Origin of the sequence: Bacillus sp. GMa5/1 (assembly GCF_050172015.1) — a bacterium.
Taxonomy (GTDB): domain Bacteria; phylum Bacillota; class Bacilli; order Bacillales; family Bacillaceae_G; genus Bacillus_A; species Bacillus_A cereus.
Map to the genome: position 1 here is coordinate 1 of NZ_JBNLYC010000008.1, position 56,228 is coordinate 56,228.

A 56,228-nucleotide genomic window follows, 5' to 3' on the forward strand; every position below is an offset into this window, starting at 1 on the left:
TATAGTTTCGTATATTTTTTATAATAAGGCGGCGTTTGATGCGACAAATATAATAGAAATTATTCTCATTTTCTTTGTACCCATATTTTTAAATAAAAAATTTTATGTGTTTTTGCTTTCCTCTATTGTAGGAAAATATTTAATTTATTTATTTGTATTAGAGGAAATAAAAGCATTTATGTTCCTTATTATGTGTACACTTATGTTAATAGCTGCATATATCATTTTAAATCGATTTTTACAATATCTTTCAGCCGTAAAGGAAAGTATTGCGATTGCTAGTGAATCACAAAAATTAGCAGTAATCGGAAAAATGGCAGCGACTGTTGGACATGAAATTAAAAATCCACTGGCTTCATTAAAAGGATTTACGCAATTACAACGAGAGAAGCATGAAGAGGATCCTATTTATAAACGTATGATTTTTGAAATAGAAAATATGAATAATATGATAAGTGAGTTGATGGAAGTTGCTACATGCAAACCTTCTATTTATAAGAAACATGATGTAGGAAAAATTGTATTACAAGTAATAACAAGTCTTCGCGGAAAAATGAATGAATTAAACGTGCAGTTTATTTCTAATGTGGAAGAAAAAACAATAGAAGTTGAATGTGATGAACGAAAAATAAGAGGAGTCTTTTTATATACGATAAAAAATGCTTTAGAGGCAATGGAACAAGGTGGCATATTACATTTGCAATTAGAGAATACAGGGAAAGAATATGTAATAATCAGCGTAATCGATAATGGTCATGGTATTAAGCAAGAAAACTTAACCCGTGTTACAGAAGCCTTTTATACAACGAAACAAGATAAAATTGGTCTGGGACTTACGGTAGCGAATCGAATTGTCGCCGAGCACCTTGGTGAGCTGCATATTTCAAGTGAAAGAGATAGTGGAACGAGAATAGACATCATTCTCCCAAGGAAGTGTGGAAATACTGAAATCCAAGTGGAAGAAAAGCTAGGAGTTACCATATGAATAAAGGCTATATATTTAAAAATGAAGAAATAAAGGCATTGAAAGTATTTTTAAGTTTATTTTTTATTATATTTTTTGTGTATGATCTTGCCTATGAATTTATCGTACCTTTAATCGCGGGAGAGCAAGAAGGCGTAGGAAAGTTTGAAGATGGTTTAGGTTTATGGCTTTACTTTTTGACGGTAGTATTGTTTTGCAGTGGAATATACTTTATGAAATGGAAGAATGTTTTTGTGGTAAAGTATATTATTCTAATTGGCTATAATGTATTAGATTGTATCCATAACATTATGATTTATTATGGTAGCGATGCGGAATTCGACGGTGGAAATATAGTAGAAGTATTTTTTATTTTGTTCGCACCAATCTTTGTGAACAAAAGATATTTCTGGTTAGTTCCAGCGATACTTGTCGGGAAGTACGCTCTTACAGGAATCATTATTCAATCTTCTCTCGTTTTAATCCCAATGGCATTATATAGTGTATTTACTATTATATGTTGGATTATATTTTTGAGGGTTCAGTCTTACGTTCGTACGCTTGAGATGATGGACAAAGAAATAAAACAGACAGAAAAACTAGCAGCTGTTGGAAAAATGGCAACGGTTATTGGTTATAAGATTAGAAGACCTTTAGCAAACTTAAAAAAACTTGTGAATAAACAAGCCGACAAGCATCCAGAGGATAAAATTTATAGTGATATTATGAAACAAGAAGTAGATCGGATTCATATAATTGCTACAGAACTTAGTGGATTTGAGAAATCTAAATCACTAGAATCAGAAACTCATAACATACAAGAAATTATCTCTTATGTTATTCGAGTTATGGAAAAGCCTGCTTTAAAACAAGGAGTCCACATACAAGGTATTTATAGTAAAGACTTACCGTCCATTACATGTGATGAAAAACGATTAAAACAGGTCTTTTTTAATTTAATCAAAAATGCAATTGAAGCAATGTCAGTTGGGGGAACAATTACGATTAAAGTTACTGTAAAAGATGGAATCATCGTTCAAGTGAAAGATGAGGGATGTGGTATTCCAAAAGATAAAATTCCAAAGTTAAATGAAGCCTTTTATACAACGAAAGAAACAGGAACTGGTCTAGGTTTAGTAGTTACAGAAAAAATTATTAAAGACCACAATGGTAAAATGAGTTTTGAAAGTGAAGTTGGGGTTGGAACAACGGTTGAGGTTATGTTACCACTGCATTAAATAGAAAAAACATCACTTATTTGGAAGTAATGCTTTTGTGTTCTTCTTAGGTAGACGTTCTAAAAAAGAGGACGATAACGAAAAATAATATATTGATAGTGTAAAAAGAAAATAATGGATGTTTTACTATGAAAAATATATAATGGCTTTGTCTGTTATTTGTTGTAGTTCATTTATATTTCTATTTGTTGACCCGAATCTCGGGTCTTTTTTTTATGAAATGAATTGCTATATGTCAGTGATTAGAAAAATAGAATATATATTCATGCTGTAATACTGGTAGCGCCAGTAAACTCGGTGCTACCAGTAGGTTCGTTTTCCGGCACAACGAAAGCATTTACGTTGGTACAGGTGGTGCTTTCACATTTCTCTATTTTTCTGTGGTCGATTGTATTGTGTATATAAATTTAAAAAATGATAGCGTTAGAGCCACCATTTCTCCTGCGGAAGCAAAATAACATCCACATCAAAATTTTCTTTAAACCACTCATACATCAATGTCTCTTTCACTAAATATTCAGAGGCAGAGTGTGACACACCAATTAGAGACATATTCGTTTCTTTTACATAATCCATAATGAGCGAGTATTTATGTCGGCCGTAATCATTGTCGATATGGCAGTGGATTTCTCCTGTAATATATGCTTCAGCACCTTTTTCTTCTGCTTCCTTCATTAAAGATACAACATCGCCACACCCAGCGATAATTGCGATTTTTTTAATGGAATCATGTCGTTTACCTTCGAAGTCTGTGTAAGGAATCTGGAAGAGTTGTTTTAGATGTTTTTGGAGTGCTTCTGTTGATGTTTCATCTATTTCACAAATAAGGCCAATTGGTTCTTGTTCTGGACCTCCATATGCAAAGTCGTCCACTACAGTAGCGTTTAATGCTTTTGCAATTGAAATACTCGTTCCATGCGTTTGATGAAAATCCATTGGTACGTGACATGTATATATAGAAAGTTGTTTTTCTTTTATTCCTTGCAAATATTTTTCAGGAATTGGTATGAAACCGCGACCGGATCTTCCAAGCGGATCACCACACTCCATTACAAGGGGATGGTGCATAAAGAGTAAATCACCAGGTGTGGATTGTGAAATGAATGTTTCAAGAACGTCATCTGTAGGGAATACAGCTAAAAATACTTTGTTTACATTTTCAGATCCGTGCATCATAAGGCCGTTAAATAAATCTACAAAATTTGCTTCGAAAAATTGTTGCCAAGGAAATTTGATAGGATCATATACGGCTGGGATAAATCGACTAAAGGCACTATCTTTTCCGTATTTTTCAATTTGGAATAAGTGATCGAGTGATTGCTCTATTTTTTTTAAGGCTGGCATGTTTGATAATCCTCCTTAAGATGATTCTTGCTTTATGAGTTGTTTGTATTCTTCGTAGCAAAATAAGAAGCGGATAGGAAACAAATAAAACCTAGGATCCAGCTAATAGAAGGAGAATAGGGAAGTACATGCTGTAATAGCATTCCGCTAGAAATGAAGAAACTACTAAATAGACCTAATAACATGGGATATCGTTGTAGTTTGAACACGGATAGTAAACATCCTTTCTCCTGCATGAACTACTCATAAAAGCTCGATTGCTGAAACTTTATCACATACATTGTATATTAGTCTTAATTTTCTGTATATAACTTTTGAGAAAAATGGTGATACAATATATGAATGATAAGAGAAGAGAAGAGAAGAGAGGATGAAGATTAACATATGTACGTTACTGTAACAGAAGCAGCATATAAAAAGATTATGGATACGATTCCAAGTGAAGCGAAATATATAAAGTTATTTTACGATAATGAGGGTTGCGGTTGTGTCATGAGCGGAATCATCGATTTAGTAGCTGTAGCAGAGAAAGATGAGCGCGATGTGGATATTGAATCAAGCACAATGAACTTTATCGCTGATCGTACAAAACTTGTATTTATGGATGATAAGTTAACTGTTGATTGGCATGAAGGTGGAGGAACTTTTCAGTTAAAGAGCCCGAGCCAGTTTTATAATCCAAATATGAAGTTACACGTTCGAATATAGTAAAGGAAAGGTGATTCCAAAATGTATTTTGGAATCACCTTTTTTATTTTATAAGTCGCTATTATTGTCGATTTTTGTTGATAAGTCGATATATTGAAAAAATCGCTGATATAAATGGAGTTGCGCTGATATATTTGGGAAATCGCCGATATAAATGGAGTTGCGCCGATATATTCAGAAAATCGCCGATATAATTTCATTTACCAAAACGTTTCAAAAGTAAAAAGATTTTTTCACATAATGAAATGTACATGTGATTGAATTTTCTGTATAATCTTCTTTGCGGAGGGGATACGCATGAGAAGATGGGGAATTGAGTTGTTAATTTTAAGTGTTGTTATTATTTGGGGGATTAACTATACAATTGCGAAGTATGGACTTTTAGAATTTACAGCAATTGAGTTTACTGCACTTCGCATGATGGCGGCGGCACCGCTTCTGTTACTCCTTACCTTTTTTATTGAAAAGTCGGTTTATATGGAGCGAAAGGATATACCTAGATTAATTATCGTTAGCATTGTAGGTATTGTACTGTATCAAACGTTATTTATGGAAACTGTCAAATATACATCTGCTACAAATGCCTCTTTACTCATTTCTATTTCACCTATTTTTACAACTGCATTTGCGATTTTCTTGAAACAAGAAAAGTTTTCTTCTCGAAAGTTAATCGGTTCTATGACTGCCTTTGTTGGTGCAGCATTAGTTTTAGTAGCAGGACATTCGCTTACTAGTTCTTTTTATGGCAATGGAATTGGACTTATTACATCAATATGTTGGGGGCTTTATCCTGTTTTAGCAGGACCATTAATTAAAAAATATTCAGCATTACGTGTTACAGCATGGTCTGCATTAGTGGGTGCGATTCCGCTATTAGTGTTAAGTGGTCCACATGTGTTTGTCATGCCATTTCACATTACTCACGGAATGACACTATTTGCTTTACTATATTCTATTTTCTTTGTAACAGTATTTGGTCTAGTAATGTGGTATGTTGGTGTTCAAAAAATTGGGGCGTCACATACGATGGTATATATGTATATAACGCCGCTTGTAGCTGTTTTATTTGCAGCTGTCTGGGCAAATGAATATGTATCGTTTCAACAAATCATCGGTGGAATTATCATTTTTGTCGGTCTATGGTTTGTGAAATCGGAGAAAGTAAAAGTTCATTCTATTGCAGGGGAACCTATATCAAAATAGGAAAACAGATCACCTATGATCTGCTTTCCTATTTTTTTATTTTTGGTAAGAAGATGAGAAATAAGATAGCAGTAATAAGTGGAATTAAGTTTAAAAATGGAATACGGAAGAGTGTAATAAGAATAATACCTGGAAGAAGAACACCGAGGACAGCGTAAAAAATGCTATGGTTTTTCGTGTACCAATACAATGAAAGTCCAATAAGTGCAGGGATAATGAGGTGAATGAGAGCCATTAAAAAATAAATCATTAGACGCCCCCTTTATTTGTGTGTTTATTACATCATATCCGTATGTTCATAGATTGATATCATTTTTTTCATAAATGGACGAAAAAAGTTTGAAAAACCGTCACAAAATATGAGAATATGATGTTTGAAATCTTGTATAATATTATTTCCTAAAAACATTTAAAAAACATAAACATACTGTTTATGTTTTTTTTAATTTGAGTGAAATGGATGTAAGGAATATGAATTTGAAAGAAATTTTTTGTTGGATAGATAAGAACGAATGAAGAGAGGTACAGCATGATTAGTATGTCACTAAGATCATTTAAAATCCAATCGTATTATATACTAGGTATTTTGTTACTAGGTTGGATGTTAACACCTTTTTCGGCACATTTTTTAGGCGCTGGAATTGGGCTTATTGTAAGTATGTATTGCGTTTGGCTTTTAGGGAGAAGAATTGAGAAGCTTGGAGATAGTATTGTAAAGAAGACGAAAGCACCGACACTCGGTATGTTTAACCGTTTTGCAGCTGCCATTTTGGGTGCTATTATTATGTACGAAATTGAGCACCACATGGTTATGTGGGCATTTGCAGTAGGGATTATGGGTGGTTATTTCTTAATCGTTGTTAATTTAGGATACTATAGCATGAAAGATGAGAAAGAACTAACAAAGAGCTAAAAAAGATAAAAGACTTCTTTTTAGATGGAATAGATGATCCAGCCACGGATAGAAGCGGTCAGGGCCTTTTTTGCTCCCATGTGGTGTGAAACCAGAGAGATGTAGCGAGTAGGAATATAATGTATAAATTTGCAGCTGTAATTTTATAATCTAAGTCACAGATGAAGAGATTAGCGCTTCACTTTATATAAGATATAGAAAGAAGCTTACGTTTTCACGTAAGCTTCTTTTTTATGTAAGTGTGTGTAACCGTTAAGCCGCATTGGGTTTTGTCGGTGAGTACGCGAAACTTTACGGTTACACGACACTTATTCATATGAGTAAAGGGTTATTCCAACAGAAAGTTTTAATTTAAGCGATTGGACCGCCTAAGTTAATAATGTCTTCAGATACGCTGTCGAACTTTTTGAAGTTAGCTTTGAATTCATTTGCAAGTTCGATTGCTTTTGCTTTGTAAGCAGCTTTATCAGCCCAAGTTTGTTCAGGCATTAACACTTCGTCAGGTACACCTGGTACGTGAAGTGGAACTTCAAGACCGAAGATGTCATGTTTAGCTGTTTCAGTTTTCGCAAGTTCACCGTTTAATGCAGCTTGAATCATTGCACGAGTGTAACCTAAGTTCATACGTTTACCAACGCCGTATTCGCCACCAGTCCAGCCAGTGTTTACTAAGAATACTTTCGCATCGTGTTTCTCAATTTTTTCACCAAGCATTTCAGCATAGCGAGATGCATCAAGTGGTAAGAATGGTGAACCGAAGCAAGTTGAGAATGTTGCTTGCGGAGATGTAACACCGCGCTCTGTTCCTGCTAGTTTACTAGTGTAACCACTTAAGAAATGATACATAGCTTGTTCTTTTGATAACTTACTGATTGGAGGCAATACGCCAGATGCATCAGCAGTTAAGAAAATGATTGTATTTGGGTGTCCAGCAACACTTGGCAGTACGATATTGTCGATCGCATGCATAGGGTATGCAGCACGAGTATTTTCTGTTAAAGTAGTATCGTTATAGTCTGCGATACGCGTTTGGTCATTAATGATAACGTTTTCTAAAACAGATCCAAATGTGATTGCATCGAAAATTTGTGGTTCTTTCTCGTGAGAAAGGTTTACACATTTCGCGTAGCAACCGCCTTCAATATTGAATACACCGTTATCAGACCAACCGTGCTCATCATCACCAATTAATTTACGGTTTGGATCAGCAGATAATGTTGTTTTACCTGTTCCAGATAAACCGAAGAATAATGCTACATCGCCTTCTTCACCTACGTTTGCAGAACAGTGCATAGAAAGAATATCTTGTTCAGGTAATAAGAAGTTCATAATAGAGAAGATTGATTTTTTCATTTCTCCAGCGTATTCTGTACCACCAATTAATACGATGCGTTTTTCGAATGAAACCATAATGAATGCTTCAGAGTTTGTACCGTCAACAGCTGGATCAGCTTTGAAATTCGGTGCAGAAACAATTGTGAATTCTGATTCATGAGTCGTTAATTCTTCTTCAGTTGGACGAATGAATAATTGATGTACAAATAAATTGTGCCATGCATATTCGTTAATAACTTGAATTGGTAGGCGGTAATTGCGGTCAGCGCCTGCAAATCCTTTGAAGACGAATAACTCTTCTTTTTCTTTTAAGTATTCTAAAACTTTAGTATATAATTTATTAAAATGTTCTTCAGAAATCGGTTGGTTCACAGCTCCCCAAGCAATTTTGTCAGCAACCGATGCTTCTTTCACAATAAATTTATCTTTAGGAGAACGTCCTGTATATTTTCCTGTTGAAGCAGAAACGGCACCAGTAGAAGTTAATTTCCCTTCATTTCGCATTAATACTTTTTCCACTAATTGCGGAACACTTAGTTGAATCTGTGCATTGCTTCCGTTCAATAATTCGTGTAAACCAATTTGGACATTCACAGTACTCATATTTATATACCATCCTTTTCATTTAATGAAATATTTCTCGTAATCCCCAACAAGAGTATAACACAATTATATAAATAATGTATACTATTTATTTCTTTTTGTTTGTGTGAATGCATTATTTCCTTATTAATATTTCATTTCAGGCGTATTGAGAAAAACTTTCAGGAAAATGTGAATATTAATTGACAAATGAATATCATTTCTTTAGTATAGGTTGGGACGGATACTCTCTTATCCCGAGCTGGCGGAGGGACAGGCCCGATGAAGCCCAGCAACCTCACTTGTATTGATAAATGCAGGTGAATAGGTGCTAAAACCTGTGCGAGGCTACAGGTCTCGAACGATAAGAGCGAAGGGCAAAAAGCAGTATGCAAGTAGCAAATTAAACCTTTCCTCTATGTAAAGTAGGAAAGGTTTTTCTGTATGCTTGTGTGGGAGAATAAATGTATGTCGCAGTTTGTGGCAAATTAAGGATGAGTTCCGTACAATATATACAATTACTGTAGGGAGGTTTACCACATGACAAAAAAACGTCATCTGTTCACATCTGAGTCTGTAACTGAAGGACATCCAGATAAAATTTGTGACCAAATTTCTGATTCAATTTTAGATGCGATCTTATCAAAAGACGCAAATGCACGTGTAGCTTGTGAAACAACTGTAACAACTGGTTTAGTATTGGTAGCGGGGGAAATTACGACTTCTACTTACGTAGATATTCCGAAAATCGTTCGTGAAACAATTCAAGGCATTGGTTACACACGCGCAAAATACGGATTCGATGCAGAAACTTGTGCTGTTTTAACATCTATCGATGAGCAGTCTGCTGACATCGCTATGGGTGTTGACCAAGCGCTAGAAGCACGCGAAGGTCAAATGACTGACGCTGAGATTGAGGCAATTGGTGCAGGAGACCAAGGTTTAATGTTTGGTTTTGCATGTAATGAAACACAAGAATTAATGCCACTTCCAATCTCGCTTGCTCACAAATTAGCTCGCCGTTTAACTGAAGTACGTAAAGATGATACATTATCATACTTACGTCCAGATGGAAAAACGCAAGTTACAGTTGAGTATGATGAAAATGGTAAACCAGTACGTGTTGATACTATCGTAATTTCTACACAACATCACCCAGATGTTACATGGGAAGAAATCGATCGCGACTTAAAAGAGCACGTAATTAAAGCTGTAGTACCAGCAGAATTAATGGATGGAGAAACGAAATTCTTCATTAATCCAACTGGCCGCTTCGTAATTGGTGGACCACAAGGTGATGCTGGTTTAACAGGACGTAAAATCATCGTTGATACTTACGGTGGATACGCTCGCCACGGTGGCGGTGCATTCTCTGGTAAAGATGCAACAAAAGTTGACCGTTCTGCAGCATATGCAGCTCGTTATGTTGCGAAAAACATCGTAGCAGCTGGTCTTGCTGAAAAAGCAGAAGTACAACTTGCATACGCAATCGGTGTAGCACAACCAGTATCAATTTCAGTTGATACATTCGGCACTGGTAAAGTATCTGAAGACGTACTAGTAGAACTAGTTCGTAACAACTTCGATCTTCGCCCGGCTGGTATTATTAAAATGTTAGACTTACGTCGCCCAATTTACAAACAAACAGCAGCTTACGGCCACTTCGGACGTACTGATGTAGATCTATCATGGGAACGTACAGACAAAGCTGCAGCTTTAAAAGAGCAAGCTGGTCTATAATATATGAAAAAAAGCTTTGCGCGGTGAGCGCAAAGCTTTTTTTATTTATAATTACGTTGGAATAAAGCGAAGAGTTCAATGTCATGCCAAGTGCCGTTGCGGAATATAGCTTCTTTACAAGTTCCTTCATGTTGAAAACCAAGTGATTTATATAATTTAACTGCTCTATCGTTAAAAGAAAATACTCGTAAAGAAAGGCGATGTAAATTTAATTCTAAAAATGCATAATCCAATAATAGGGTTAAAGCTTCCTGCCCATAACCTTGCCCCCAGTAATCCTTTTTACCAATATCAATAATGCATTCAGCGTTTCGATTATACGAATCAATATGAATTAAAGAAGTAATACCAATTGGAAGATGCGTAGCTTTTTCTTCAATGATATAGCTCTTAGAGTTCGAAGAATGAATAAATTGCCGGCAAAGTTTTTCTGTGTCTTGAAAGGAATGTTTATCAAGAGTGAGTGTAGTTGAACTCATAACGTCTATATCATTATGCCATTTATAATATGTTAGAATATCATCTTCGGAAAACTTTCGTAACTGGATACGGTTGGATTCAAACAATGTAAACACCCCTTTTGTATTTACTGGTTTTTGTTCATTATCTCAACACACGAACTACAATAAATTTGTCCTTCTAATTCAATATACTTTTTCATATTCGTCATGCCATTCGCCGGAAAGGGCATATGAATCCACGCTTTTTCATACGTTTGTATTTCTGTTTTACATGATTTACAAAAGATTGATTTCTTTTTGAACATATGTAATCAACCTTTCATTTGACGTGCTTTACTTGCGCAAAAGGCACTACTTAGTAAAAATAGTGTCGCGAATATAATGCTTACTAATGTAGCGTATGGAATTGCGCCTTTTAAGGAAAAGCCGACAGTGATTGAAGCGATGAATAAGAGGATAAATGTTGTTGTTAATTTTTTATAAAGTTCCATACTATGTAGACCTCCAATTTATTTTTTAGTACAAGTTTTAAAATTGAATTCTATTATGTAGAAAATATAAAGAGTAGCTAAAGATGTGTAGTCTAGGAGTATAAGAAAGTACACTTTCCTTTTTGTGGGTTAGTATACTTATATTGTATCATGGCGCATGATTGGCTTCATACATAATTGTGTAAAGGTATGTATGATAAAATGAAGAAAAGTCTTTAAGAAAGGAAAGATAAAAAATGAGTGTAACTGAACATAAAAAACAAGCCCCCAAAGAAGTGCGTTGCAAGATTGTTACGATTTCCGATACACGTACGGAAGAAACAGATAAGAGCGGACAACTATTACATGAATTGTTAAAAGAAGCGGGACATAAAGTAACTTCTTATGAAATTGTAAAAGATGATAAAGAAAGTATTCAGCAAGCGGTGTTAGCTGGTTATCATAAGGAAGATGTAGATGTTGTATTAACAAATGGCGGTACTGGTATTACGAAACGTGATGTCACAATTGAAGCAGTATCAGCGTTATTAGATAAAGAAATTGTTGGATTTGGTGAGCTGTTCCGTATGATTAGTTATTTAGAAGATATCGGAAGCAGCGCAATGTTAAGTAGAGCGATTGGTGGTACAATTGGGCGCAAAGTAGTCTTCTCGATGCCAGGGTCTAGCGGAGCGGTTCGACTTGCGATGAATAAATTAATTTTACCGGAATTAGGCCATATTACATTTGAGCTGCATCGCCAATGAGTAAGTGTGCTGGAATTGTATTAGCGGGCGGTATGTCGAGTAGATTTGGTGAGCCGAAAGCGTTAGCAATTTGGAAGGGAACTACTTTTGTTGAGCATATTGTGAAAGTGATGGGAACTACTTTGCAAGACATTGTAGTAATTAGCCATACTGATATAAAAGAGCGAGTAGAGCAATTCGTACAAGTTCCTGTTATAGAAGATATCCCGCACTATAAAGGAAATGGACCGCTTGCGGGCATTGTATCAGGTATGGAATACATAGAAGCAGATTGGTACGCTATTATGCCTTGCGATGCACCAAACGTTTCGCATCAATGGTTTGCCATTTTACTAGAGCAAACGAGCAATGAATATGATGCGGTTGTACCTATTATTAATGGAAGAAAACAACCGCTACTTGCGGCGTATCATAACCGCGTGAAAGAAAAGATTTATGCTTTACTTCAGGAAGAAAAAAGAAGTATGGGCCAGCTTTTATCACTATGTAATGTGAAGTATGTTTCTGGAGAAGATGTACAAGCGAATGCGGATTGGTTTATAAATGTAAATACGAAAGAAGAATATGTGCAGGCTCAAAAAGACCTTTCAAATGAATGAAAGGTTTTTTGATATACAGAATTGGGGAACAATTGCTGTATAAAGGTATGTGAGTAAGTTGATTTTAAGGGGAATTCTTAAAATCATTATACAGTTTAAAATACTGTATAACCATATATTGATTTTTATGGGTTTTTATTACAAGTCTGTTTAGTTATGTTTATTTTTGATATAATTAATATAGAAATAAAACAATGTTTAACCTTATGTATCATTTATTAAACTAAAATTTATGACCATGTAATAAACTCCCTTCGTTTTTTTGAAGGGAGTTTTTCTATTTAAGCAAGCAACTCTGATGCGTTATGCTGCAGGACTTCTTCATATTGGTTAAGCAAACCGTGAAAGATCTCATCCCAGCTCTTTGATTTCGCAAAAGATGAAGCTGCTATTCCCATCTGCTCAAGTTTTTCTTCATTTTGTAATAAAAAATAAATGGATGATAGAAATGCATCTTCATTTTTAGGCGGACAAAGAACTCCCGTTTTTCCATCTGTAATAATATTTTTAACCCCGCCACTACTTGCACCAATGACAGGTGTACCGCATGCGAGTGATTCAAGTACGACATTTCCGAATGTTTCAGTAGCTGATGGAAACACCATTATGTTAGAACAAGCATATGCTTCAGCTAAATCTGCACTTTGTAAATAGCTAGTAAAAGTGATATTTGTTTTCGGAACAGCTTCACGTAAACTTGTTGCTAGAGGACCGTCTCCTGCAATGAGCCAATGAATATCGTTTCGAGTATGTGCTGTTTTAACGATAAGGTGTTGCAGCGTATCAATATCTTTTTCAGGAGCAATTCGTCCAACATAGGAAAGGACATACTTCGCTGTAATATTATATTTTTTTCGGAATAGGTCTGTATTGTAAGCAGGATGAAAGAGTGTGCAATCTACACCACGTCCCCATATAGAGAGGGTCTGAAAGCCTTTGTTTTTTAATTGATGTAATGTTTCAAAGGAAGGTACAAAATTTTTTTGCATATGACTATGAAACCATTTTAAATAGTTCCACAGCATATTGGAGAGGAATTCGATTTTGTAATAACGTAAATAGGCATCGAAATCAGTATGATAAGAACCGACAACTGGGATGTTTAACTTTTTTGCATAATACAATCCACAAAGTCCCATGTTGAAAGGTGTGGCAATGTGAATAATGTCAGGTTTAAAGGAAAGTAGTTCTCGTTTAATGCGCGGAGTAGGAAAAGAAAAACGACATTCTGGATATAATATTGTTAACGGGATACTTCTCATCTTATTCACATTCGCTACAAAATTATCTTTAGCTGTATGCTGAGGAGCGAAAACAGAATAGGAGATCTGTTCTTTCTGAAAATATTGTGTTAATCGCTCTAACGTTTTCGCAACCCCGTTAACTTGTGGCGTAAAAGTATCGGTAAAAATGGCGACTCTCATCATATCACTCCTTTATGTGAAAAGTGGGATGAATTGATAAAAAGAGATGATGCCAGAGCAAGTGCCAAGGCACATACCGACGAATACATCTGACGGATAGTGAAGTCCTAAATAAATACGTGAAATACCGACGCATAATGCTAACGGTAATAGGAAAGCAAGTAAGCTTGGATTATAGCAAATAAATGGAATGAAGACAGAGAAAACGGCTGTTGTATGACCAGACGGGAAAGAGTGGTCTTTTAATGGATGGACTGGATATTTTGCATCCTGAATTGTTAAATAAGGACGTTTTCGCGGATACCACCTTTTTAATATTTGCACAGGAATATGGCTAATTGCTAACGAAATAGCAGTTGCAATTGCAGCTTGATGCAAAGTTCCCTTTGCGAAAATTAAAAAGAAAAGTGTGAGTGCGATGGAGAAAGTCGCGCCACCGATATGAGTAATATTGCTGAAAAAGATATTTAATGTTTTTTGATCAAAGTAGCGGTTAATTCCTCTGAAAATGTAACATTCTATTTTATATAACCCACTGACCTTCATGAAAATTCTCCTCCCTCATCTACATATATATGGAGATATTAGCTTTTATTTTAATAAGATTTTGTTGAGGGAGTAATAATGTTTTGTAAAGAAAAAGTTAGATTTTATATAAAAAAAGCTGCCAATCTTATGGCAGCGGAAATTTACTTCTGTAATGATTTATAATATTGACCTTTTTCAACGTATTGCGTGCGAATACGCTCCATATCTTTACGGTCTTCTTCTGTTAATTCACGAATGACTTTCGCGGGACGACCGAAAGCTAACGTGTTCGGCGGAATTTTCTTTCCTTGTGAAACGAGGCTTCCAGCGCCGATAAAAGCTCCTTCGCCAATTTCAGCACCATCTAATATAATAGATCCCATTCCAATTAAAGCATCTTTCTTAATATGGCAACTATGTAAAATGACTTGATGCCCAATTGTTACGTCATCTTCTAAAATAAGAGGATGCTGCGGGCTTTGGTGAAGTGTACATTGGTCTTGTACATTTACTCGGTCTCCAATGATTGTCGGTGACACATCACCACGGATGACTGTATTAAACCAAATACTTGATTCCTCGCCAACGGAAACATCGCCTGTAATCGTAACATAGTCAGCGATAAAAGCACTACTCGCAATTTTCGGTTTTTTTTCTTTGTAAGGATATATCATGTAAAGTCTTCCTTTCCTAGAGACTAGTTTTAGTGTATCAAATTATGAGAAAGAGTGAAATGGAGGAGAGCCGTATGTGGAATTATGAAGCGGAGGAAGCAAAAGCGGTCATTGTTATTGTGCACGGCGCAATGGAATATCACGGACGTTACGAAGCCGTTGCGGAAATGTGGAATCATATCGGCTACCACGTCGTGATGGGGGATCTTCCGTCACATGGAACGACTTCAAGAAATAGAGGACATATTGATTCATTTGATGAATACATAGAGGAAGTTAAATTATGGGTGAAAGAAGCAAGAAAGTATAGGTTACCTATTTTTCTATTCGGTCATAGTATGGGTGGTCTTATTGTCATTCGTATGATGCAAGAAACGAAGAGAGAAGATGTAGAAGGTATTATTTTGAGTTCGCCTTGTTTAGGGGTAGTGACTGGACCCTCTGCTCCGCTTCAATTTGCTTCAAGAATATTAAATGTTGTGGCTCCAAAATTGCAATTTGCAACGAATCTTACGGTGGAAATGTCAACACGTAACCATGAAGTGAGAGATGCAATGGAGAATGATTCTTTGTTCTTGCGCAAAGTATCAGTACGTTGGTATAGTGAATTGATTAAGTCTATCGAAATTGCTCATAAAAAAATAGATGATTTTCCAGATGTTCCGCTCTTGCTAATGCAAGCTTGTGAGGATAAACTTGTAGATAAAACACGTGTCCGCACTTGGTTTGATAATGTTAAAATAAGTGATAAGGCTTTTAAAGAATGGCCGAATTGTTATCACGAGCTATTAAATGAGTATGAGCGTGATGAAATTTTGAGTTATATTCAGTCATTTACTGAAATGCATGTCAATAATATAGTAAAAACAAACAAATAAATCATTATTTGTACATTTAATAGAGGAGATGAAGGAAGAAGTGAACGTACCGAGTAATCCCATAACGCTCATGGCGAAAGTATACCGTGATGTGTTTCCGGTTGTACACCATGAGCTAGCGATGTGGAAAGAGCGTGCCTACCATATTCCGAATGATGAGCTTCATAGTCAGGCAATCGCAAGTATTGAGCATAAAACGTTTCATTGCGAGGGCGGTGGCATTTTAGCTCTGCTAGCAAATGAACACCGAGAAGAATGTATTCGTTTTATCGTAGCGTATCAAACGATCAGCGACTATTTAGATAATTTATGTGATCGCAGTACATCACTTGATCCAAATGATTTTGCCGCACTGCATGAATCGATGTTAATGGCATTATCACCTGAAGTAGAAGGCGGCGGTAATTATTATCGTTATCGTGATGATCAAGATGATGGTGGTTATTTAGATGAACTTGTTGAAACATGCCAAGATGTTTTAAAGAAAACGAAGCACTATGATAAAATTGCTCCTGTTCTTCATGAACTTGCTTGTTATTATTGTGATTTACAAATTCATAAACATGTAAAATTAGAAGAAAGAGAACCACGATTACAAAAGTGGTTTGAAGCGCATAAAGAAAACTTACCAGAGATGAGTTGGTTTGAATTTTCAGCATGTGCCGGTTCTACGCTTGGAATCTTCTGTCTTGTCGCATATGCCTTTCATGATGAATTACATGATGAAGATATTGCGAAAATTAGACAAGGATACTTCCCTTACGTACAAGGGCTTCATATCTTACTTGATTATTTCATTGATCAAGAAGAAGACCGTATAGGCGGAGATTTGAATTTCTGTAGTTATTACGAAAACGAGCAAGCGATATTAGATCGGATGAAACATTTTGTAGAAGAAGCGGAGAAGAGCATTGGTGATTTGCCTCATGCGAAGTTTCATCGCCTTATAAGCCGAGGGTTACTTGGTATTTATTTATCAGATCAAAAAGTATCAGCACAAAAGAATATGCACAAAATGGCACGGCGCATTGTAAAGTACGGAGGCCTCACTTCACGATTCTTCTATTGGAACGGGAAGATGTACCGAAAGAAAACAGCGCAGTGATGAAGAAAACCACTCATGTAGAGTGGTTTTCTTTTCATTATGATTGTATTTTTGAAAATACATATATAAGAAGTTCAATCGCAAAAATCACTAATACAGATAATCCAAATAAAGGCATGACAGCGCCCAGTATAACCATCATGATAAAGAAAACGAATATACTGTTCTTATCTCTTTGTTTTGGAGGTGCTGCTAATTTTCCTTTCGGCTTTCTTGCTAACCACATTTTTACTCCGTAATAAATAAGAAGTAGTAGAGATAATGTTGTTAGTAAGCATAATATTTTATTTGGCCATCCAAATAAATGTCCTTCATGAAGCGGGATGCCGTAAGTGAACCATTGTGCAAGTAATCCATAATCACGATAGTCCGTTTTGGAAATAAGCTTTCCGCTATATTGATCAAAGTAAGCTGTTATCTCTTCATTTGGTGCAACATGCATACCTGTAATACCAGAACCGCTCGATTTCGAAACAGTGAATACACCTTTCGGATCAGCTGGTAGTGAGATAACGTATGGCTTCTTTATTTCAATTCCTTTTTGTAATTCATCGACAGAAATAGCTTTCGGTTCATTTGAATCCGATTCAGGAGGAGCTTCTTTTCTTGTTGCCCATGGCAATTCTTTTACCTTTGATTCAGGCGGCGCCATATACAATTTCGGATATCCGAGAGATTCATTCGACGACGCAATTTTATAAATTTGGTTACCCATAAATCCTGACCATGGCAATCCAGATGCGACTAGCAGAACGAGTGGAATTGTAAATATAATACCGATAATAGAATGACGTCGTTTTGCTTTTTCTCGCTTATTGGATGCTGGTGTGTTTTTGAACTGTCGTATACTCATATACAAACCAGTTACAATTAAAAAGATTGTCCAGCACGCCGCAAGTTCTACAGTATAGTTGATGACAGTGCCACCAACTAAAAGAGAACTATGTAATTCCCGCATTATATTGGCAAACGTTTCACTTGCATTTTGATCCCCAACAATTTGATTATTACTGTCTAAATACACATACTTTTGTTGCCCTGTATATTCATTTGTAATCGTAAGTCTCGTATTATAATCCCCATTAAACTCACTAATTTTCGCCACACTATAATGTGGATATTTTTTCTCTGTTAAGGAAATAGAATCAGACATCGAAATAGACTCTGTTTGGGCGCTCTTCCCAAAATATAAATCTTTATAGATGAAATCTTCAACTTCCTCCCGAAATAAATACCCAATTCCGCTCAGTGACAAAGTAATAAGAAGCGGCGTAATAAAAAGCCCAGCATAAAAATGCCAACGCCAAAAAATGTAATGAAGCGAACGATTTACTTTCATACTCTTAGTTCCCCTAACCTTCCCTATATGAATAACTACTTATTTAATATAGCGAGATTAAGTGTGATTACTTTGAAAGAATTGTGAAGAAAGTTAAAAGTTTGTGGGATTTTTATTAAACATAAAACACATTTTAGAAGGAGTGTTTTCTATGTTTATGAAGATCTCTTTATATTTGATAAGTACATCCTAACAACCGCTTTCGCAAGACATTGAGAAGAATCAACAAAATCCTCACTAGCCACAACATTCAAATCAGTACATGCGATAATTGCGGTATCTACTTCATCCTTCAATTGCACAACGAGTGCGTTCCATAATTTGCGAGCTTCTTCAACTTCTCCGCTTTTAATATACGTAATAATTTGATTAATCATCGTTTGCCATTTTTCATAATGAATGTATTCTATATTCCGCTTTGCAATCCCGTCTTGATAAATACCAGCTTGAACTGTCGCTTCCGTTGCAAGAAGAGCGACTCTTTTTGTAGTTTCAGGAATTGCTTGTAACGTCTCATCGACTATATTTAAAATCGGAATGGACAGAGAATGCTGTAATTCCTCGAAATAAAGATGCGCCGTATTGCACGGCATAGCGATAAAGCTTGCGCCAGTACTTTCAAGTTTTTGTGCTCCTTCAATAATCGCTTTTTTCATCGCTTCGTGATCAATAGGGCGATCCATGTAAAACGGTGTTGGGCATGAATAAATCATCATATGAGGAAAGTCCATATCATGCTTTGCTCCGTATATTGTTTGACACCCTGCTACAACTGTATCGACGAATGGTCCAGTTGATTTTGGCCCCATTCCTGCTAGTATTCCGATCATTGTGTCGTCTCCTTTAAGAATGTTTATATCCATTATATAGGAGGATAACAAAAAGACGTGCAATGAGTGCACGTCTTTTTTTGTTATGTTTTGTCGAACAATCGATATATCCGAGAAATCGTTGATATATTGTAAGTTATGATAGATATATCGAAAAAATCGTTGATATATCCCGAGTTACGATAGATATAATTGAAAAATCGTTGATATATTACCCCGTATTAACGGGCAGTAAAACTCCCACCTTAAAATTCGGCTGGAGCAAAGAAGTTAGTTGGGAAATAAACTGCCCATAAATGCCCGATTGGTTCAACTAATAATCAGTGGGGATTCCCCCCACTGATTAAAGTTTCACTTTATCGTTTCTCAATCGCCACAATAAATGGCGGGTTGTTTTGTTGGTTAATGAAGCCATATCGCAGTACGTGAGCTTGTTTTTGGTCTAGCTCTTCTGCAAATTTGAGAACAGCGTCGCGTTCTACTTGTCCTTCTGGGTGTCCGTGGTAAATGACGAGGACGATGATACCTTCAGGTGCCATTACTTCTAGTAATTGTTCAATTGCCGAAATTGTTGAGTTCGGTTTTGTAACGATATGCTTGTCACCGCCAGGAAGGTAACCTAAGTTGAAGATAGCGCCTGTTACTTTTCCTTTTGCGTCTTCTGGTAGTACGGATAGAAGTGTATCGTGACTATCGTGAACTAAAACAGTACGTTCAAAAAGTTCTTTTTCTTTTAGACGAGTTGTTGAGCTTTCAATCGCTTCTTTTTGAATATCAAATCCAAATACTTTTCCGCTATCCCCAACGATTTCAGCTAGGAAGCAAGTGTCATGGCCGTTTCCTAAAGTTGCATCTACAGCGTAGTCGCCTTCTTTAACAGCCGTTTGCAGCAGTGTGCGAGCAAACGGTAATACACGTTCTAATTTCATTGTTGTTTCTCCTCATTTGCATATTTTCCTTGCCAGCTTCCGCGGCGTACAAATTCTGCATCGATGGAATTTAATACTTCCCATTTATTTAAGCTCCACATTGGACCAATCATTAAATCAGGTGGGCCGTCACCTGTGATACGGTGCACAATTACGTCTTCTGGAATAATTTCAAGTTGGTCAACAACAAGACTTACGTAATCCTCAAGAGAAAGGAATTCGAGTTGTCCTTTTTCATATTGCTTCACCATTGGCGTTCCTTTTAATAAGTGAAGTAAGTGGATTTTAATTCCTTGTACATCAAGTTTCGCTACTTCACGAGCTGTTTCCATCATCATGTCGTAATCTTCAAGTGGAAGACCGTTAATAATATGAGAGCAAACTCTAATGCCGTGCTTACGTAATTTATTTACGCCTTCCACGTAAGACGGATAATCGTGAGCGCGATTAATAAGGTTTGCGGTGCGTTCATGAACGGTTTGTAGTCCAAGTTCAACCCAAAGATACGTACGTTTATTTAAGTCCGCTAAATATTCAACGACATCGTCTGGTAAACAATCTGGACGAGTTGCGATAGAAAGACCGACAACATCTTTTTCTGCTAGAAGCGGTTCGAATTTTTCTTTTAACACTTCAAGTGGTGCGTGTGTATTTGTGTACGCTTGGAAATAAGCGATACATTTTCCATCTTTCCACTTTGAGCGCATTTTTTCTTTCATTTCATGATATTGTGTTATAACATCATCGCGGCGATCACCAGCGAAGTCGCCAGATCCGGCAGCGCTGCAAAATGTACAACCACCGTAAGCAACTGTACCATCACGGTTCGGACAATCGAAGCCAGCATCTAATGAAACTTTAAAGATTTTTTCACCAAATTCATTTCGTAAATGGTAATTCCATGTATGATAACGTTTATTGTCGTTTGTATATGGAAAAGGGTTTTGAACCTTCATTATTTTCCCTCCTAAGCCGAGTCAAAATGAAACAAAATCCATTATAACATACTCATAAGGTAGAGATGGAAGGGACACACTAAAGGGGAATTGAAGCAAGGAGGGACAATTATGGCAGAGCGTCAATCACTTGAATCGTATATTACACAAGCGGAACAAGCGGTGGAATATGCAAAAGAACAATTAGAACAAGGCATGAGACAAGAGCATTACAATACGATGGAGTATTCAGATGCACAGTTACAATTAGAACAAGCGTATAACGATTTACAAACGATGCAACAACATGCGAATGATGAGCAACGTGAGCAATTAAATAGAGCACGTATGGCAATTCGCCAATTGCAACATCAAATGATTATTACACCGCACTAATAAGGAGTGAATGTAATGGCGAAACGTTCAGATCAAAATAACCCAGAGCAAAAAACACAAAATGGACATAACGCTGAGTTTTCGAATGAACTTGATCCCATTGTTCAAGTAAAACAGCGTAATAGTAAAAAAGGACAACCTCAAAAATCAAAACAATCAGAGTAAACCAGGTCGAAATATGACCTGGTTTTATTTTGCTATATGACAATAGTGTAAGATTTCTGTAAGGTTTGCCGATAGTTGTAATTGTCCTTTTCCAGTAGAGTAAGGGAGGATTAAATTTTGGACAAGGAGCTGCTTTATGGGGAACAATATTACAAACAAACGAATTGATGAGTTAGATTACATTCGTGGCTTCGCATTACTGGGGATTATTTTAGTAAATATTTTAGCACTACTTAATATTAAAACTCCAGATCCTAATACAGTAGATGCTAGCTATCAAAGGTTTCTATACTTATTTGTAGAAGGTCGTTTCTTCTCGATTTTCTCATTCTTATTTGGAGTGGGATTCTATATCTTCATTACAAGAGCGATTGCGAAAGGGAAAAATGGATATGTTCTATTTTTCCGCCGCGTAGTTGCATTATTTATTTTTGGTTTGATTCATTACATGTTTCAGCCTGGAGAAGCGTTAACGTTATATGCAATTTGCGGATTAATCGTTTTACCGTTTTATAAAGCGAAAAAACAAGCGAACTTAGTAATTGGTCTTATTTTGACAATAGCCTTTAGTGTAATGGGTGTTAAAGAACTATTACCACTTGGTTTAATTTTATTAGGTCTTGCTGCAGGACAATATCGTGTATTTGAAAATCTTTCAAAAAACATAAAGCAAGTCGCTATTTTTACAGGCATTATGTTTGTTTTAAGTGTGGCAGCTGTATGGTATCAATATGGACACGTGCCTGCTGGCCCATTTGTAAATATGATATTGATGAATGAAGATGGAACAATGGATGCTGCAAGCCAGTTTCTAAAAATTGGTATTACTGTTGGACCAATTATTTCAGCTTTCTATGTAGGAGCATTAATTTTATTACTTCAGTTAAAACCAGTTCAAACATTATTAGCACCATTGAAATACTACGGTCGTATGGCTTTAACAAATTATATCGGACAAACGGCAATGATTTTAATTGCTGGTAGTGTATTTAACTTTGCAGGTAACTTAACATACATGCAGACGCTATATGTATGTATCGCAATTTATGCAATTCAAATTGTGTTTAGTGTAATTTGGATGAAAATCTTTAAAATGGGTCCATTAGAATGGGTTTGGCGTGTTATTACGTACTGGACGGTAACACCTTTAAAGAAATAAAGTGAAACTTTAATCAGTGGGCTGTTCCTTTCGCGGAACAGCCTATTTTTATTGTCATCTTTTGTCGATAAGTCGATATATTTTGGTAATCGCTGATAAAAGTGTAAGAATCGCCGATATATTTGAAAAATCGCTGATAAAAGTGTAAGAACCGCTGATATATTTTAACAATCGCCGATATAATTTCATTTACCGATTTACTATGTCGAAATGTGAACTAGTATGAAAAGCCAACCTTACACGCATCCATTTTCTATCTTACAAAAGTGTAAGGTAATTGTAATGTTAACAAATAGCAGTTCACTTCTAAAAAGCGCAAAATAGGTAATGGAAAAACAAGCGTAGGAGGATATATATGACGAAACCAGTTGTAGACGTGAAAAACGTTCAAAAAGTGTACGGTAAAAAAGGTGAGAACCAATCACACGCGTTAAAGGGTGTTTCATTCTCAATTCAAGAGGGTGAGTTTGTTGGAATTATGGGACCATCTGGTTCCGGTAAAACGACATTATTAAATGTAATTTCAACGTTAGATAAGGCAACAGGTGGCGTTGTTGAAATTGCGGGAACGGATATTACAAAAATGAAGCAAGGTGAGCTTTCAGATTTCCGTTCGCAAAAATTAGGATTTATCTTCCAAGATTTTAACTTATTAGAGAACTTATCTATTTATGAAAACATTGCACTTCCACTTTCTCTTCAAGGTGTCGCATCACGTAATATTGGACCGAAAGTAGAAAAAGTAGCGGATATGTTAGGGATTACAGAAATACTTCAAAAGTATCCATCTGAAGTATCTGGTGGACAGAAACAACGTTCAGCAGCAGCGCGTGCTTTAGTGCATGAGCCGGCAATTATTTTAGGGGACGAGCCAACAGGAGCGCTTGATTCTAAAAATGCAACGAGTTTACTTGATGCGATGACAAACTTAAATAAAGATCAAGGCGTATCGATTATGATGGTTACGCATGATCCATATAGTGCAAGTTACTGTCAGCGTATTTTATTCATTCAAGATGGCGAGCTATATAAAGAAATTCATCGCGGTGGTACGCGTGAAGAGTTCTACAAAGAAATTTTAGATGTACTTGCAGATTTAGGTACACAAAAGGCGTAAGAAAGGAGGTTCCAGTATGTTATTTAAACTTTCCATGTCGGGGCTGAAAAGTAAGCTGAAAGATTATATCGTCTTACTTGTCGGTCTTGTCATGTCGATTTCAATTTTTTACATGTTCCAAACGTTAGCACTGAATAAAGCATTTTTAGAATCTAATTCAGTGATTAAATCTATTGGATTCGTATTCCAAGCAGGATCATTTTTATTAGCAATTATAACGTTCTTCTACATTTTATATGCAAACTCTTTCTTATTATCTCTTCGTCAAAAAGAGTTCGGTATGTATATGATGTTAGGTGCGAAAAAACATAAAGTTACATTACTTATGTTTATTGAAACAATCGTATTAGGTGCTGCGTCTCTTGCAATCGGGATTGCAGTTGGAGTAGGACTTGCAGAAGGTATTGGACAGTTATTAATGAAACAGCTTGAATTTGCTGGTGAAGGGTATAAAGCATTTTATCTACCATCTATGACTGTTACTTGCATCTTCTTCTTTGCACTATTTGTATTATCAGCAATTATGAACAGTATTAAATTGTCACGTATTTCTGTATTGCAACTAGTACATGCAGATGCACAAACAGAGCGTGTTGCAGTAAAAGGTAAAAAGACAGTTGTAGTGGCATTCCTTGCTGTTATTTTATTAGGTATAGGTTATGCATCTATGATCTATATGGAAAAACTAAAAGAGATGGGAATCCTTATTGCATTAATTACAACGACAGCTGGTACTTACATGCTATTTGGCTCACTTCTTCCAGTCATTATTAAAAAGTTAAAAAGTAATAAAAAGCGTAGTGAAAAAGGACTTAATGCTTTTACATTTGCACAATTAAACTTCCGAATTAATAGTTTAACAAAAGTACTTGCAACAGTGGCAATGTTAGTTGCACTTGGAGCTGGTGCAATTTCAGGTGGTATGGCATTTAAAAATAACGTTATAAAAATGGTAGATGGTTTAGTAATATATGATTCAGTAGTTCATAATCCAACAGCTGAAGAAAAGAAAATTTTAGATGGTATTACATTTAAAGAGAAAAGCGAATATCGTTACAAAGTTGATGATAAATACGTTTACTATGTAAAAGAAGATTTAGAGAAAAATCGTCCTTTCGTAAAAGATATGGCAAAGATGAAGTCTATGAAGGATTTAGTAAATACGAAAAAAGTTTCAGAGGAACTACCGGTAGGTGCAGTTTCTAGAGAGATGAATCAAAAAGATGCGAATACTAAAGAACTTTCAGCGGAATGGACAGATGCTTTTAGTACAATCCATCCATATTATTTATACAATGATCATGCAATTAAAATTGTAGATCAAAAAATGTATGATGGGATAAATGGTAAAGAAGGTATAGCATTTATCGGAAAAACAGATGATTTTTTAACATATAAAAAAGAATGGAAAAAACTTGACGAGTTGCAGCTAGATAAATATAAAAATGTAAAAGCTGAACAAATGGATAGTAAATATCAAGCTTATAGTGGGTTCTATGGCATTGCGAGTGGAACAGTATTTATGGGATTCTTCCTTGGAATTGCGTTCTTAGCAATGATGGCAAGCTGTCTTATGTTTAAAATTCTTTCTGGTGCATCAAAAGATATTACGCGTTATCAAATGCTTCGTAAAATCGGTGTGCGCCGTGAGTTATTAACGAAATCGATTTATAAAGAGCTATTCTTAGTATTCTTATTCCCAGCAATTGTGGGTATCGCTCACGTATTAGTTGGTATGAATATTTTCGGATTTATTTTAATCGATCCGTACTTCCGTATTTGGATACCAATCGTAATTTTCGTAGTTATTTATGCGATTTATTACTTCATTACAGTTCAATTGTATAAAGGAATTGTTCTTCCGAAAGAAGATTAATAATAAAAACCGAGCAAAAACGCTCGGTTTTTATTATTTTCAGAAAAAACACTTTAATGTTACTGAAATGTATAATATAATGTAAGTAAGTAACGTAATATAAAAGTAGAAGTAGCTGTATAAGGAAAGGAGGAATCCAATCTGTAGAAAGAAGCTGAACTTTTATCCCCACATTTTTTTACCGCAACGTATTTATACAATCGTAAGTTTCCACATTGAAAGTTTTCAGAACCACCTGAGTATATTGTGAAAATAATGGATAACACATGGAAATCTCATAGCATGATAAGGTAAAATGGACAACATAATGAGAAAATTACCGTTCATAAGATGAGGAGAATACATGTATGGAAGTTGTAGAGGCATTAAAAGATATAAGCCAAATTGAGGCTATGAAAAAATATTTAAAAGAGCACTCCCAGCGAGATTATCTTTTATTTGTTATTGGAATTAACACAGGATTAAAAATTACAGAACTACTTAGCATGAAATTTGAAGATGTATTAAATGAAGACGGGACTGTTAAAGAGTTTTATGCTCTTCCTGTGAAAGATGAAAAATTTAAACAAGATATTTATTTAAATACAAAAGTAAAAGAAGCGCTTTTAGATTACGTACAATCTATTGGCGTTAAAAGAGAAAATTACGTATTCCAATCTAATAAAACGCCAAATTCAATTACGCGCCAACAAGCGTATCGTGTAATTCATAATGCTGCAGAAGCAGTTGGAGTTGTTGGTAAAATCGGAACGAATTCAATGCGAAAAACGTTCGGATTTCATGCGTACAAAAGAGGGATAGCGATTGCACTATTGCAAAAACATTTTCATCACGCGACTCCATCAGAGACACTAAAGTATTTAGGTATCTCAAAGGATGAGAGCTTTAAAACGGAGATTGATGTCGATTTATAAAAGCCGTAACTAAAAAATTAGGAGGCGGAAAATATGAATATTAGAGAGAGTGAACTGCCGGGTATTGGATGTAAGTTTGAAGTGATTACAAAAGGTAATGAAAAGATGGTTATCGTTATTCATGATGATGGCCGAAGAGAAATGTACCATTTTGATGCTGATCATGAAGAGAGTATTTCAAGCGTCTCTCTTCGTGATTCTGAAGCGAGACAAATTGCAGCTATATTGGGCGGAATGGTATATAGGCCACAAGCTTTAGATACGATTGAAATGGCTTTTGAGGGATTATCAATTGAGTGGTTTAAGGTGGAAAATAATGCACCAGTTGTACAAAAAACAATTGGTAGTTTACATGTTCGAAACACATATAACGTAACGATTATTGCCATTTTGAAAAAGAATATGAAGAAGTTCTTTAATCCAGGCCCAGATTCTATCATTGAAGCTGGCGATATGCTCGTATTATCAGGCGCGAGACATGAAGTGAAAAGAATTATTAATGAGTTGCTTTCAGTAGGAGGGGATTCATAATCGATGGATACTTTAATCTTTGAAGTTGGAACTGCGTTAGTATTAGTCGCTTTTGCAGCTATTCTCGCTGCAAAGTTAAAGTTCTCGATTATTCCGTTTCTTATTATACTCGGTATGCTAGTGGGGCCTCATGCCCCAGATTTAGGGCTTATCGATTTAAGATTTATTGAAAGTGGAGAAGTTATTTCCTTCCTCGGCCGTGTTGGCGTCATATTCCTCCTATTTTACTTAGGTTTAGAATTCTCAATTAAAAAATTAATTAAATCAGGAAAATCAATTGCTTTTGGGGGAACTGTTCATATATCGCTTAATTTTATATTAGGTTTACTTTACGGATATATAATGGGTTTCCCCTTATTAGAAACATTAATTATTGCTGGGATCATAACAATTTCATCGAGTGCAATTGTTGCGAAAGTAATTGTTGATTTAAGAAGATCTGGTAATAAAGAGACGGAGCTAATTTTAGGAATCATTATGTTTGATGATATTTTTTTAGCGGTATATTTATCAGTCGTTTCAGGATTAGTACTTGGAGGGGCAACATCATTTGTAGGTGCTCTTACATCTATTTTAATCGCAGTAGGTTATATGCTACTATTCTTTGTAGTTGCTAGAAAAGCTACACGGTTTTTAAATAAAATGTTAGATATTTCGTCCAATGAAATTTTTATTATTGTAATATTCGCTATTTTGTTCTTTGTAGCAGGATTTTCAGAAACGATTCATGTTGCAGAGGCAATTGGAGCATTATTACTAGGACTCGTTTTTTCTGAAACAGAGCATAGTGATCGAATTGAACAGCTTGTCGTTCCGTTTCGTGATTTCTTTGGAGCTATATTCTTTTTCAGCTTCGGTTTAAGTATAGACCCATTTTCACTTGGCGGAGCAGTGTGGTTGGCATTAGGAGCAGTTTTCATTACTCTTATCGGTAATTTTACTGCTGGAATGGTTGCGGGGCGTAAAGCTGGGTTATCGCATAAGGCTTCTACGAATATCGGTTTAACACTTGTATCACGCGGAGAATTTTCTATTATCGTCGCGAATATTGGAATTGCGGGTGGCTTAATGGCAGCGATTAAACCGTTCTCAGCTTTGTATGTTTTAATATTAGCATCGTTAGGACCTTTGTTAACGAAAGAATCTGGGAGAATATACTCGCTACTAGATAAGGTGTTTAAATGGAGTGCTAAAGAACGTGTGAAGCGAGAAAAGGAAGTTGGATAGTACAAATAAGGGTAGACTGCATGAAATTTTCATGCAGTCTACCCTTTTATATATTGTTACTGTTGTCGTTTTTTGTCGGTAAGTCGATATATTTTAATAATCGCTGATATATTTGTAGTTGCGCCGATATATTCTGATAATCGCTGATATAATCCAAGAAGCAACCAATATAAATTCATTTACCGACGAACTATTATCTGAATTTCATCAACTATTAATCAGTTGCCTTCCTATTTAAAAACGACTACAATTTTACTGTTATATATATGAACGAAAAAAATAGAATAGGAGGGGAAGCTATGCCAAGGAAAGTATGGCTATTAGTAGCTGGGATGATTATTAATGTCACGGGTGCTTCTTTTTTATGGCCTTTTAATACAATTTATTTACATGATCACTTGGGAAAATCTTTATCTGTGGCCGGAATGGTATTAATGATCAACTCGCTTACTGGTGTAATCGGAAACTTGCTCGGCGGTGTTTTATTTGATAAATGGGGCGGTTATAAATCAACTTTAGTAGGGATAGTGATTACACTTGTATCAATTTTAGGTCTTGTGTTCTTCCACGGTTGGCCGTTATATGTTGTATGGCTAGCGTTAATCGGCTTCGGTTCTGGAATGGTCTTCCCATCGATGTATGCGATGGTTGGTACGGTTTGGCCAGAAGGCGGAAGACGGGCATTTAATGCGATGTACGTTGGACAAAATGTTGGTATTGCGATTGGAACAGCATGTGGTGGATTAGTTGCATCGTATCGTTTTGATTATATTTTCTTAGCGAACTTTATTTTATACTTTGTTTTCTTCTTAATTGCTTTTATTGGATTTCGTGGTATGGAAGACAAGAAGGAGCCAGGAGTACAAAAAGAAGTGGAAATGAAAAAAGGTTGGTCACTTACACCTGGATTTAAAGCACTTCTTATCGTGTGTGTAGCATATGCTTTATGCTGGGTTACATACGTACAGTGGCAAGGAGCGATTGCAACACATATGCAAGAATTGAATATTAGCCTTCGTCACTATAGTTTATTATGGACGATAAACGGAGCAATGATTGTTTGTGCACAGCCACTTGTTAGTATGCTAATTCGCTGGATGAAGCGTTCTTTAAAACAGCAAATTATGATTGGAATCTTCATTTTTGCAGCTTCATTCATTGTGTTAAGTCAAGCGCAACAATTTACGATGTTCCTCGTTGCGATGGTAACATTAACAATAGGTGAGTTATTTGTATGGCCTGCGGTTCCAACGATTGCAAATATACTTGCACCAAAAGATAAATTAGGGTTTTATCAAGGGGTTGTAAATAGTGCGGCGACTGTAGGGAAAATGTTCGGGCCGGTCGTTGGCGGAGCAATTGTGGATTTATACAATATGGAAGTATTGTTTATAGCAATCATGGTAATGCTTGTAGTAGCGCTTATAGCAACGAGCATTTATGATAAACGAGTAAAAGTAGAAGAAACAGTTGAAGAAAAAATTGCAGTTTAGTTTGACGGAACATGTAACATGTTTTAGAATATATTTAAATAAAACAACCTTTAGAACAAGGGAGATAGCTCGGCTGTCTTAAGATGAATTCGTTAGTTATTAAGAGTAACGATTAACCGAGAAGTCCTCGCTTTAAGTAAGCTCTTAAGAGATACTAGGTGAAGGATAGTTCACGTAACTTATATGTGTAATAACAGTGAGAAGGAGTAGTAGTAATAGAAGCTGGTTTAGAGAGTTGACGGTCGGTGCAAGTCAATCCACGTTTCGTTATGAACTCGCCTTTGAGTTGCAGTTGTGAAACTAATAGTAGCAATTGCCGTTAATCCACGTTACGGATCTAAGCGAATGTATATTTGTACATTAATTTAGGGTGGTACCGCGGGAATCTATAACCTCTCGTCCCTTTTTAGGGATGAGAGGTTTTTTGTATTTTGGGCGGTGAAAATAAATAGAATTTCAAGGAGGGTATCTCATGAGCTTTAATCATCAAGAAATTGAGAAGAAGTGGCAAGGGTACTGGGAAGAGAATAAAACATTCCGTACGCCAGATGAGACAGAAAAACCAAAATTTTATGCACTAGATATGTTCCCATATCCATCAGGTGCAGGCTTACACGTAGGACATCCAGAAGGTTATACAGCGACAGATATTTTATCTCGTATGAAGCGTATGCAAGGATATAACGTTCTTCATCCAATGGGATGGGATGCATTTGGTCTTCCAGCAGAGCAATATGCACTTGATACTGGAAACAGCCCAGCTGAATTTACAGAGCATAATATTAATACGTTCCGTAACCAAATTAAATCATTAGGTTTCTCTTACGATTGGGACCGTGAAGTAAATACAACAGATCCAAACTACTATAAGTGGACGCAATGGATCTTCCTAAAACTATTTGAAAAAGGCTTAGCTTACGTTGATGAAGTACCTGTAAACTGGTGCCCAGCACTTGGTACAGTACTTGCAAACGAAGAAATCATTGACGGTAAGAGTGAGCGTGGTGGACATCCAGTTGAGCGTCGTCCGATGAGACAGTGGATGTTAAAAATTACAGCTTACGGAGATCGTCTATTAGAAGATCTAGATGAGCTTGATTGGCCTGAAAGCTTAAAAGATATGCAACGTAACTGGATCGGTCGTTCTGAAGGTGCAGAAGTACACTTCAACATCGATGGTACAGACGAGAAATTCACAGTTTTCACAACGCGCCCTGATACATTATTTGGTGCAACATACTGTGTACTAGCTCCAGAACATGCACTTGTTGCAGAAATTACAACAGCAGAACAAAAAGAAGCGGTAGAAGCTTACATTAACGCTGTAAAAATGAAGAGTGATCTAGAGCGTACAGAACTTGCGAAAGAAAAAACTGGTGTATTCACTGGTGCTTACGCAGTTAACCCAGTAAACGGTGAGAAATTACCAATCTGGATTGCTGACTATGTTCTTGCAACTTACGGAACAGGTGCTGTAATGGCAGTTCCAGCTCACGATGAGCGTGACTATGAATTCGCATCAGTATTTAATCTTCCAATGAAGGAAGTTGTAAAAGGCGGAGATATTACGAAAGAAGTGTACACAGGTGATGGTGCACACGTAAACTCAGCATTCCTTGATGGTTTAAATAAAGAAGAAGCAATCGCAAAAATGATTGAATGGCTTGAAGTAACGAGCGCAGGAAATCAAAAAGTAACGTACCGTCTACGTGACTGGTTATTCAGCCGTCAACGTTACTGGGGTGAGCCAATTCCAGTAATTCACTGGGAAGATGGTACAATGACAGCTGTGAAAGAAGAGGAATTACCATTAGTTCTTCCGAAAACAGAAAACATCCGTCCTTCAGGTACAGGTGAATCACCACTTGCTAACATTGACGAGTGGGTAAATGTTGTTGATCCTGAGACTGGTAAAAAAGGTCGTCGTGAAACAAATACAATGCCGCAATGGGCTGGTAGCTGTTGGTATTACCTACGTTACATCGATCCAAACAATAGCGAAGCACTTGTAGATCCTGAAAAAGTAAAACAATGGCTTCCAGTTGATATTTATATCGGTGGTGCAGAGCACGCTGTACTTCACTTACTATATGCTCGTTTCTGGCATAAAGTATTATACGATATCGGTGTAGTTCCAACGAAAGAACCGTTCCAACAATTATTCAACCAAGGTATGATTCTAGGTGAAAACAACGAGAAAATGAGTAAATCAAAAGGTAACGTTGTAAACCCTGATGATATCGTAGCAAGCCACGGTGCAGATACACTTCGTCTATACGAAATGTTCATGGGACCATTAGATGCTTCAATCGCTTGGTCTGAAAATGGTCTTGACGGAGCTCGTCGTTTCCTAGACCGCGTATGGCGTCTATTCGTTCAAGATAACGGTGAATTAAGTGAGAAAATTACTGACGCACCAAATAAAGAGCTTGAAAAAGCTTACCATCAAACAGTGAAGAAAGTAACAGAAGACTATGCAGAGCTTCGCTTCAACACAGCGATTTCTCAAATGATGGTATTCATCAACGATGCATACAAAGCTGAAACACTTCCAAGAGAATATGTAGAAGGTTTCGTAAAAATGATTGCACCAGTTGCACCTCATATCGGGGAAGAGCTATGGAGCAAACTTGGATACAATGAAACAATCACATATGCAAGCTGGCCAACATTTGATGAGTCTAAACTTGTAGAAGATGAAGTTGAAATCGTTGTTCAAGTTATGGGTAAAGTTCGCGCAAAACTAACAATGAGTAAAGACGCATCAAAAGAAGAAATGGAACAACTTGCACTTGAAGCAATTCAAGACCAAATTGAAGGGAAAACAGTTCGTAAAGTAATTGTTGTTCCTGGAAAACTTGTTAACGTTGTTGCAAACTAAATCATTTGAAAAAGCTCAGAGCGTTTATGTTCTGAGCTTTTTTGTATAGAAAATAATCTCAGGGTCACCTTCATCTAAGTTTTCAACTATTCCGCTACGTATAAAACCATTCGAGTTAAATACTTTCTGCATACTTTCATTCGATTCGTTCGTTGAAGAAAATATTTTTTGAGTAGGAGAATGACTTAACATATATGAGATTAACGAGCTTGCATAGCCTTGCCTTCTTTTAGTTGGTGAAACAATGATTAATGAGAGGAAAGTACAACCAAAGAAATTTGTATCGTATGTTAGAAAGCCAGAGATAGAATTTTCTTCTGTTACAATGATGCATCTGCCTTCACGGATAGTGTGCTTAATATAATTTCGTCTACTATCGTTTCCAATTACGTCAATATCTATATGGACGATTGAATCTAAATCATTGATAGAAGCCTTTGTTACATTCTTCAATATAAATACCTCCTAGAAAAAATATTCAGTTAATTAATTTTATCATGAATGAAGAAAAAGAAGCGGAATTCTAGTGCAGACAAACACCTATTCTTCTATAGGAAATATGATAAAAAAGGTAGGCTAAATTGAGTAGAAGAGGTGAAAGGAATGAAAGGGATGGACAATAATGCACCACATGGTTTCTTCGGGAGTGGATCGGATAGTTATGAACAAATGATGTTAATGGGAGGAGGACAACAAGGATACGGTGGAATTCCGAGCTTGATGGGCGGAACACCTGGAGGGTTTTCTACATCAGTAGCGGGTGTACAAACTGGAATTCCAACATTAACAGGAGGATTTCCATCATCGGTAGCCGGAGTGCAAACTGGAATCCCAACATTTGTTGGCGGAGCAGCGGGAGGAGTACCAGTAGGCGTACCAACTGCATTTCCATCTTTCGTTGGAGGAGTACAGACAGGATTTCCTGTACCGGGAGTAGGTGTTGTAGCAGGAGGAGTAGGTGGATATCCGCAAGTAGTTCACGGCTACCATGGTCATCATCACCACCATCAAGGTCAACATGGCCATCATGGACATCACCACCATCAAGGTCAACACGGCCATCATGGACATCACCACCATCAAGGTCAACACGGCCATCATGGTCATCACCACCATCAAGGTCAACACGGCCATCATGGTCATCACCATCATCAAGGTCAACATGGTCATCAGGGGCAACAAGTACATCACCACGGTCACCACCACATTCATCCGCAAGCTGTTCTTTATCAAACTCACCAAGGCCAACATGGTCACCATGGACATCACCACCAAGGCCAACATCATGGACACCAAGGTCACCACCATCACCAAGGTCATCAAGGCCAACACGGTCATCATGGGCACCAAGGCCAACATCATGGACACCAAGGTCAACAGCACCAACAGCACCAACAGCACCAACAGCACCAACAATATCAGCAATATCAACAACAACAACAATCCTCTCCTTGGACAGGTGGAATTGGAGCAGGAGGAGCAGGGGCAGCAGCAGGAGCAGCTAGTATTAGTGGAGCAGCAGGACACGCAGGGCACGTGGGTCATTAATGATTGGCAGAAAAAAAGCCATAATAAAAAACTGCTAGGAAATCCTAGCAGTTTTTTTCAGCTTCTTGACGCTGACGTTCAATTTCAGCACGAAGTTGTGGTTCCGGTGCTTGCCAGCCTTCTGGCTTTAGAATCTTACCGTCGCCTTCACGGAATCGAGGCTTCCCATCAGGGAATAGTTTTGCCATGTTGGCGTTGTTTACAATTTCGAATCCTTTATCTGGACGTACGCCCATTTCTGCAAACGTTCCGAATGCAAAGTAAATAAGGTCAATCAGTGCATCGTATTGATCTTCAACAGTCGTTGCCTCTAGAAATTCTTCTAGTTCTTCCTGCATAAAACTTGCACGGATTTTTGCACGCTCTTCTGTTAATTTTGTTGGAGTATTTGTCACAGGATGTCCGAATACTTCATGCATTTTCGCAACAAGTTCGTATCCTTTATCTAAACCTTTTTCGTTTGTCATGTTGTTTCATCCTTTCTTACGTTATGCCGAAGTTTATTGTAACATAAGGTGATTATGAAATGAAAAGAACATCTTATCGAAATAAGATGTTCGCTCGTTATTCTTCTTTTTTTATTAAAAGCGATGAAATAAGATCGATGCCAAAAATACCGACGAGTAACATTGGTATAACGACAAGTAAGTAACGTGTGAAGGAAACATTTTTTAAGTATGTATGAGCAAATAAAAAGACGCCGAGAAATAAAATACCATTTAAAATAGGCTTTACTAATTTTTTAGACATAAGCTCCCCCATAAATATCTTCTCTCTCTATTTGATAATAAAAAACTCCTCTCTCCGTTGTATCATGCTGGAGAGAGGAGTTCAATCATTTCTCATTCAATAACACCAGAATTTGTAATATTTACGGTGTATTTTATATGAACCGGAACATCTTTATACATTTGTCTCCATTCTTCTAATTTGAATGGGCGATAATGTTGTTTATACTTTGCACCTAGCCCGAGAGGATCGACGCCTAAAGATTTAAATTGCTTAATTAACTTAGCAGCTTGTTTATCTAATTGTTTTTGTACATCTTTTTCAATGTTTTTTGTGTTCTTGTTATTTTCTAAGTTAATTTGTTTTGATAGTTCTTGAATACGTGCATCAAGACGAACGTGAATGAAAAAAGAAGGCTTTCCGTTTTTAATTTTTATATCGTAAGTTGGAACAGAACGAATATTATTAATCATTACGTACGCAGAATCTGTTTTAAATTCATGTGAATCTAATTTATGTTTCTCTAATAGTCCTTTAAATATGAACATATCTTTTTCCGCAATTTTACCGATATATTTATCCTTTTTAAAAAGGCCAATTCCGGTAATTTTTATTTTATCACCATGCTTCTTTAGAATGGGAATATAGTAGTCTTTTCCTTCTTGATAATAGCGAAATGCTCCTATATGTAGATTATCCGCTGGTAAAGGTCCGGTCTCCATGTTATGTTCTAGCAATTTTTTTATATAAATTGCAACGTTGTATGAAGTCGAATATTTGCCTTTTAAAAGTTCAGTACCATTCCCATCTAATAAAGCAGCATATAAAGCGTTCCCTATATTCACATCTCGGAGTAATGTATCGAATGAAGTAGACATTCCTGTTTTGGCAAGTCTTATCGTATATAGAGCGACACGCATTTGTCCACTAGCAAAAGGTTGAGAAGACTCTAAAGATGTGTCTGCTTTTACTTGTTTTACCGCATTTGCACTGCCTTCAAAAACTTGAACTTTATTTCCTTTTTTTTGAATGGGACAAACGAATGTCACTTTTACTTTATTATCTTTTGCAACGTCAAATACGGATCCTTGAATAAGTTGTACATCGTCGATAATATTTTTTTGTAAACATCCAATTAGACTGAAGAATGTTATACAAGAAATAAGTATTAATTTGCTTGTGCTTTTGATTTTTTCCATTTTCTTTTCACCCACACAATAATAAATAGGATTGGGATGTATACATAAATGAGCCAAAAACTAACCTTTGATACATTACTAATAAAGTTATTAATATCGTGTCTGTTTGTTAAAAGTTGCGAAACAATGAGAGTGATAAAGATAAAAGCAATTAAAACACCCCTTTGTTTTACACGGAATATTTCATGAGTTGCTCTCATTGACGCCCATAAAGGGAGGATAAAACTTGAAATAATAACGAGTGCATAGCCTGAAATTGCAATATATTCGAGTCTTTCTATAAATGGTAATTGAATAACTTGGGTCATAGAAAGTTGGGCCCATATCGTTTTTAACAATTGTTTTTCACTAAAAAATGCAAAGGCTAAAAGGGTGCTAAATAAATATAGAAGATTTGAAAATAGTGCTCCAAACTGAGCGTATTTATGAGATTGCATAGGCTTTTTCACAAATGGATACACCATGAGGTAAATCTCAAAACCGGTCATACTGTAGATTGACAGTTGAGCGGATTTTAAAATGTCTGAAAAAGAATGTGTGAATATAGGTAGTAAATTATCCCAATGTGAATATTTCAAAACGAATAAGCTTAGAAATAAATATCCTAATGTACCACCAACAGAGATGACGCAAATACCGGTAATTACACGAAATCCAGAAGAGATAATGTAATAGCTAACTAAGCATAAAAAGAGTGTTAACATAAAGGTAGAAGCGGTAGGAAACATCCATACTTGAATAATTTCAACATATGTTCGGATGACTGAAATACTAACGATTAAAAAATAAGCCATAAAGATGATGCTAATGCCATTTCCTAGCCATTTTCCAAATGTTTGCCGATGTAAATCAACTAAATTCCCATTTGTTTCTTTTAATAAGACATACATCATCCATATAAGAATGTGGATTAAAATTCCTGTGATTATAACTCCCATCCATCCGTCGTATCCAGCGGCCTTTGCGATGATTCGAGCGAAGCCGAGAACGCCAGCACCGAACTGTGCACCGTGAATTAAGAAGAAAACAAAGATAGGAGATATTTGATATTTTTCTTGAACTTTACTCATCGAATGCACCTCATTTCTTAATCATCAAAGTCTGATCTATGCTTTGTTGAAATTCCTTTCGCTGCTTTTTTTACATGTTGTGGCCTTGCTTGTACATCTCTTGTATCAATCATTGTTAAAGGAAAACGAATCCAAGAATCTTTAACAGATTGTTGTCTTGTTGGATAAAATAAAGCGTACGGCTTGCGTAAAGAAGTGAGTCTAAATAGATGGGTAAATAAAAAGATAAATCCAAGTGAAATCCCGAAAAGTCCTCCTATTTCTGCAAATATGAGAAACGGGAAACGTAGTAATCGAACCGCATTACCCATTTTATAAATAGGTGTAATAAAGGAAGCGAGTGCTGATAGTGCAACGATAATTAATAAAATGTTACTCGTTAAACCTGCTTGTACAGATGCTTGTCCGATTACGATACCCCCTACGATACCGAGCGTTTGACCAACTTTCATCGGTAACCTCGCGCCAGCTTCTCTCAGTAAGTCGATCGCAAGTTCTAAAAAGAGTGCTTCAATTAAAGGTGGGAATGGTACTTGTGCTCTTGATAAAATTAAGGTTTCAAGTAAATCACTTGGAATAAGTTCATAATGATAATTTAAAACTGCAACGTATAACGGTGTAGCGCAAATTGAAAATAGAACGGCAATTAATCTTAAAATCCTTGAAAATGTAGCGTACATCCAGGAGACGTTATAGTCTTCTGGTGAAATGAAAAAATCAAAATAGGATACGGGTGTTAGTAAAACACTTGGAGAACCATCAACAAAAATAGCGATTTTTCCATCAATTAGTGCTTTTGTAACTCTATCAGTACGTTCTGTATTGATATAGAGAGGGAAAATCGATTTTTCACCCATTAATTCTTGTAAATAAGCACTATCATTAATTTGATCATATTCAAGAGCGCGTAATGACTCTTCTAGAAAATCTACATTATCTTTTTCAGCAAGGTTGTCTAAATACATCATGACAACTTTTGTTTTGGAAAACTCGCCGATAATCATTTCTTTTGTTTGTAAATCTAAAACAGGAAGACGTTTTCGAACTAAATTAATGTTTGTATCAATATCCTCTACGAAACCTTCTTGCGGACCAATAACAGTTGATTCGTTTAAAGGAGGGGTTGGTGCACGATAATTATCAATTGCAATGTTTGCAAGCATACATTTTTGATCTTGCTGATTCAATTGAATAATCGCATGCCCCTTTAAAACCATATCCTCAATTTTTTGTAAGTCGTTCGTAATTGTAATGCCGCTCATCGGGATATGTTCCTTAAGCTCTTCTAGTGATGCGTTAGGTCGTTCTAAAAGAGTGGGCATTAAATACTTTTGTAATTTTTCTCCATCAAGTGAAGGGCGATAGTAAGAAATCCAATAAGGCATCGTTTCATCGTCGGATGTATGATAATTTACAAAATCACTAGACTTTTTCAGCTTCTCTATTAAATTTTGTAAAGAATGAATACGATCTTTTTCTGGTTTTGTAAAGTCATAAATACTATTACCTCCAGAGCTTTGTTGCTTACTTTGAGAAGGTTCATCTTGCTTAGCGTTTTGCTGTTTATCTTGAAACGAATCACCTTGTTTAGCACTTTGTTGTTTATCTTGAGACGAATCATCTTGTTTAGCACTTTGTTGCCTATCTTGAGAGGAATCATCCTGTTTAGCGCTTTGTTGCTTATCTTGAGACGAATCATCTTGTTTAGCACTTTGTTGCCTATCTTGAGAGGAATCATCCTGTTTAGCGCTTTGTTGCTTATCCTGAAACGAATCACCTTGTTTAGCACTTTGTTGCCTATCTTGAGAGGAATCATCCTGTTTAGCGTTTTGTTGCTTATCCTGAGAAGGGTCATTTTGTTTAGCACTTTGCTGCTTATCTTGAGAGGAATCATCCTGTTTAGCGTTTTGTTGCTTATCCTGAGAAGGGTCATCTTGTTTAGCACTTTGCTGCTTATCCTGAGACGAATCCTCTTGTTTAGTGTTTTGTTGCTTATCCTGAGACGAATCACCTTGTTTAGCGTTTTGTTGCTTATCCTGAGAGGAATCCTCTTGTTTAGCACTTTGTTGCTTATTCTGAGAAGAATCTTTTTGCTCGTTATTTTTACCTTTATTATGTTTCATACTTCTAGTCTGTTCTTTGTTATCATCCTCTTGATTGTTAGAATGCTGCTCCTGATTATCTGTTTCGTTTGCTTCTGGTTTATTTGATTTTTTTTTCTTACGTAACCAATTCCAAATCATATGTACGCCCTCTTTAATCTTGTAATATAGTGCTATTTTGTGGCTAATTTTGTATATTATTCATTTATTTATGAAAAGAAGAAGGAGATTAGTTTGCATAGAAAAAAAACTTTAGTAAGCAGTTCATACTATAACGGGGAGAGGGAGAGTCTGTGCAAATTGTAAAAAAGGAGAAGTTTGTTTTAAAAGGGTTTACGTTTGAAAATGGCAGAGAAATTCCTGTTCAAATGGGATACGAGACATATGGCACTTTAAATAGAGAAAGGTCAAATGTGATTTTGGTTTGTCATTATTTTAGTGCAACAAGTCATGCGGCAGGAAAATATACAGTGCATGATGAGGAGTCTGGTTGGTGGGATGGGCTAATTGGACCTGGAAAAGCAATTGATACAAATAAGTATTTTGTTATATGTACGGATAATCTTTGTAATGTGCAGGTGAGGAATCCATATGTAATTACAACAGGACCGAAATCAATTAATCCAGAAACTGGAGAAGAATATGCTATGGATTTTCCGATTTTTACATTTCTTGATGTAGCTTGTGTGCAATATGAGTTAATAAAAGGTATGGGAATTTCAAGGTTACACGCTGTAATCGGACCGTCGGCGGGGGGGATGATTGCACAACAATGGGCGGTTCACTATCCACATATGGTAGAGCGGATGATTGGCGTTATTACGAACCCACAAAATCCAATTATTACGTCAGTAAACGTAGCGCAAAATGCGATTGAAGCAATTCAACTGGATCCAAGTTGGAAAGAGGGGAAATATGGAGAACAGCAGCCGATAAAGGGGCTTCATTTAGCAAATAGAATGATGTTTATGAACGCGTTTGATGAGCATTTTTATGAAATGGCATTTCCTCGTAATAGTATAGAGATAGAACCTTATGAAAAGTTTGCTACACTAACATCATTTGAAAAAGAAATAAATAAAGCGACATATAGAAGTATGGAGTTAGTAGATGCAAATTCATGGATATATACTGCGAAGGCAGTTTTATTGCATGATATTGCACATGGGTTTTCTTCACTAGAAGAATCTCTTTCTAACATAGAAGCGAATGTACTTATGATTCCGTGTAAACAAGATTTGCTTCAGCCGTCTCGTTATAATTATAAAATGGTTGATATTTTGCAAAAACAAGGAAAATATGCGGAAGTATATGAGATAGAAAGTATAAATGGGCATATGGCAGGAGCATTGGATATTCATTTATTCGAAAAGAAAGTTTATGAATTTTTGAATCGGAAAGTATCTAGTTTTGTGTAGAAGGAAAATGATGGGGAAAAGGTGCAGTGTTTGAAGTAGGCACCTTTTTTCACATGATTTGTAGACGGAAAATATATGTAGCAATTGCTATACCGAAAAACGCTATGCTAAGCAATAGAAATAAGAATGACATTTCTTGTGGCGATTTTATCTTTTTATTATTTTTCATACTAAGTACAATAATTGCAGCGAGTAAGAACACAATGCCTATAATGAAAAGAAAAAGCGTCATTTTAATCGACTCCTTTCATAAAACAAGTATATTGAGGATACAATGTGCTAGTTATGTTTGTAAAGAATAAGTTTTACGAGAAAATTGAGAAATAGCTTTTCGATTCTTTGCGTTCTTTCTTTTGCATGCTAAAATTGGTAGAGAATGTTTGTGAAAAAGAAACTAAAGGTTTTATTGTATATAAGGAGGAACTACATATGACAGAAGTTAAAACAATTACTACAGAAGAGGTGCAAGAGCGTTTAGAAAATGGAGAAACGTTATTTTTAGTAGATGTAAGAGAAGATGAAGAAGTAGCGGCAGGAAAGATTCCAGAAGCTGTACATATTAAAATGGGCGATATCCCACATAAAGTAGATTTCTTTAATAAAGAGAATGAATATATCTTTATTTGTCGTTCAGGAATGCGCAGTGAAAATGTATGTCATTATTTAAATGAACAAGGGTTTAAAACAGTGAACATGGTTGGCGGTATGCTTCAATATGAAGGTGAAACGAAATAGTTAATTGAAAAAAACTTGAAACGAGTCTGTTTCAAGTTTTTTTCTTTTGCATACAGTATAAAAAAGGAGGAGGGGTAAATGGGGATTAATTTGCGTAAAGTAAAAATTATTAATAATACAGGAGCTGTTAATGTCGGTGACTGTTATGATCTCTCACCTTTAGCTGTAGCAAAAGTATATGCAGGTGCTGGAGGATCAAGTGCGGCTATTTTTTTAAATGGAAAAAGGCAGCCAGAAGCGGTCATTAGAACATCAGTATTTCTTCCGCCTTTGGCAACGAGTACACGTACGTTAGGTTCATAGAGGAAAGGTAGAGTGTAATTATGCCTGCTCATATAAAAGAGTTTGTTATTGTGAATAACACTGGAAATATATTTACCGGTGATAATTTGAGTGACACTTCATTTACTGCTTCGAAATCATATAGTGGTTCAATGGGGTGTACTTGGATTGATGTTGTTACAGTAATAGGGACGGAGACGAAGCTTTGTTTACAGCCGGGAGATTCGGTGACGACGACGTATACAAGGGGCACTCCTGCTGGTACTGTAACAGGAGCAAATATGGGGCAAAATGTAAATACATCGAGTATAGCGCAAGCTGTCCCTAATACAGATAATATGGATTCAATTGCAGGACTCCCTTAAGAAATTAAGGGAGTTTTTATTATTTAAAATAAAAATAGTCTTGGAAATTATTTTTGTAAATAGATTAAGAAGAGGCTTATTTATTATGAAAAAGATGGTTTGTAGGTGGTGAAAGTGTGAAGAATCGTGATAATAATCGGAAGCAAAATTCGTTAAGCTCTAATTTTAGAATTCCACCCGAACTTATTGGGCCTACTTTCCCCCCTGTTCCAACTGGGTTTACAGGTATAGGGATTACTGGTCCAACCGGTCCACAAGGCCCAACAGGACCTCAAGGACCAAGAGGATTACAAGGTCCGATGGGGGAGATGGGCCCGACAGGACCTCAAGGTGTGCAAGGGATACAAGGATCAGTTGGGCCAATAGGTGCAACTGGACCAGAAGGACAGCAGGGCCCACAAGGATTGAGAGGACCACAAGGAGAAACTGGAGCGACAGGACCTCAAGGGGTGCAAGGGTTACAAGGTCCGATTGGTCCAACGGGAGCGACTGGGGCACAAGGTATACAAGGGATACAGGGATTACAGGGGCCAATTGGAGCGACGGGACCTGAGGGACCTCAAGGAATACAAGGCGTCCAAGGGTTACCGGGTGTAACTGGTCCACAAGGAATACAAGGAGCACAAGGGATACAAGGAACACAAGGACCGAGTGGAAATACAGGTGCAACCGGAGCAACTGGTCAGGGGATAACAGGCCCGACTGGAATAACAGGTCCAACTGGGATAACTGGACCATCTGGAGGACCTCCTGGTCCGACGGGGCCGACTGGTGCGACAGGTCCGGGCGGTGGACCGAGTGGAAGTACAGGTGCGACTGGAGCAACTGGGAATACTGGAGCTACAGGAAGTACAGGGGTAACAGGAGCAACGGGAAGTACAGGTCCGACTGGAAGCACGGGAGCACAGGGCTTGCAAGGAATCCAAGGGATTCAAGGGCCAATTGGGCCAACAGGTCCAGAAGGTCCGCAGGGTATTCAAGGTATTCCTGGTCCGACGGGAGTAACTGGTGAACAAGGAATACAAGGAGTTCAAGGTATTCAAGGGGCAACGGGAGCAACAGGAGATCAAGGTCCACAAGGTATACAGGGGGCTATAGGGCCTCAAGGGGCAACAGGGGCAACAGGAGATCAAGGTCCACAAGGAATACAAGGAGTACCAGGGCCATCAGGAGCAACAGGGCCACAGGGAGTTCAAGGGATACAAGGTCCGATGGGTGATATAGGACCAACAGGTCCAGAAGGCCCAGAGGGACTTCAGGGGCCGCAAGGAATTCAAGGTGTGCCAGGTCCAGTTGGAGCGACGGGTCCAGAGGGTCCTCAGGGGATACAAGGTATTCAAGGACCGGTAGGAGCAACAGGTCCACAAGGTCCACAAGGAATACAGGGAATACAAGGTGTGCAAGGGATAACGGGAACAACTGGAGTACAAGGAGCAACTGGAATTCAAGGGATACAAGGGGAAATAGGAGCAACGGGTCCAGAGGGTCCCCAAGGAGTGCAAGGTGCTCAAGGGGAGATTGGTCCAACAGGTCCGATGGGTCCCCAAGGTGTGCAAGGAGTACAAGGAATTCAAGGAGCGACGGGCGCACAAGGAGTGCAAGGTCCACAGGGAATTCAAGGAATCCAAGGTCCGACGGGGGCAACAGGAGATACGGGAGCAACTGGGGCGACAGGGGAAGGCACTACAGGTCCAACAGGAGTAACCGGTCCAACAGGGGTAACAGGACCATCTGGAGGACCAGCAGGACCGACCGGCCCAACGGGGCCATCAGGTCCGGCGGGAGTAACAGGTCCATCTGGTGGACCACCTGGCCCGACAGGAGTAACCGGGGCGACAGGAGTAACAGGAGATACTGGGGCGACAGGCTCAACTGGAGTGACAGGAGCGACAGGAGAAACGGGAGCAACCGGAGTGACGGGTTTGCAAGGTCCGCAAGGAATCCAAGGTGTGCAGGGAGAGATAGGTCCGACGGGTCCCCAAGGTGTTCAAGGTCCCCAAGGAATTCAAGGAGTAACGGGGGCCACTGGAGATCAAGGTCCGCAAGGGATTCAAGGCCCACAAGGCGACATAGGTCCAACCGGCCCACAAGGAATTCAAGGCCCACAAGGTTCTCAAGGAATCCAAGGAGCGACAGGGGGAACAGGAGCACAAGGTCCACAGGGAATCCAAGGTCCGCAAGGTGACATAGGTCCGACTGGGCCACAAGGTCCAACTGGAATCCAAGGGATACAAGGAGAAATAGGTCCAACAGGTCCAGAAGGCCCAGAAGGACTTCAGGGCCCGCAAGGAATACAAGGTGTTCAAGGGCCAGTTGGAGCAACGGGTCCAGAGGGTCCTCAGGGGATACAAGGCATTCAAGGACCGGTAGGAGCAACAGGCCCACAAGGTCCACAAGGAATACAGGGAATCCAAGGTGTGCAAGGGATAACGGGAGCAACTGGAGCACAAGGAGCAACTGGAATTCAAGGGATACAAGGGGAAATAGGAGCAACCGGTCCAGAGGGCCCCCAAGGAGTGCAAGGTATACAAGGGGTGATTGGTCCAACCGGTCCGATGGGGACACAGGGAGTGCAAGGAATTCAAGGGATTCAAGGAGCAACAGGTGCACAAGGAGTGCAAGGCCCACAAGGAATTCAAGGGATACAAGGTCCGACGGGAGCAACAGGAGATACGGGGGCAACCGGAGCGACGGGAGAAGGAACTACCGGTCCAACAGGAGTAACCGGTCCAACAGGGGTGACTGGTCCGTCAGGAGGACCAGCAGGACCGACCGGCCCAACGGGGCCATCAGGTCCGACAGGAGTGACAGGTCCATCAGGTGGACCACCTGGCCCGACAGGAGCAACAGGTGCGACAGGAGTAACAGGAGATACCGGGGCGACAGGCTCAACTGGAGTGACAGGAGCGACAGGAGCAACGGGAGCAACCGGAGTGACGGGTTTACAGGGCCCGCAAGGAATCCAAGGTGTTCAAGGAGAGATAGGTCCAACCGGTCCACAGGGTATTCAAGGTCCTCAAGGAATCCAAGGAGTAACGGGGGCAACCGGAGCACAAGGTCCCCAAGGAATTCAAGGCCCACAAGGCGACATAGGTCCAACCGGCCCGCAAGGAATTCAAGGTCCACAAGGTCCTCAAGGAATCCAAGGAGCGACAGGAGCAACAGGAGCACAAGGCCCACAGGGAATCCAAGGTCCACAAGGTGACATAGGTCCGACCGGCCCACAAGGCCCGCAAGGAATTCAAGGCCCGCAAGGAATTCAAGGTCCAACGGGAGCTACAGGAGCAACCGGAGCGACAGGTCCACAAGGGATTCAAGGTCCACAAGGAATTCAAGGCCCGCAAGGAATTCAAGGTCCAACGGGAGCTACAGGAGCAACCGGAGCGACAGGTCCCCAAGGAATTCAAGGCCCACAAGGAATTCAAGGCCCGCAAGGAATTCAAGGTCCAACGGGAGCTACAGGAGCAACCGGAGCGACAGGTCTCCAAGGAATTCAAGGCCCACAAGGAATTCAAGGCCCGCAAGGAATCCAAGGTCCAACGGGGGCTACAGGAGCAACCGGTTCACAAGGCCCAACTGGAGATACAGGTCCAACCGGAGCTGGAGCCACTGGAGCGACCGGGGCGACTGGAGTTAGTACAACTGCAACATATGCATTTGCGAATAATACATCAGGAACCGCTATTTCTGTTTTATTAGGTGGCACGAATGTACCATTACCGAACAATCAAAATATTGGTCCAGGAATTACTGTTAGTGGAGGAAATACTGTATTTACAGTTGCGAATGCAGGGAATTATTATATAGCTTATACAATTAATCTAACGGCAGGATTACTTGTAAGTTCTCGTATAACTGTAAATGGCAGTCCGCTTGCGGGAACGATAAATGCTCCGACAGTTGCTACTGGTTCATTTAGTGCAACAATAATTGCTAACTTGCCTGCTGGAGCTGCTGTTAGCTTACAGTTATTTGGAGTAGTTGCAATAGCTACATTATCTACAGCAACGCCAGGGGCTACCCTGACTATTATTAGATTAAGTTAATAAGCAGAGAACCTTGAAGCTTTTATGTTTCAAGGTTTTTTTATCTTTGTATTTGTAAGTAAACCTCGTTAACCAGGGGGAGTGAATCCCCTCTAATTATTTAAAGTTTCACTTTATTCACTTGAGCAAAAACATCGCAGTTCGAAAATATATTATAATAGAATGAAAAGAAAGAAATTTGGCAGAAAGGGAGGGTGGCGATGCAGGAGATGGTTAAAGATTTTTTTGGACGCCCACTTCAAGATTTACGTATATCTGTCATTGATCGTTGCAATTTTAGATGTACATATTGTATGCCAGCGGAAATATTTGGGCCAGAATATGCTTTTTTGAAAGACGAGTTTTTACTAACTTTTGATGAAATTGAGCGTTTGGCAAAATTATTTGTTAGCATCGGTGTACGGAAAATTAGACTTACTGGCGGTGAGCCACTGCTTCGTAAAGATTTAACAAAACTTATTGCACGTCTTGTGAAAATTGATGGGCTAATAGATATAGGGTTAACGACAAATGCTATTCATTTAACGAAACAAGCGAAGGCATTAAAAGAAGCTGGATTACATAGAGTGAATGTTAGTTTAGATGCGATAGATGATGACATATTTAAGAATATTAATGGTCGAAATATTAATACGAAACCGGTAATTAAGGGAATTATAGCAGCTAAAGAGGCGGGCTTGGAAGTAAAGGTAAATATGGTTGTGAAAAAAGGGATGAACGATCATCAAGTACTACCGATGGCTGCGTATTTTAAAGAGCAAGGAATCACGCTTCGGTTTATTGAGTTTATGGATGTTGGTAGTACAAATGGGTGGAATTTTGATCAAGTCGTTACAAAACGAGAATTGATTGAGATGATTCATAAGGTGTATCCGCTTGAGCCAGCTGAAGCGCATTACTTTGGTGAAGTTGCGAAGCGATATCGGTACGTTGGAACAAATGTTGAAGTTGGTTTTATTACATCTGTTTCTGAGTCATTTTGTGTCTCTTGTACGAGGGCGAGAATTTCGGCAGATGGAAAGTTTTATACGTGCTTATTTGCGACAGAGGGTTTGGATGTAAGAGAACTTCTTAGAGGAAATCTTTCGGATGAGGAGTTATTAAGTGTTATACAAGATGTATGGATGAATAGAAAAGATAGGTATTCGGATGAACGAACAGAAGAAAGTGCAAAAAATCGTCCGAAAATCGAAATGTCTTATATAGGAGGATAAGAAAGGGGGGTATCGTATGCAGGAGCGATATTCAAGACAAATATTATTTTCTGGTGTTGGAGAAGAAGGACAGAGAAAAATAAGAGAGAAGCATGTGCTTATTATTGGTGCTGGTGCTCTCGGTGCGGCAAATGCAGAAGCGATTGTTAGAGCGGGTGTTGGAAAAGTAACGATTGCTGATCGTGATTATGTAGAATGGAGTAATTTACAAAGACAACAACTATATACAGAAGAAGATGCAAAGCAGTATAAACCGAAGGCGGTAGCGGCAGCAGAGCATTTAAGAGCGATTAATTCTGAAGTGGAAATAAATCCGGTTGTGACAGATGTAACGGTGCAAGAAATGGAAGAATTAGTGAATGATGTAGATTTAATATTAGATGCGACAGATAATTTTGAAACGCGTCTTCTCATTAATGATATTTCACAAAAGTATAATATTCCGTGGATATATGGTGGGTGCGTTGGAAGCTACGGAGTAACGTATACAATTTTACCAGGGAAAACACCGTGTTTTCGCTGTTTAATGGAGCATCCGGCGAGCGGAGCAACATGTGACACAGCTGGTATTATACAACCGGCAGTACAATTAGTAGTTGCGCATCAAACTACGGAAGCGCTGAAAATATTAGTAGAAGACTACGGAGCGCTTCGTGAAACGATGTTATCATTTGATCTTTGGAATAATCAACAGATGGCATTTAAAGTGAATAGGCAGAAAAAAGATACTTGTTTATCTTGCGGAAGGTTACGTACATATCCGAGTTTAACATTTGAAGCACAAACGAAAACAGAAGTGTTATGTGGGCGAAATACAGTGCAAATTCGTCCAGGTGTGCGGAAGAATTTTAATTTGGAAGAAATTAAAAAGCGCTTACAAAGAAGCGTAGAGATAAAGGCGACACCTTATTTATTGTCGTTTCCGGTAGAAGAATATCGTTTTGTTTTATTTACAGATGGCAGAGCTTTCATTCATGGGACGAATGATATAAATGTAGCGAAAAGTTTATATGCAAGATATATAGGTTGAACCTAAAGGGGATCCTTTAGGTTCAACGGAGAAAGGATTATGAATTTCTCGTATAATCTCCACTTTTTCCGCCTGTTTTTTCAAGTAAGTAGGTTTCGCCGATAATCATACCTTTATCGACAGCTTTACACATATCATACACAGTAAGAGCGGTAGCCGAAGCAGCTGTTAAAGCTTCCATTTCAACACCGGTGCTACCTTCTGTTTTAACTTTTACTTCAATGAGTAAACGATATTGTTCTTCTGATTGTTTCCAATCGAAAGAAACGTCAACACCTTTTAATAGTAAAGGATGGCACATTGGGATAATATCAGAAGTTCGTTTCGCAGCCATAATGCCTGCGATTTGCGCAACTGCTAATACGTCACCTTTCCCAATTTCATTGTGAGAGATTTTATCGTAAATTTCTTTCGTAACGACAATGCTAGAGCACGCAATTGCTGTTCGAACGGTTGCTTTTTTGTCACTTATATCAACCATCTTCGCGCGTCCTTGGTCATTAAAGTGTGTAAATGAAGACATGGAATTCCTCCTTGAAGTAATTTCTATTGAATATATAAAGTTTAATCGAGATAAAAAAAATTGCAAATATGAGGTGAGAAACGATGGTAGAAAAACGAATTCCAATTCAAGTTGCTGAGGCAGTAGAACGGGTAATGAAATATGCAAAGCATGGTGAAGTAGAAGAAATTTCTATTACGGAAAGTTACGGGAGAATTCTCGGGGAAGATGTTGTCTCAGATCATGACGTTCCTCATTTTGATCGTTCCCCTTACGATGGTTTCGCCATTCGAGCAGAAGATACGAAAGAAGCAACTCAAGAGAATCCAGTTGAATTTGAAGTAATAGGAGAAATCGGGGCAGGTTCTGTTTTTACAGAAGAAGTAGGATCTTTTCAGGTGGTTCGTATTATGACAGGAGCAGCTATTCCACAAGATTGCAATGCAGTCGTAATGCTAGAGCTGACAGAAGGGTTTGAGAAGAACGGGAAAACATATATGAAGTTAAAACGCCCTTTTAATAACGGTGACAATGTGTCGTTTAAAGGAGAAGATATAAAACAAAATCAAGTTCTCGTTCAGAAAGGCGTTGCAATTAATCCAGGTGTTGCCGCCTTATTAGCAACGTTTGGATATAGCACTGTGAAAGTTGTAAAACAGCCTGTTGTCGGTATTGTAACGACAGGAAGTGAATTATTAGAAGTACATGAGCCGTTAGAACCGGGGAAAATTAGAAATAGTAACTCGTATATGATCGCAGCTCAAATTATGAAAGCTGGCGGGAAAGTTCGTTATTATGGTCAACTCGCGGATGAGTTAGATGCATGTTTTACAGCTGTTCAATCAGCGGTGGATGAGGTCGACATTTTAATTACAACAGGCGGTGTATCAGTAGGAGATTATGACTACTTACCAGCTATTTATGAAAGGTTACAGGCAAATGTACTCTTTAATAAGATAGCCATGAGGCCCGGAAGTGTAACGACAGTAGCTGAAGTTGATGGAAAGTTACTCTTTGGTTTATCAGGAAATCCGTCTGCTTGTTATGTAGGCTTTGAATTATTTGTGCATCCAATTATAAAAACGTATTTGTATGCGAAGGAACCTCACGTATATAGAGCGGATGCTATTTTACAAAAAGATTTTCCAAAGCCAAATCCATTTACTCGTTTCGTAAGAGCGAACGTAACAATTGTGGACGGGGCGTTACAAGCGATGCCAGTTGGTTTAGATAAATCGAGTGCGGTATCTTCACTTGCAGATGCGAATGCTTTTATCGTGTTACCTGGAGGAACGAGAGGATTTGAGACCGGAATGAAAGTATCCGTATTATTGTTAGAGCACTCTGAGGGATGTGATTGGCCATGGGCAAAGCCCCTTCAATCTTACAAATAGTAGGATATCAAAATAGCGGGAAAACAACACTTGTTGAGAAAGTGGTGCATGCATTAGCTGAACGAAAAATGAAAGTTGCTACAATTAAACATCACGGGCACGGAGGCTTTCCAGAAGTAGCGCAAAAAGATAGCGAAAGACACCGTAAAGCTGGTGCTGTCGTAAGTAGTGTAGAAGGTGCTGGATTGCTTTCACTTTCTTCACTAAGAAAGAAATGGTCCTTGCAAGAAATTATTCGCTTATATGAGTTTTTTGAAGTGGATACAATTTTAATAGAAGGCTATAAAAAAGAGAATTACTCGAAAGTAGTGTTACTTCGTTCTGCGGAAGACATTGAGCTTTTACATAAAGTAGAAAATATAGTGGCGGTTATTACGTGGTATGATGTTCCGGCAAATATACGAGAAGAATATAAAGTATTTCATATAACAGAAGAAGAGTTGTACATAGACTGGTTTTTACAAACGGTTAGGAGTGCGAAATGATAAATACATATTATGAAGTAATTGATACAGAAATCTCAATTGAAGAAGTAACGAAGAAAGTAATTCGACGTGAATGCGGTGCTGTTACAACATTTATTGGAACGGTTAGAGAGTTTACGAAAGGGCGTCGTACATTATACTTAGAGTATGTTGCTTATAAGACGATGGCAGAAAAGATGCTAGAGAAAATTGGCTTGGAAGTGAAAGAGAAATGGCCAGGTACATATGTTGCGATTACACATCGCATCGGTACGTTGCAAATTTCTGATATAGCGGTTGTTGTTGCTGTTTCAACACCACACCGTAAAGCGGCTTATGAAGCGAACGAATATATTATGGAACGCATAAAACAAATTGTTCCGATTTGGAAAAAGGAGTTTTGGGAAGATGGTGACTCATGGATTGGTGATCAATTAGAAAAAACACCATATCCGGCGGGAGAGCCTGGGAAGGAGTTATAAGTATGATTAGAGTATTGTTATTTGCGCACTTGCAAGAAGAAGCAGGGACAAGTGAATTACAAATAGAGAAAGAAAATATTACGGTTGCACAGTTAAAAGATGTTGTTGCGAACGAATATAATGTACCAGTTTCAGAGCCAATTATGGTTGCGATTAATGAAGAATACGCAAATGAAGATGACAGGGTCCAATCTGGTGATGTTGTTGCACTAATTCCACCAGTGAGCGGTGGTTAATATTGGATTTATTAAAACGACTTTCCTACATAGGGAAAGTCGTTTTTTTATGGCAGTTTTGAGAACACTAATCTATAGAACAAGGAGGGAACTATGAAAAAAATATGTGTCGTTATCACAATGCTATGTGTGGCCTTTTTCTCTTCTCCAAGCGATTCTTTCGCGAAAGAATCAAGAGAACAGCTTTTAGAGAGTGCATTATCAAATAGGTACTATTCAGTTATTAGACAAGTGACAGAAGATCAATATGAATGTGCTTCAGTTATAGATATAAAGCGTCTCGGCAAGAAAGATGAATTTGTTCCTAGATACGAATTGAAGCTACAATTTCTTACATTTCAAGGAGCGCATAATCCGCCGAACGATAAAGTTACGCTTACTTTGGAAGATCATTTAGATCACGTAAAGATAAAGAAAGTGGAGCGAGAAAAGAATGTTTCTGACGCTATTGCAGAAAAAGTTTGTGAACGGGAAAAAGAAAAAATAAAAGCTCACTCTAACGACTTAGAGTGATAATCTATGGCATTTAGTAAAGAAAGGTAATGAGTGATGGATATATTTTTAGCGATTTTACCAGCTATATTTTGGGGAAGTATTGTGCTATTTAACGTAAAACTGGGCGGGGGCCCGTATAGTCAAACGCTCGGAACAACATTTGGAGCACTTATTTTTTCAATTGTTGTTTATATTTTTATGAAGCCAGTATTAACACCTACCGTTATCGGAGTTGGAGTTGTGTCAGGTTTATTTTGGGCGCTTGGTCAGGCGAATCAATTGAAAAGTATTGATTTAATGGGTGTTTCGAGGACGATGCCAATTTCAACAGGACTTCAATTAGTCGCGACGACTTTATTTGGCGTTATCGTATTTCATGAATGGTCCACGACAATATCGGTCGTTCTTGGGGTTTTAGCGCTCGTTTGTATTATTATCGGTGTTATTTTAACATCGCTTCAAAGTGAAGAAGAAAAGAATGCAGAGCAAGCAGCAAACTTTAAAAGAGGTATCGTAATTTTATTAATTTCAACAGTCGGTTATTTAGTTTACGTAGTAGTAATTAGGTTATTTAACGTAGATGGCTGGTCGGCTTTGTTGCCACAAGCAGTTGGTATGGTGTTAGGTGGGATTTTGCTTACCTTTAAACATCATCCATTTAATAAATATGCAATTCGCAATATTATTCCAGGATTAATTTGGGCAGCTGGAAATATGTTTTTATTCATTTCACAGCCGCGTGTTGGAGTCGCAACAAGTTTCTCGCTATCGCAAATGGGAATTATTATTTCCACGCTTGGTGGGATCCTTATATTAGGTGAAAAGAAAACGAAACGTCAATTAACGGGTATCGTTGTCGGTATCGTTTTTATTATCGCAGCCGGAATTATGTTAGGTATAGCCAAAAGTTAAAGGAGGTATGGAAATGTATAGTGATTTAGCAGGGAAAGTTGTCGTTATTACAGGATCAGCAACTGGTCTCGGAAGAGCGATGGGAGTGAGGTTTGCTAAGGAAAAAGCGAAAGTGGTTATTAATTATCGCTCACGAGAATCAGAAGCGAATGATGTGTTAGAAGAAATTAAAAAGGTAGGCGGCGAAGCGATTGCTGTAAAAGGTGATGTAACCGTCGAATCAGATGTTGTGAATCTCATTCAATCTGCTGTGAAAGAGTTTGGTACGCTTGACGTTATGATTAATAATGCAGGGATAGAAAACGCGGTACCGTCGCATGAAATGCCGCTTGAAGATTGGAATAGGGTAATTAATACAAATTTAACAGGTGCTTTTTTAGGAAGTCGTGAAGCGATTAAATATTTTGTAGAACATGATATTAAAGGGTCTGTCATTAATATGTCTAGTGTTCATGAGAAAATTCCGTGGCCACTATTTGTGCACTATGCAGCAAGTAAGGGTGGCATTAAACTGATGACAGAAACGCTAGCGTTAGAATATGCGCCAAAAGGTATTCGAGTAAATAATATTGGGCCAGGTGCAATTAATACGCCAATTAATGCCGAAAAGTTTGCTGATCCTAAAAAACGTGCTGACGTAGAAAGTATGATACCTATGGGCTATATTGGAAAACCTGAAGAAATCGCAGCAGTAGCAACTTGGCTTGCTTCATCAGAGGCGAGTTACGTAACTGGAATTACGTTATTTGCAGATGGTGGAATGACTTTATACCCATCGTTTCAAGCTGGGCGTGGGTAATATGAAAAGGACAAAGAGTTTTATCTCTTTGTCCTTTTTTACAAAAAAAATAGCGTTCGGCTATTTTAAAATTAATGATTAATTGTATCTTGAAGAAATTCTGTTGCTTGATGTTCAGTAACATTTTGTACGAGCGCGACTTCGCTGATCATCATTTTTCGTGCATTATCTAGCATTTGTTTTTCGCTCGCATTTAATGTTCTCTCTTTATTACGGCGAAGTAAATCCCGAACCACTTCTGCGCTATCTTGTAAATTGCCATTTTTCATTTTTTCCATATTCATTGTATATCTTTGTTTCCATGAGAGTGATGGGTCTGACTCCCCGTTTTGAAATTCAAGAAGTATATCATCTAACGTACCTCGATCAACGATATAACGAATACCTGATTTTTTTAATTGTTCCATCGGAAGCATTACTTGCATATCTTTACTAATGATGCGTATCACACAATATTGACGTGAAGTACCTAATATTTCTTTCTCTTCAATTGCTTCGATAATTCCTGCACCGTGCATTGGATAAACGATTTTATCACCAATTTGAAACAAATCATCCACCTCCATATGTGGTAACCACTTTTAATGATAGCATACGCATGTAAAAATGTCAAATTTTATATAATAACATAACATTTATATTAGAGTCAATAAGGTGAAGTGCTTTTTTTTATGTTTTTTTTGAACTTATTTATCCCGCATTAACGGGCAATAAGACCCCCACCTCAAAATTCAGCGAAAGCAAAGAAGTTAGATGGGGGGGCGGGCTGATAATCAGTGGAGGATGAATAAACCCCTCCGCTGATTAAAGTTTCACTTTATAGTGATTTTTTTAGAAAAATAGTACAGGTGAGAAAGAAGGCATATCCACTTATTTTTAAGCATAAAATGTAAAAGCGCTAATACAATATACCTAAATCCGTTCTTTGCAAAGGAGGGAGAGAAGGTGGGGCGCACAATAAAAATTGATATTACAAATAAAGTTGTAGCTAAATTTAGACCAAATTATTTGGAATTATATACGAGTAAATTTATGATAGGTAAGTTTTATGTCTATACTGAAGATAAAAAATATGTGTTAGAAGACGGATATATATATGAGAATGGAAAGTTTTATCGCATCATAGATACGCACCGTGGCAATAATCAAGCGGCGGAGGGCTGCGATCTAGGATGGTGTTAACATGATTCGTGTGAAAGTTTTTGATGAAAGTCACGAAAAAGACTTAGAAGACGCTGTGAATGTGTTTTTGAAAAAGATTGATGATAGCAACTTTGTAGATATTAAGTATCAAGTTGGTGTTTCCATTAACGACGATGAAAACCAAATTTATTGTTTTTCAGCAATGATCGTTTATAAAGCATAAAAAAGAGCTGGCTCACCCAGCTCTTTTTTATGTTTTATGTTGGGACAACATGTGTCGGTAATACGTTCATAATAGATTGGGGTGTGCCTAATTTCTTTGTCGTTAAAAGAGGCTCCCCTGTTTCATGATTTTGGGCATCTTTACACATACCAAGGTGATAACGATCACCTAAAAATGGATCAATATAAAAACCGTTTTTGAATACTTTATCATTCGGATGTTTTTCATGATGAATATCAGAGCAGTTAATGCAATAGAACATAGCTTTCATCCCCTTTTTATTTTTGTTTGAAAAAAGTGAGTCGGTAGTCATTTCGCTCCTGAGGAAATGTTGAGGAGAAGAGAAATAACTACCTACTCAAATGGTGGGCATATTCCTTCTGATTTGTCATATCTCGCGTATTGTCCCTTGAGGGAAGGAGGAGAGACGAAGTACGCATGATATAAGTAAGGCGCTTCTCTCAAGATAAATGATGGAGTTTCATGTTGAGAGAAGTTTTTATTTTGTATTGCCTTTGTGAGTATATTATGAGGAAATGCTAAGAGGGTGTTTGTCCTGTTGAAAAAATGTTGAGAATTTCTCAACAGTAAAAGAATTAGCGTTGACATGAAACTAAAAGGTGTTATATTATCGAAGTATAACCAAAAGGTGTTATGTTATAACGCCGAGTAAAGGAGAATGAAAATGGAACAACAAAATACATTAAATGATATTAAACAAACAATCGTTTTTAACGCGTCTATTCAAAAGGTATGGAGTGTAGTATCAACTGCAGAAGGGATTGCGTCATGGTTTATGCCAAATGATTTTGTATTAGAGGTAGGACATGAATTTCATGTGCAATCACCATTTGGGCCATCACCATGTAAAGTGTTAGAAATTGATGAGCCAAACCATTTATCTTTCTCATGGGATACAGATGGCTGGGTTGTTTCATTTAATTTGAAAGACTTAGGAGATAACAAAACAGAATTTACGTTAATTCACGGCGGCTGGAAACATCCTGATGAAATTCTTCCGAAAGCAAATGCGAAGAGCTCTATTATTCGCGATAGAATGAGCGGTGGTTGGGTAGCAATTGTAAATGAAAAACTGAAAAAGGTTGTCGAAGGCT

General features: G+C 37.7%; 61 protein-coding genes, 1 riboswitch and 1 other annotated feature (1 of these 63 running past the window's edge). Of the genes, 38 read left to right on the forward strand and 23 right to left on the reverse strand.

The window, feature by feature from the left end; genetic code table 11:
- The coding region (locus ACQGSG_RS03550; protein ID WP_426947017.1) for an ATP-binding protein at positions 1 to 985 on the forward strand (985 nt) is incomplete at its 5' end.
- Positions 982 to 2,202: an ATP-binding protein gene (locus ACQGSG_RS03555; protein WP_001032637.1), complete on the forward strand. Its 1,221-nt coding sequence runs from the start codon at positions 982 to 984 to the stop codon at positions 2,200 to 2,202. The genes ACQGSG_RS03550 and ACQGSG_RS03555, both read left to right, overlap by 4 nt.
- Positions 2,203 to 2,625: 423 nt before the next feature.
- Here ACQGSG_RS03555 and ACQGSG_RS03560 read toward each other — a convergent pair whose 3' ends face one another.
- Positions 2,626 to 3,546, reverse strand: a complete 921-nt coding sequence (locus ACQGSG_RS03560; protein WP_097995480.1) for a Nif3-like dinuclear metal center hexameric protein — start codon at positions 3,544 to 3,546, stop codon at positions 2,626 to 2,628.
- 384 nt (positions 3,547 to 3,930) lie between these two features.
- Between ACQGSG_RS03560 and ACQGSG_RS03565 the strand changes: the two genes are divergently transcribed.
- Both ACQGSG_RS03565 and ACQGSG_RS03570 read left to right on the forward strand, forming a co-directional pair.
- The gene (locus tag ACQGSG_RS03565) at positions 3,931 to 4,254 is read left to right on the forward strand and encodes an iron-sulfur cluster biosynthesis family protein (protein WP_000289569.1); all 324 of its coding nucleotides are present in this window, start codon (positions 3,931 to 3,933) and stop codon (positions 4,252 to 4,254) included.
- 297 nt (positions 4,255 to 4,551) lie between these two features.
- Positions 4,552 to 5,457: a DMT family transporter gene (locus tag ACQGSG_RS03570; protein WP_097813947.1), complete on the forward strand. Its 906-nt coding sequence runs from the start codon at positions 4,552 to 4,554 to the stop codon at positions 5,455 to 5,457.
- 28 nt (positions 5,458 to 5,485) lie between these two features.
- On the opposite strand, the gene ACQGSG_RS03575 is transcribed toward ACQGSG_RS03570, so the two are convergent.
- Positions 5,486 to 5,707 carry a hypothetical protein gene (locus ACQGSG_RS03575; protein WP_000639042.1) on the reverse strand — a complete coding sequence of 74 codons (222 nt, stop codon included), beginning with the start codon at positions 5,705 to 5,707 and terminating at the stop codon, positions 5,486 to 5,488.
- 279 nt (positions 5,708 to 5,986) lie between these two features.
- Here ACQGSG_RS03575 and ACQGSG_RS03580 point away from each other — a divergent pair, with 279 nt between their 5' ends.
- Positions 5,987 to 6,370, forward strand: a complete 384-nt coding sequence (locus tag ACQGSG_RS03580) for an ATP synthase subunit I (protein WP_000624926.1) — start codon at positions 5,987 to 5,989, stop codon at positions 6,368 to 6,370.
- Positions 6,371 to 6,721: 351 nt separating this feature from the next.
- Here ACQGSG_RS03580 and pckA read toward each other — a convergent pair whose 3' ends face one another.
- Positions 6,722 to 8,308, reverse strand: coding sequence for a phosphoenolpyruvate carboxykinase (ATP) (pckA, locus tag ACQGSG_RS03585; protein ID WP_000108802.1), 1,587 nt, complete (start codon positions 8,306 to 8,308; stop codon positions 6,722 to 6,724).
- A 228-nt stretch (positions 8,309 to 8,536) separates the two neighbouring features.
- A riboswitch (SAM riboswitch) is annotated at positions 8,537 to 8,658 on the forward strand.
- Between the two features lie 169 nt (positions 8,659 to 8,827).
- Here pckA and metK point away from each other — a divergent pair.
- A complete protein-coding gene (gene metK, locus ACQGSG_RS03590) occupies positions 8,828 to 10,027 on the forward strand; it encodes a methionine adenosyltransferase (RefSeq protein WP_000163123.1) in 1,200 nt (399 codons plus the stop codon).
- Between the two features lie 41 nt (positions 10,028 to 10,068).
- On the opposite strand, the gene ACQGSG_RS03595 is transcribed toward metK, so the two are convergent.
- The 3 genes from ACQGSG_RS03595 to ACQGSG_RS03605 are packed head-to-tail and all read right to left on the reverse strand — an operon-like array spanning position 10,069 to position 10,979.
- The gene (locus ACQGSG_RS03595) at positions 10,069 to 10,593 is read right to left on the reverse strand and encodes a GNAT family N-acetyltransferase (RefSeq protein ID WP_000464118.1); all 525 of its coding nucleotides are present in this window, start codon (positions 10,591 to 10,593) and stop codon (positions 10,069 to 10,071) included.
- 20 nt (positions 10,594 to 10,613) lie between these two features.
- Positions 10,614 to 10,793 carry a hypothetical protein gene (locus ACQGSG_RS03600; protein ID WP_000473617.1) on the reverse strand — a complete coding sequence of 60 codons (180 nt, stop codon included), beginning with the start codon at positions 10,791 to 10,793 and terminating at the stop codon, positions 10,614 to 10,616.
- Between the two features lie 6 nt (positions 10,794 to 10,799).
- Positions 10,800 to 10,979, reverse strand: coding sequence for a hypothetical protein (locus ACQGSG_RS03605; RefSeq protein WP_000424800.1), 180 nt, complete (start codon positions 10,977 to 10,979; stop codon positions 10,800 to 10,802).
- Positions 10,980 to 11,215: 236 nt separating this feature from the next.
- On the opposite strand from ACQGSG_RS03605, the gene ACQGSG_RS03610 reads away from it, so the two are divergent.
- Both ACQGSG_RS03610 and ACQGSG_RS03615 read left to right on the forward strand, forming a co-directional pair.
- Positions 11,216 to 11,725 carry a MogA/MoaB family molybdenum cofactor biosynthesis protein gene (locus ACQGSG_RS03610; RefSeq protein ID WP_000117124.1) on the forward strand — a complete coding sequence of 170 codons (510 nt, stop codon included), beginning with the start codon at positions 11,216 to 11,218 and terminating at the stop codon, positions 11,723 to 11,725.
- On the forward strand, positions 11,722 to 12,324 hold the full coding sequence (locus ACQGSG_RS03615) for a molybdenum cofactor guanylyltransferase (protein WP_000030834.1): 603 nt from the start codon (positions 11,722 to 11,724) through the stop codon (positions 12,322 to 12,324). The genes ACQGSG_RS03610 and ACQGSG_RS03615 overlap by 4 nt, the downstream gene beginning before the upstream one ends.
- A 281-nt stretch (positions 12,325 to 12,605) precedes the next feature.
- Here ACQGSG_RS03615 and ACQGSG_RS03620 read toward each other — a convergent pair whose 3' ends face one another.
- The 3 genes from ACQGSG_RS03620 to ACQGSG_RS03630 all read right to left on the reverse strand — a co-directional run bounded on the left by ACQGSG_RS03620 (position 12,606) and on the right by ACQGSG_RS03630 (position 14,950).
- Positions 12,606 to 13,748, reverse strand: coding sequence for a glycosyltransferase family 4 protein (locus ACQGSG_RS03620; RefSeq protein WP_001261607.1), 1,143 nt, complete (start codon positions 13,746 to 13,748; stop codon positions 12,606 to 12,608).
- Between the two features lie 12 nt (positions 13,749 to 13,760).
- On the reverse strand, positions 13,761 to 14,294 hold the full coding sequence (locus tag ACQGSG_RS03625; protein WP_000868592.1) for a phosphatase PAP2 family protein: 534 nt from the start codon (positions 14,292 to 14,294) through the stop codon (positions 13,761 to 13,763).
- Positions 14,295 to 14,437: 143 nt separating this feature from the next.
- The gene (locus ACQGSG_RS03630) at positions 14,438 to 14,950 is read right to left on the reverse strand and encodes a gamma carbonic anhydrase family protein (RefSeq protein ID WP_000640184.1); all 513 of its coding nucleotides are present in this window, start codon (positions 14,948 to 14,950) and stop codon (positions 14,438 to 14,440) included.
- A 74-nt stretch (positions 14,951 to 15,024) separates the two neighbouring features.
- On the opposite strand from ACQGSG_RS03630, the gene ACQGSG_RS03635 reads away from it, so the two are divergent.
- Both ACQGSG_RS03635 and ACQGSG_RS03640 read left to right on the forward strand, forming a co-directional pair.
- On the forward strand, positions 15,025 to 15,828 hold the full coding sequence (locus tag ACQGSG_RS03635; protein WP_000267424.1) for an alpha/beta hydrolase: 804 nt from the start codon (positions 15,025 to 15,027) through the stop codon (positions 15,826 to 15,828).
- A 40-nt stretch (positions 15,829 to 15,868) separates the two neighbouring features.
- A complete protein-coding gene (locus ACQGSG_RS03640; RefSeq protein WP_001102467.1) occupies positions 15,869 to 16,933 on the forward strand; it encodes a tetraprenyl-beta-curcumene synthase family protein in 1,065 nt (354 codons plus the stop codon).
- A gap of 37 nt (positions 16,934 to 16,970) precedes the next feature.
- Here ACQGSG_RS03640 and ACQGSG_RS03645 read toward each other — a convergent pair whose 3' ends face one another.
- From ACQGSG_RS03645 to ACQGSG_RS03660, 4 genes are all read right to left on the reverse strand, one after another.
- On the reverse strand, positions 16,971 to 18,272 hold the full coding sequence (locus ACQGSG_RS03645) for a PepSY-associated TM helix domain-containing protein (RefSeq protein WP_000867838.1): 1,302 nt from the start codon (positions 18,270 to 18,272) through the stop codon (positions 16,971 to 16,973).
- A 155-nt stretch (positions 18,273 to 18,427) separates the two neighbouring features.
- Positions 18,428 to 19,102: an aspartate/glutamate racemase family protein gene (locus tag ACQGSG_RS03650; protein ID WP_000579320.1), complete on the reverse strand. Its 675-nt coding sequence runs from the start codon at positions 19,100 to 19,102 to the stop codon at positions 18,428 to 18,430.
- A 356-nt stretch (positions 19,103 to 19,458) separates the two neighbouring features.
- On the reverse strand, positions 19,459 to 20,031 hold the full coding sequence (locus ACQGSG_RS03655; RefSeq protein ID WP_000764497.1) for a class I SAM-dependent methyltransferase: 573 nt from the start codon (positions 20,029 to 20,031) through the stop codon (positions 19,459 to 19,461).
- Complete coding sequence (locus ACQGSG_RS03660; RefSeq protein ID WP_000868034.1) at positions 20,028 to 20,987, reverse strand: TIGR01212 family radical SAM protein; 960 nt, start codon at positions 20,985 to 20,987, stop codon at positions 20,028 to 20,030. Before ACQGSG_RS03660 ends, ACQGSG_RS03655 begins: the two co-directional genes overlap by 4 nt.
- A gap of 111 nt (positions 20,988 to 21,098) precedes the next feature.
- Here ACQGSG_RS03660 and ACQGSG_RS03665 point away from each other — a divergent pair, with 111 nt between their 5' ends.
- From ACQGSG_RS03665 to leuS, 10 genes are all read left to right on the forward strand, one after another.
- Positions 21,099 to 21,362 (forward strand): YtzC family protein, encoded by a 264-nt coding sequence (locus ACQGSG_RS03665; RefSeq protein ID WP_000840871.1) that lies wholly within the window; start codon positions 21,099 to 21,101, stop codon positions 21,360 to 21,362.
- Between the two features lie 15 nt (positions 21,363 to 21,377).
- A complete protein-coding gene (locus ACQGSG_RS03670) occupies positions 21,378 to 21,527 on the forward strand; it encodes a hypothetical protein (protein WP_001129340.1) in 150 nt (49 codons plus the stop codon).
- 136 nt (positions 21,528 to 21,663) lie between these two features.
- Complete coding sequence (locus tag ACQGSG_RS03675; protein WP_000527734.1) at positions 21,664 to 22,686, forward strand: DUF418 domain-containing protein; 1,023 nt, start codon at positions 21,664 to 21,666, stop codon at positions 22,684 to 22,686.
- 355 nt (positions 22,687 to 23,041) lie between these two features.
- On the forward strand, positions 23,042 to 23,803 hold the full coding sequence (locus ACQGSG_RS03680) for an ABC transporter ATP-binding protein (RefSeq protein WP_000165837.1): 762 nt from the start codon (positions 23,042 to 23,044) through the stop codon (positions 23,801 to 23,803).
- Positions 23,804 to 23,819: 16 nt separating this feature from the next.
- Positions 23,820 to 25,679, forward strand: coding sequence for an FtsX-like permease family protein (locus ACQGSG_RS03685; RefSeq protein WP_000897799.1), 1,860 nt, complete (start codon positions 23,820 to 23,822; stop codon positions 25,677 to 25,679).
- Positions 25,680 to 26,026: 347 nt separating this feature from the next.
- On the forward strand, positions 26,027 to 26,593 hold the full coding sequence (locus ACQGSG_RS03690) for a tyrosine-type recombinase/integrase (RefSeq protein ID WP_000454205.1): 567 nt from the start codon (positions 26,027 to 26,029) through the stop codon (positions 26,591 to 26,593).
- A 33-nt stretch (positions 26,594 to 26,626) separates the two neighbouring features.
- Positions 26,627 to 27,124, forward strand: coding sequence for a cation:proton antiporter regulatory subunit (locus ACQGSG_RS03695; RefSeq protein ID WP_016110821.1), 498 nt, complete (start codon positions 26,627 to 26,629; stop codon positions 27,122 to 27,124).
- A gap of 3 nt (positions 27,125 to 27,127) precedes the next feature.
- Positions 27,128 to 28,351, forward strand: a complete 1,224-nt coding sequence (locus ACQGSG_RS03700; protein WP_000380174.1) for a cation:proton antiporter — start codon at positions 27,128 to 27,130, stop codon at positions 28,349 to 28,351.
- A 299-nt stretch (positions 28,352 to 28,650) separates the two neighbouring features.
- Complete coding sequence (locus tag ACQGSG_RS03705; protein WP_001137554.1) at positions 28,651 to 29,844, forward strand: MDR family MFS transporter; 1,194 nt, start codon at positions 28,651 to 28,653, stop codon at positions 29,842 to 29,844.
- Between the two features lie 187 nt (positions 29,845 to 30,031).
- Positions 30,032 to 30,251, forward strand: a binding site (T-box leader).
- 65 nt (positions 30,252 to 30,316) lie between these two features.
- The gene (gene leuS / locus ACQGSG_RS03710) at positions 30,317 to 32,725 is read left to right on the forward strand and encodes a leucine--tRNA ligase (protein WP_000009466.1); all 2,409 of its coding nucleotides are present in this window, start codon (positions 30,317 to 30,319) and stop codon (positions 32,723 to 32,725) included.
- A 24-nt stretch (positions 32,726 to 32,749) separates the two neighbouring features.
- Here leuS and ACQGSG_RS03715 read toward each other — a convergent pair whose 3' ends face one another.
- Positions 32,750 to 33,178 carry a GNAT family N-acetyltransferase gene (locus ACQGSG_RS03715; RefSeq protein WP_000800325.1) on the reverse strand — a complete coding sequence of 143 codons (429 nt, stop codon included), beginning with the start codon at positions 33,176 to 33,178 and terminating at the stop codon, positions 32,750 to 32,752.
- A gap of 150 nt (positions 33,179 to 33,328) precedes the next feature.
- Between ACQGSG_RS03715 and ACQGSG_RS03720 the strand changes: the two genes are divergently transcribed.
- Positions 33,329 to 34,273, forward strand: a complete 945-nt coding sequence (locus ACQGSG_RS03720; protein WP_426947018.1) for a hypothetical protein — start codon at positions 33,329 to 33,331, stop codon at positions 34,271 to 34,273.
- 44 nt (positions 34,274 to 34,317) lie between these two features.
- Here the strand turns inward: ACQGSG_RS03720 and ACQGSG_RS03725 are convergent, their stop codons facing one another.
- The 5 genes from ACQGSG_RS03725 to ACQGSG_RS03745 all read right to left on the reverse strand — a co-directional run bounded on the left by ACQGSG_RS03725 (position 34,318) and on the right by ACQGSG_RS03745 (position 39,514).
- Positions 34,318 to 34,740, reverse strand: a complete 423-nt coding sequence (locus ACQGSG_RS03725; protein WP_000180554.1) for a hypothetical protein — start codon at positions 34,738 to 34,740, stop codon at positions 34,318 to 34,320.
- A 97-nt stretch (positions 34,741 to 34,837) separates the two neighbouring features.
- Entirely contained in the window at positions 34,838 to 35,023 is a 186-nt protein-coding gene (locus tag ACQGSG_RS03730; protein ID WP_000038781.1) for a hypothetical protein, read from the reverse strand.
- 92 nt (positions 35,024 to 35,115) lie between these two features.
- Entirely contained in the window at positions 35,116 to 36,201 is a 1,086-nt protein-coding gene (gerHC, locus tag ACQGSG_RS03735) for a spore germination protein GerHC (RefSeq protein WP_000411387.1), read from the reverse strand.
- Entirely contained in the window at positions 36,171 to 37,271 is a 1,101-nt protein-coding gene (locus tag ACQGSG_RS03740; RefSeq protein WP_000049056.1) for a spore germination protein, read from the reverse strand. Before ACQGSG_RS03740 ends, gerHC begins: the two co-directional genes overlap by 31 nt.
- 17 nt (positions 37,272 to 37,288) lie before the next feature.
- The gene (locus ACQGSG_RS03745) at positions 37,289 to 39,514 is read right to left on the reverse strand and encodes a spore germination protein (protein ID WP_097862832.1); all 2,226 of its coding nucleotides are present in this window, start codon (positions 39,512 to 39,514) and stop codon (positions 37,289 to 37,291) included.
- 152 nt (positions 39,515 to 39,666) lie between these two features.
- On the opposite strand from ACQGSG_RS03745, the gene ACQGSG_RS03750 reads away from it, so the two are divergent.
- Positions 39,667 to 40,791 carry an alpha/beta fold hydrolase gene (locus tag ACQGSG_RS03750; protein ID WP_001167634.1) on the forward strand — a complete coding sequence of 375 codons (1,125 nt, stop codon included), beginning with the start codon at positions 39,667 to 39,669 and terminating at the stop codon, positions 40,789 to 40,791.
- 49 nt (positions 40,792 to 40,840) lie between these two features.
- Here the strand turns inward: ACQGSG_RS03750 and ACQGSG_RS03755 are convergent, their stop codons facing one another.
- The gene (locus tag ACQGSG_RS03755; protein WP_000171881.1) at positions 40,841 to 41,023 is read right to left on the reverse strand and encodes a hypothetical protein; all 183 of its coding nucleotides are present in this window, start codon (positions 41,021 to 41,023) and stop codon (positions 40,841 to 40,843) included.
- A gap of 197 nt (positions 41,024 to 41,220) precedes the next feature.
- On the opposite strand from ACQGSG_RS03755, the gene ACQGSG_RS03760 reads away from it, so the two are divergent.
- From ACQGSG_RS03760 to ACQGSG_RS03785, 6 genes are all read left to right on the forward strand, one after another.
- Positions 41,221 to 41,526, forward strand: a complete 306-nt coding sequence (locus ACQGSG_RS03760) for a rhodanese-like domain-containing protein (protein ID WP_000141207.1) — start codon at positions 41,221 to 41,223, stop codon at positions 41,524 to 41,526.
- 78 nt (positions 41,527 to 41,604) lie between these two features.
- Entirely contained in the window at positions 41,605 to 41,829 is a 225-nt protein-coding gene (locus tag ACQGSG_RS03765) for a spore germination protein (protein WP_000512465.1), read from the forward strand.
- Positions 41,830 to 41,849: 20 nt separating this feature from the next.
- The gene (locus tag ACQGSG_RS03770; RefSeq protein WP_001110848.1) at positions 41,850 to 42,173 is read left to right on the forward strand and encodes a hypothetical protein; all 324 of its coding nucleotides are present in this window, start codon (positions 41,850 to 41,852) and stop codon (positions 42,171 to 42,173) included.
- Between the two features lie 116 nt (positions 42,174 to 42,289).
- Positions 42,290 to 46,219, forward strand: coding sequence for a BclA-related collagen-like exosporium protein (locus tag ACQGSG_RS03775; RefSeq protein WP_098005619.1), 3,930 nt, complete (start codon positions 42,290 to 42,292; stop codon positions 46,217 to 46,219).
- Between the two features lie 200 nt (positions 46,220 to 46,419).
- A complete protein-coding gene (gene moaA / locus ACQGSG_RS03780) occupies positions 46,420 to 47,433 on the forward strand; it encodes a GTP 3',8-cyclase MoaA (RefSeq protein ID WP_001157117.1) in 1,014 nt (337 codons plus the stop codon).
- 16 nt (positions 47,434 to 47,449) lie between these two features.
- Positions 47,450 to 48,463 (forward strand): molybdopterin-synthase adenylyltransferase MoeB, encoded by a 1,014-nt coding sequence (locus ACQGSG_RS03785; RefSeq protein WP_001158103.1) that lies wholly within the window; start codon positions 47,450 to 47,452, stop codon positions 48,461 to 48,463.
- A 37-nt stretch (positions 48,464 to 48,500) separates the two neighbouring features.
- Here ACQGSG_RS03785 and moaC read toward each other — a convergent pair whose 3' ends face one another.
- The gene (moaC, locus tag ACQGSG_RS03790; RefSeq protein WP_000094146.1) at positions 48,501 to 48,986 is read right to left on the reverse strand and encodes a cyclic pyranopterin monophosphate synthase MoaC; all 486 of its coding nucleotides are present in this window, start codon (positions 48,984 to 48,986) and stop codon (positions 48,501 to 48,503) included.
- Between the two features lie 83 nt (positions 48,987 to 49,069).
- On the opposite strand from moaC, the gene moeA reads away from it, so the two are divergent.
- The 7 genes from moeA to ACQGSG_RS03825 all read left to right on the forward strand — a co-directional run bounded on the left by moeA (position 49,070) and on the right by ACQGSG_RS03825 (position 53,747).
- Positions 49,070 to 50,359 (forward strand): molybdopterin molybdotransferase MoeA, encoded by a 1,290-nt coding sequence (gene moeA, locus ACQGSG_RS03795; RefSeq protein ID WP_000229698.1) that lies wholly within the window; start codon positions 49,070 to 49,072, stop codon positions 50,357 to 50,359.
- On the forward strand, positions 50,329 to 50,844 hold the full coding sequence (mobB, locus tag ACQGSG_RS03800; protein WP_000513645.1) for a molybdopterin-guanine dinucleotide biosynthesis protein B: 516 nt from the start codon (positions 50,329 to 50,331) through the stop codon (positions 50,842 to 50,844). Before moeA ends, mobB begins: the two co-directional genes overlap by 31 nt.
- A complete protein-coding gene (moaE, locus tag ACQGSG_RS03805; protein ID WP_000611226.1) occupies positions 50,841 to 51,305 on the forward strand; it encodes a molybdopterin synthase catalytic subunit MoaE in 465 nt (154 codons plus the stop codon). The genes mobB and moaE overlap by 4 nt, the downstream gene beginning before the upstream one ends.
- 2 nt (positions 51,306 to 51,307) lie before the next feature.
- On the forward strand, positions 51,308 to 51,541 hold the full coding sequence (gene moaD, locus ACQGSG_RS03810) for a molybdopterin converting factor subunit 1 (RefSeq protein ID WP_000621778.1): 234 nt from the start codon (positions 51,308 to 51,310) through the stop codon (positions 51,539 to 51,541).
- Between the two features lie 93 nt (positions 51,542 to 51,634).
- On the forward strand, positions 51,635 to 52,054 hold the full coding sequence (locus tag ACQGSG_RS03815; protein ID WP_000717677.1) for a DUF3888 domain-containing protein: 420 nt from the start codon (positions 51,635 to 51,637) through the stop codon (positions 52,052 to 52,054).
- A 36-nt stretch (positions 52,055 to 52,090) separates the two neighbouring features.
- Positions 52,091 to 52,948, forward strand: a complete 858-nt coding sequence (gene glcU, locus ACQGSG_RS03820; protein WP_000350867.1) for a glucose uptake protein GlcU — start codon at positions 52,091 to 52,093, stop codon at positions 52,946 to 52,948.
- A 13-nt stretch (positions 52,949 to 52,961) separates the two neighbouring features.
- A complete protein-coding gene (locus tag ACQGSG_RS03825) occupies positions 52,962 to 53,747 on the forward strand; it encodes a glucose 1-dehydrogenase (protein ID WP_000286673.1) in 786 nt (261 codons plus the stop codon).
- A gap of 71 nt (positions 53,748 to 53,818) precedes the next feature.
- Here the strand turns inward: ACQGSG_RS03825 and ACQGSG_RS03830 are convergent, their stop codons facing one another.
- Positions 53,819 to 54,313 (reverse strand): CarD family transcriptional regulator, encoded by a 495-nt coding sequence (locus tag ACQGSG_RS03830; protein ID WP_000451446.1) that lies wholly within the window; start codon positions 54,311 to 54,313, stop codon positions 53,819 to 53,821.
- A 379-nt stretch (positions 54,314 to 54,692) separates the two neighbouring features.
- Here ACQGSG_RS03830 and ACQGSG_RS03835 point away from each other — a divergent pair, with 379 nt between their 5' ends.
- Together ACQGSG_RS03835 and ACQGSG_RS03840 are read left to right on the forward strand one after the other, a co-directional pair.
- Complete coding sequence (locus ACQGSG_RS03835; RefSeq protein ID WP_000533804.1) at positions 54,693 to 54,929, forward strand: DUF2553 family protein; 237 nt, start codon at positions 54,693 to 54,695, stop codon at positions 54,927 to 54,929.
- Position 54,930: 1 nt separating this feature from the next.
- Complete coding sequence (locus ACQGSG_RS03840) at positions 54,931 to 55,113, forward strand: sporulation protein Cse60 (protein ID WP_000621751.1); 183 nt, start codon at positions 54,931 to 54,933, stop codon at positions 55,111 to 55,113.
- A 34-nt stretch (positions 55,114 to 55,147) separates the two neighbouring features.
- Here the strand turns inward: ACQGSG_RS03840 and ACQGSG_RS03845 are convergent, their stop codons facing one another.
- Positions 55,148 to 55,375 carry a DUF3973 domain-containing protein gene (locus ACQGSG_RS03845; protein ID WP_000498988.1) on the reverse strand — a complete coding sequence of 76 codons (228 nt, stop codon included), beginning with the start codon at positions 55,373 to 55,375 and terminating at the stop codon, positions 55,148 to 55,150.
- Between the two features lie 423 nt (positions 55,376 to 55,798).
- On the opposite strand from ACQGSG_RS03845, the gene ACQGSG_RS03850 reads away from it, so the two are divergent.
- Positions 55,799 to 56,228, forward strand: the 5' portion of a protein-coding gene (locus ACQGSG_RS03850) for an SRPBCC family protein (RefSeq protein WP_000437769.1). It continues 2 nt past the right edge of the window; 430 of the gene's 432 nt are visible here — the first part of the coding sequence; the start codon lies at positions 55,799 to 55,801; its stop codon straddles the right edge of the window (only 1 of its three bases is visible, at position 56,228).

Excerpts from the sequence above, each read along its gene's own strand:
- ACQGSG_RS03555 (WP_001032637.1), top strand. The coding sequence starts at position 982 with ATGAATAAAGGCTATATATTTAAAAATGAAGAAATAAAGGCATTGAAA.
- ACQGSG_RS03560 (WP_097995480.1), bottom strand. The coding sequence starts at position 3,546 with ATGCCAGCCTTAAAAAAAATAGAGCAATCACTCGATCACTTATTCCAA.
- ACQGSG_RS03565 (WP_000289569.1), top strand. The coding sequence starts at position 3,931 with ATGTACGTTACTGTAACAGAAGCAGCATATAAAAAGATTATGGATACG.
- ACQGSG_RS03570 (WP_097813947.1), top strand. The coding sequence starts at position 4,552 with ATGAGAAGATGGGGAATTGAGTTGTTAATTTTAAGTGTTGTTATTATT.
- ACQGSG_RS03575 (WP_000639042.1), bottom strand. The coding sequence starts at position 5,707 with ATGATTTATTTTTTAATGGCTCTCATTCACCTCATTATCCCTGCACTT.
- ACQGSG_RS03580 (WP_000624926.1), top strand. The coding sequence starts at position 5,987 with ATGATTAGTATGTCACTAAGATCATTTAAAATCCAATCGTATTATATA.
- pckA (WP_000108802.1), bottom strand. The coding sequence starts at position 8,308 with ATGAGTACTGTGAATGTCCAAATTGGTTTACACGAATTATTGAACGGA.
- metK (WP_000163123.1), top strand. The coding sequence starts at position 8,828 with ATGACAAAAAAACGTCATCTGTTCACATCTGAGTCTGTAACTGAAGGA.
- ACQGSG_RS03600 (WP_000473617.1), bottom strand. The coding sequence starts at position 10,793 with ATGTTCAAAAAGAAATCAATCTTTTGTAAATCATGTAAAACAGAAATA.
- ACQGSG_RS03605 (WP_000424800.1), bottom strand. The coding sequence starts at position 10,979 with ATGGAACTTTATAAAAAATTAACAACAACATTTATCCTCTTATTCATC.
- ACQGSG_RS03610 (WP_000117124.1), top strand. The coding sequence starts at position 11,216 with ATGAGTGTAACTGAACATAAAAAACAAGCCCCCAAAGAAGTGCGTTGC.
- ACQGSG_RS03615 (WP_000030834.1), top strand. The coding sequence starts at position 11,722 with ATGAGTAAGTGTGCTGGAATTGTATTAGCGGGCGGTATGTCGAGTAGA.
- ACQGSG_RS03620 (WP_001261607.1), bottom strand. The coding sequence starts at position 13,748 with ATGAGAGTCGCCATTTTTACCGATACTTTTACGCCACAAGTTAACGGG.
- ACQGSG_RS03625 (WP_000868592.1), bottom strand. The coding sequence starts at position 14,294 with ATGAAGGTCAGTGGGTTATATAAAATAGAATGTTACATTTTCAGAGGA.
- ACQGSG_RS03630 (WP_000640184.1), bottom strand. The coding sequence starts at position 14,950 with ATGATATATCCTTACAAAGAAAAAAAACCGAAAATTGCGAGTAGTGCT.
- ACQGSG_RS03635 (WP_000267424.1), top strand. The coding sequence starts at position 15,025 with ATGTGGAATTATGAAGCGGAGGAAGCAAAAGCGGTCATTGTTATTGTG.
- ACQGSG_RS03645 (WP_000867838.1), bottom strand. The coding sequence starts at position 18,272 with ATGAAAGTAAATCGTTCGCTTCATTACATTTTTTGGCGTTGGCATTTT.
- ACQGSG_RS03650 (WP_000579320.1), bottom strand. The coding sequence starts at position 19,102 with ATGATCGGAATACTAGCAGGAATGGGGCCAAAATCAACTGGACCATTC.
- ACQGSG_RS03655 (WP_000764497.1), bottom strand. The coding sequence starts at position 20,031 with ATGAAATTAGAACGTGTATTACCGTTTGCTCGCACACTGCTGCAAACG.
- ACQGSG_RS03660 (WP_000868034.1), bottom strand. The coding sequence starts at position 20,987 with ATGAAGGTTCAAAACCCTTTTCCATATACAAACGACAATAAACGTTAT.
- ACQGSG_RS03665 (WP_000840871.1), top strand. The coding sequence starts at position 21,099 with ATGGCAGAGCGTCAATCACTTGAATCGTATATTACACAAGCGGAACAA.
- ACQGSG_RS03670 (WP_001129340.1), top strand. The coding sequence starts at position 21,378 with ATGGCGAAACGTTCAGATCAAAATAACCCAGAGCAAAAAACACAAAAT.
- ACQGSG_RS03675 (WP_000527734.1), top strand. The coding sequence starts at position 21,664 with ATGGGGAACAATATTACAAACAAACGAATTGATGAGTTAGATTACATT.
- ACQGSG_RS03680 (WP_000165837.1), top strand. The coding sequence starts at position 23,042 with ATGACGAAACCAGTTGTAGACGTGAAAAACGTTCAAAAAGTGTACGGT.
- ACQGSG_RS03685 (WP_000897799.1), top strand. The coding sequence starts at position 23,820 with ATGTTATTTAAACTTTCCATGTCGGGGCTGAAAAGTAAGCTGAAAGAT.
- ACQGSG_RS03690 (WP_000454205.1), top strand. The coding sequence starts at position 26,027 with ATGGAAGTTGTAGAGGCATTAAAAGATATAAGCCAAATTGAGGCTATG.
- ACQGSG_RS03695 (WP_016110821.1), top strand. The coding sequence starts at position 26,627 with ATGAATATTAGAGAGAGTGAACTGCCGGGTATTGGATGTAAGTTTGAA.
- ACQGSG_RS03700 (WP_000380174.1), top strand. The coding sequence starts at position 27,128 with ATGGATACTTTAATCTTTGAAGTTGGAACTGCGTTAGTATTAGTCGCT.
- ACQGSG_RS03705 (WP_001137554.1), top strand. The coding sequence starts at position 28,651 with ATGCCAAGGAAAGTATGGCTATTAGTAGCTGGGATGATTATTAATGTC.
- leuS (WP_000009466.1), top strand. The coding sequence starts at position 30,317 with ATGAGCTTTAATCATCAAGAAATTGAGAAGAAGTGGCAAGGGTACTGG.
- ACQGSG_RS03720 (WP_426947018.1), top strand. The coding sequence starts at position 33,329 with ATGAAAGGGATGGACAATAATGCACCACATGGTTTCTTCGGGAGTGGA.
- ACQGSG_RS03725 (WP_000180554.1), bottom strand. The coding sequence starts at position 34,740 with ATGACAAACGAAAAAGGTTTAGATAAAGGATACGAACTTGTTGCGAAA.
- ACQGSG_RS03730 (WP_000038781.1), bottom strand. The coding sequence starts at position 35,023 with ATGTCTAAAAAATTAGTAAAGCCTATTTTAAATGGTATTTTATTTCTC.
- gerHC (WP_000411387.1), bottom strand. The coding sequence starts at position 36,201 with ATGGAAAAAATCAAAAGCACAAGCAAATTAATACTTATTTCTTGTATA.
- ACQGSG_RS03740 (WP_000049056.1), bottom strand. The coding sequence starts at position 37,271 with ATGAGTAAAGTTCAAGAAAAATATCAAATATCTCCTATCTTTGTTTTC.
- ACQGSG_RS03745 (WP_097862832.1), bottom strand. The coding sequence starts at position 39,514 with ATGATTTGGAATTGGTTACGTAAGAAAAAAAAATCAAATAAACCAGAA.
- ACQGSG_RS03755 (WP_000171881.1), bottom strand. The coding sequence starts at position 41,023 with ATGACGCTTTTTCTTTTCATTATAGGCATTGTGTTCTTACTCGCTGCA.
- ACQGSG_RS03760 (WP_000141207.1), top strand. The coding sequence starts at position 41,221 with ATGACAGAAGTTAAAACAATTACTACAGAAGAGGTGCAAGAGCGTTTA.
- ACQGSG_RS03765 (WP_000512465.1), top strand. The coding sequence starts at position 41,605 with ATGGGGATTAATTTGCGTAAAGTAAAAATTATTAATAATACAGGAGCT.
- ACQGSG_RS03770 (WP_001110848.1), top strand. The coding sequence starts at position 41,850 with ATGCCTGCTCATATAAAAGAGTTTGTTATTGTGAATAACACTGGAAAT.
- moaA (WP_001157117.1), top strand. The coding sequence starts at position 46,420 with ATGCAGGAGATGGTTAAAGATTTTTTTGGACGCCCACTTCAAGATTTA.
- ACQGSG_RS03785 (WP_001158103.1), top strand. The coding sequence starts at position 47,450 with ATGCAGGAGCGATATTCAAGACAAATATTATTTTCTGGTGTTGGAGAA.
- moaC (WP_000094146.1), bottom strand. The coding sequence starts at position 48,986 with ATGTCTTCATTTACACACTTTAATGACCAAGGACGCGCGAAGATGGTT.
- moeA (WP_000229698.1), top strand. The coding sequence starts at position 49,070 with ATGGTAGAAAAACGAATTCCAATTCAAGTTGCTGAGGCAGTAGAACGG.
- mobB (WP_000513645.1), top strand. The coding sequence starts at position 50,329 with ATGGGCAAAGCCCCTTCAATCTTACAAATAGTAGGATATCAAAATAGC.
- moaE (WP_000611226.1), top strand. The coding sequence starts at position 50,841 with ATGATAAATACATATTATGAAGTAATTGATACAGAAATCTCAATTGAA.
- moaD (WP_000621778.1), top strand. The coding sequence starts at position 51,308 with ATGATTAGAGTATTGTTATTTGCGCACTTGCAAGAAGAAGCAGGGACA.
- ACQGSG_RS03815 (WP_000717677.1), top strand. The coding sequence starts at position 51,635 with ATGAAAAAAATATGTGTCGTTATCACAATGCTATGTGTGGCCTTTTTC.
- glcU (WP_000350867.1), top strand. The coding sequence starts at position 52,091 with ATGGATATATTTTTAGCGATTTTACCAGCTATATTTTGGGGAAGTATT.
- ACQGSG_RS03825 (WP_000286673.1), top strand. The coding sequence starts at position 52,962 with ATGTATAGTGATTTAGCAGGGAAAGTTGTCGTTATTACAGGATCAGCA.
- ACQGSG_RS03830 (WP_000451446.1), bottom strand. The coding sequence starts at position 54,313 with ATGGAGGTGGATGATTTGTTTCAAATTGGTGATAAAATCGTTTATCCA.
- ACQGSG_RS03840 (WP_000621751.1), top strand. The coding sequence starts at position 54,931 with ATGATTCGTGTGAAAGTTTTTGATGAAAGTCACGAAAAAGACTTAGAA.
- ACQGSG_RS03845 (WP_000498988.1), bottom strand. The coding sequence starts at position 55,375 with ATGTTCTATTGCATTAACTGCTCTGATATTCATCATGAAAAACATCCG.